Below are 57,671 nucleotides of genomic sequence, written 5' to 3' on the forward strand. Positions count from 1 at the left end.
GGCCGCCATTCCGCTGACGGATTTGCTGGCCACTTGCGTGTTGTCGGTGCGATCCCGGAGAGTTACCGTAAATCCATCGGTCGCATCCTTGTTGCCGGTATTACCCACCGTTACCGAAACGTCCACCTGATCTCCCCGAGTAACCTCCGTGGGAGCCTCCATGGCGCTCACTGCAATGTCGGCAACCGGGGTTTCGTTGATATTCACGCTGGTCGTTCGGGAATCGTTGGCTGTGTTCTCGTCGTCAAAGTCGTGGCGGGCCTCCAGCTCGTGGCCTCCCAGCGACAATCCCTGGGTATCCCAGCTAAAGATCAGGGTGGTAGAATCTCCTTTTGCGAATTCGCCTTCAATTTCTTGGGTACCTAAGGCCTCCCCATCAGTTAAGTCATTTAACGTGATAGTAATTGATTCATCTACGTCCTGACTTCCAACATTTTTTACATCAACTTCAACGTCAACAACTTTACCTTTTTCTATCATATCCGGGAGTCTGACATCAGAAACAGCGATATCAGTACTATCCAACTCACTTACTGTAACAGTCGTTGCCAACGAGTCATTAGCGGCATTATCATCCTCAAAGGTATGTTTTGCAACAAGAATATGCTCTCCTATGGTAACATCCCCCGTATCCCAACTATAACTGACTTGAATAGAATCCTCGGGAGCCAAACTGGAAGCTATGGTCTTGTTACCAATTATAACTTCCTGGCTCTGATTATTAAGTGATATTTCAAATTCTTCATCTACGGTACTTATACCAGAATTCGTAACAATAACATCAACAGTTACTGTTTCTCCCTGTTTCACCAATGGTGTTGTTTCAATGGCTAAAATAGAAATATCGTTATCGGGGCCAACCACATCAGAAACTGAATCAGAAAATGAATCAGAATCTTTACCCCCCAAAAGGTCGCAGGATGCAATTGCCAAAGTAGCGAATAGTATAAAAATGATTTTTTTCATCAATGCTTCGAATAAAAATTATACTGTCATTTCGATATCAAATGGGTGTAGTTTTTAGATACTTTTACCGCTTTCCCCATTTATTCTCTTGTCTTTTGCATGATGACTGCTACATTTTTGATTACAAACCAGAAACAATCTTTATCATTGGATACTTGTTTGAAATCAAATTATATGAACACACTACCTTTGGTAGTATAATTGTTGAAAAGGAACTTTTAGACTTCCTCTCTCATATTCATCCCAGTGTTATTCAGCGCTATTCAACAAGTATTTAAATCTACATTTATTATATAGATTTTGCTTTAAACTGCACTCAGTTGGTAACTCTTAGTTACCTTTAAGATCAGTACTATTAACCGGATAAGTGTTATATAATGACATGAAATTGTTACAAATTTTACAGATAAATAGACCTCAAAGAAGCACATCAAAATAAATTTGCAATAACTTATATTACTGGCGCTTACATATTTATCAGAATAGAAGTAGACATCTAAGGGAGGCTTAATTAGAAACCGTAAAATATGTAAACTAATTTGAGTGATCTGTAATGCTATTCATGTCTCAATTAGTAAGATTTGTTTAGAAACATTTTTTCAGAAATAACCTTAGGATTAATAAAACGGAACCATCATCAAACATAATGAGTGGTCTTAATGATGCTATCAAAGCAGCTAAAAAAGGTTGGATTAACATAATTGATTTGTAACTGTTGGTAATGCGTATGATTGTATTTCCAACAGTACCATTTAGCTATCAATTTTTTGCCACATTCATCGTAAAACAGAGGAATAAGCACTGGTTTGAGTTCTTCATTTGATTACTACAAAGGGTTGCTTGAACAAACGCTCGGCATTCCATTTACGTCGGGCAATAACATTCAGGTGTTAAAAAACGGCGACGAGATCTTTCCCGCCATGCTGGAGGCAATACATCAGGCAGAGGAAAGGGTCGAGTTTCTTACATTCGTATACTGGACTGGCAACATCGCCCAAAAATTCGCCAAAGCACTAGCCCAAAAAGCAGAAGAAGGGGTTGAGGTATTTGTGATCTTGGATAGTTTTGGGGCTGCAGAAATGCCACAAGAACTCTTGCAATTGATGAAAGAAAAAGGGGTTCAGGTTGAATTCTTCCGTCCGCTGACGCAATGGAAGATCTGGAAAATGGATAACCGGACCCATCGAAAAGTACTCATTTGCGACGGGGAGATAGCATTTACGGGCGGGGTTGGAATTGCCAGCGAGTGGGAAGGCGATGCCAGAAATGAAAATGAATGGAGAGATACACACTTTCTCATAAAAGGACCGGCAGTATTTGGTCTTCAAGCTGCATTTCTGGAAAACTGGATTGAGGTGGGACGTCCGCTCAAATTTGATCACACGATTAAAGGGGAAGCTGACCCAAATCAAGAAGTGGCTGTTCAGGTAATTCGCACATCAGTGTCGGTTCGGTGGAGTGATATTGTGATGCTATATCAGACACTGATTAAGATGGCACGAGACAGCATCCGCATCACAACCGCCTACTTTAATCCGAATTCGGTTATCATTGACCTATTGAAAGACGCAGCCGGTCGGGGAGTGAACATCCAGATCATGATGCCCGGAAAGACGACCGATATGGAAATTGCGAAAATTGCAGGAGATGAGTCCTTCGATACACTGTTAGACGCCGGAATCGATCTGTTTTACTATCAAAAAACGATGCTTCATGCCAAAGTCATCACCATAGATGGAATACTAAGCTGTATAGGTTCGGCCAATTTCAATCACCGATCAATGCTCAAAGATGATGAGATCAATGTTGTCATTCTTGATGAAGGGGTAACCGGAGAACTAAATAACCACTTTGTGGAGGATCTTGAACACTGTGAAAAAATAAAAAAAGGACAGTGGGAAAAGAGAAGTCTCCTAAAAAGAGCCTCGGAAAAAGTTACGAATCTTTTTGATGATGAGATATAAATTAAGGGAAACAAGTGTGTCGGACTTAAACCAGATAAAAGCTGTGATTATGGAAACCACCGGTGACATATCGGTTCTTCACAGTAATAACTCTTCACAAAATCTTGATGATTTTTTACTATCCGATGTAAAGGGTTGGAACGTAGAACAAAGGTGATAATACATTGCACAATGTTTCTTAATTACCGGTCTAAGCACATAATATCAATAATTAAAAAATCATGAAATTACCTGCAATAGCTATTCACGGTGGATCAGGGACAATAGCTTTCGATACCGAAGATTCTGAACAAAAGAAACAATACCTGGAAGCTCTGAACAATGCATTAGACGAGGGTTTTTACATGTTGACGGAAGGGTATCCGGCTATAGAATGTGTATCTAAAGCGGTAACGGTATTGGAAGACTGCGACCTGTTCAACGCAGGAAAGGGATCGGTATTTACAGCAAAGGGTCAGCATGAGATGGATGCAGCCATCATGGATGGAAAGACTCTTGAAGCGGGGGCAGTCACGGGACTGCGGGGGGTCAAAAATCCGGTTTTAGTGGCTTACGATGTTCTTCAAAACACCCCTTTTGTTATGATTGCAGGAGAGGAAGCCATAGAATATGCGCGCCAAAAAGAGTTCAAATTTGAGACGGATTCCTATTTCTTTACACAGCTCCGGTACGATCAGTGGCAGGAAATCAAGGGAGATGATGAGATGAAGCTGGACCATTCCGGGGAAGGAGCAAAATTTGGTACGGTGGGAGCTGTTGCCGTGGATAAGGAAGGAAATGTAGCCGCTGCAACATCAACAGGTGGAATGACAAACAAAGCTTGGGGGCGGGTGGGCGACAGTCCCCTTATTGGAGCTGGAACCTATGCAAACAACAAAACCTGCGCGATATCCTGTACGGGCCACGGTGAGTATTTTATTCGCGGAGTAGTTGCCTATGACGTCTCCTGCTTGATGGAATATGGCGGCAAGAACCTTAAGCAGGCTGCGAATAAAGTCATACATAAAAAAATGAAAGGGATGGGTGGTAAAGGTGGATTAATCGCTATTGATTCCTCAGGAGATATCTGTATGCCTTTTAATACCGAAGGGATGTACAGAGGCATGAAAAATAAAAGGAATACGATTACCCGGATTCTTTGACTTCAGATTTATGATGTCTTGTATCATAGTGAATCTCAGCAACCTTCTCCCGAATGTTATATCTGTCCTGAGTGGCCAGGATATGTACTGTTAAATTGGCAAGAGAGATCGGAATCCTATTTCTCAATTTTTCATATTGATTATATATGAGGTTACTACCGTCAAAAATTACAACTATTCCCGACCCAATAATTTCTAAAATATTTCCTTCTCTAACTATAACAGCCGTATCTTCGCCCAACCCCACTCCCAGTTTATCGGGATGCAGGGCAGCAGCCTCTGAAAGCCTGCCAAATCGTTGTCGTTTAATGAAATGGCTGTCGAAAATAATCTCACTGATCAGCCCAAGTCCTTTCCCCATTTTAAGATCATTCTTTCTTATAATGGTGCCATTTCGCCCGCCGGAAATCATCTCCTCAGACATAACAACGGCCCCGGCGCTGGTTCCCGCTATGGTAAACTCTTCATTGTGATAGCGTTCACAGAGCAATTGATGAGCCAATGTATCTTTTAAAATTCGGCTGAGCTTACGCTGATCTCCCCCTGAAAAAAGGATGATATCCGAACTGCCTATCCGATCAAGGATGGAAGATTTATCTGCTTCATCACGATCACGGATATCTAAAATGCCTACATTATCCACACCAAGCCTTAAAAAGGATTCTTTATACTTTTCCCCAACGATCATAGGTATTTCAGAGGCACTGGTGATCACCTCTATTCGCGGTTCAGAAACTTCGGAATTGTTAATGATATCCTGAAGGATGAATCCCTCCCCAAAATCAGGTTGAAAACGCTCATCTGTTTTTTTAAATCTCTTTTGCTCATTGCCGCCAATAGCAATCAGCGTTCCTTTTGGTGTCTTCATTTGAATGGGGTGTACATGATTTGATCACAATAGTACAAGGTAACTAACTTTTGCTTAGCAAATTACCCTTTGTTTGATACCTCATTCTATAAATGACCCAAGCAGCCGACCTTTTTACAATCTAAAGAGGGCTTAAAAACCAAGGAGTTTGTTAATGCCAAATCAGAGAGAAGTAAAAAAAACACAGTATAAAGCCTCATGTACATATTTTGCCCCATTTATAGCTCCAGCTTTTGGTGAGAGGCCGATTTTGAAAAGTCCGCCTTGAAACTATTTGGCATGAGTGAGGTAGTAAGATATATGTAACAATAAGTTGTCTTTCTGTAACTTCAAATCACCGTCTGTTTAATAAATTAAGCATTCAACATATTGTGAGAATAAAATTTCAAAATTGAACTCTGATGAACACCCTGAATATTAATGTCACGTGTGGTCCCAATAAATGGTCTGTAAAAAGACACCGGCTTGTAGTAATGCAGCTGGATATTGGAGATCTGGAATATCAGCCTACAAATGAAATAGAAGGGTTTTATGACCGTATAACTGAACTCATTCCCAGCCTTTACGAGCACCACTGTTCGGAAGGGAAGCCGGGCGGTTTTTTTGCCCGGGTAAAGGATGGAACTTGGATGGGGCACGTCATAGAGCATATTGCAATAGAATTGCAGGCTTTGGCCGGTATAGAGTCAGGCTTTGGCCGAACCCGCGGAACCGGTGAAAAGGGGCACTATTATGTGGTGTTTGATTGTGGAGATGAAGAGTCCGGCCGACTTGTCGCTGAAAAAGCTGTTTTAATAGCACAAAACCTGGTTGATGGAGCTGAAACAGATATAAATCAGCATGTTGAAGAGATCAGAATAACCCATGCTGAAAATACTCCCGGCCCCAGTACTGCATCGATTCTAAGGGAGACTGCAGAACGTGATATTCCAACTATTAAACTTGAAGACAACTCTTCCTGGCAATTGGGCTATGGTTGTAATCAAAAAAGAATTGCGGCTACAATTACCTCTTCAACCAGCCATACTGCTGTTGAAACAGCGTGTAATAAAGAGCATTGCCGTGATCTTTTAGAGAGCATGTCGGTGCCTATTGCCGATGGTACGGCCATAGATTCATTAGATAAACTAAAAGATTCCATTGATTCCTTGGGGTTTCCCCTCGTCATTAAACCGGCAGATGGTAACCAGGGACGTGGAGTGACAACAAATATCACAACATTTGAGCAAGCCAAGAAAGCCTTCCAGTTTGCATCAACTGTTTGTGAGCGGGTTATCGTTGAAAGATATATTCCCGGTTTCGACTACCGTCTTCTTATGGTTGATGGAAAATTAGCCGCTGCCGCCAAACGTACACCGCCCCATGTGGTTGGTGATGGTGAGTCATCTATTCAGCAATTAATTAATGAAGTAAATCGCGATCCCAACCGGGGCGAAGGTCATGAGAACGTTCTTACAAAAATTCAAGTAGGGCCTACTGCGAAGTCCATACTATCCCAAAAAAACTACCCCCTTAACACCGTCCTGAAAAACGAGGAAACACTTTATTTAGATTATGCGGCCAACCTTAGCAAAGGAGGAACTGCAGAAGATGTGACCGATAACGTCCATCCGGATGTGGTAAAAGTAGCCGAAAGAGTAAGTAAAATAACAGGACTCGATATTTGTGGTATTGACCTGATGGCTCAAACTTTAAAAAAACCTCTTGTTGAAACAGGAGGCGTGGTGCTGGAGGTGAATGCCGCACCAGGATTTCGAATGCACCTTGCTCCCTCAAAAGGAAAACCCCGGAATGTAGCCTCACCCGTAATAGATATGTTATTCCCAGAGAATAAGAGCCCCCGGATCCCCATCTTTGCTGTAACAGGCACCAATGGAAAAACAACCACAACAAGATTGATTTCACATATCATGAAAGAGGCTGGGCGCCGGGTAGGATACACTTCAACAGATGGGGTTTATGTAAACGATGAACGACTTATGAAAGGAGACTGCGGGGGACCCAAAAGTGCTCAACTTATTTTGAAAGATCCTACCGTAGACACCGCTGTACTTGAGTGTGCAAGAGGTGGGATTCTGCGGGCCGGACTCGGGTTTGATCGATGTGATGTTGCTGTTGTTACGAATGTAACTGCCGACCACCTTGGAATGAAAGGAATCAATACTCTCGATCAGATGGCACACGTGAAATCAGTGGTACCGGAAAGCGTACATCCCGGAGGGTATGCCATCCTCAATGCCGACGATGACAGAGTATACGCGATGCGGAAAAATGTTAGTTGCACGCTGGTACTCTTCTCAACAAAAGATGACAGTACGCGACTGAATAAGCACCGTGAAGCCGGTGGCATATGTGCAGTTTATACGGACAATACCGTTACCATCTGGGACGGACCGGAGACACACACCATCGAACATATTGAGAATATACCACTCAGCTTTGGCGGACGGGCCGGTTTTATGATTGAGAACATACTGGCAGCTGTTGCAACGGTTTATACACAAAAGATATCTCCTGAAGTAATTCGCAGATCACTAAGAAGTTTTATGCCTTCACCGGAACATACCCCCGGCAGGATGAACCTGTTTCAATTTGAAGACTACGATGTTCTGGTAGACTACTGTCATAATCCTGCGGGTCTGGTTGCCATCAAAGAATTTATAGATAACTCTTCCTACGAATATAAAACGGGCATCATAGCTGGCATCGGAGATCGAAGAGAAGAAGATAGTTTTGAGATTGGCCGGATCTCGGCGGAAATATTTTACAAAATTATAATACGCGAAGATGCCGACTTGAGGGGGAAAGACGCCGGAGAGTCATCAGCAATCGTAAAACGAGGTATTAATAGTTCCTGCTTTAATCCGCCCGTAGCGTATATTTCAGATGAAAAACAGGCACTGCTATTTGCGATGGAAAATGCACTGCCGGGCACCCTTGTTATGCTCTGTGTAGAAAAAATAGAAGAGGTGATCAGCATGCTAAAATTGATGCAGTCGCGAGAGAGACAAAAACAGACCAAGCCGACCAGCAAGGTTATGCTTATGAAAAAAAAATCTTTCTGAAGAGATGGATTTTTTGCAAGAGTAAAACCATAAAACGAATGCTTCCGGTTTCCGTGTTATGATTTCTATAGATATAACAAGATGCACCGGGCTGACTTATGTTAATCACCAGGTTAATATCTAACATCTTCCAAAAAAATTAAAAAAGACACCATGGAATATGATATGATTTGGATTCCTATACTGAATGTGGTTTACTCCATGTTTTTAGGAGGGGTAATTGGTTTCGAAAGAGAGCTGGCCGAGAAACCGGCCGGACTTCGCACACATATGTTAGTTGCCGGATCTGCCACCTTGCTAATTATATTGGGTGACATCATGATAAATAATTACAGCGGTGGAGCTGTCTCGGATATCATACAGGCTGACCCAATCCGTATTATGGAAGCTATTATCACAGGTATTAGCTTTCTCGGAGCAGGTACAATAATTTTCAAAAATCAGGAGGAAACTGTAGAAGGATTAACCACAGCAGCTTCTATTTTATTTGCATCAGCGATCGGTATTGCGGTGGCTATACATCAATATCTTTTTAGTGGCATTCTTACGTTTATGGCTATCTTAATATTGCTCGGAGTTGGCTATGTTGAACGGTTTATTATATGGGTACGACCTTATATATATGATAAAAAAACAGATGGTTAGAGAAAAACACCCATACAGTCTCTAACAGGTTATCAAGCTACTTCAAAACAGCTATAATTGACAAAACCCACAACATTGAAAGAAGAAGACATCAAGAAATTTGGGAAAGATAGGGCAATTCAAGACTTCTTGAAATAATTTTAGGTTTCGTAGTTAAAGAAACTATTTGGCCCACAACAAGTTAGAATAGCAATGTGAACTATAAAGCATAATCATCATGAATGATAACACAGTAAAAAAATTAATCGCAGCCAGTGCCTCAGTCATCGTTGGATATACCTTAAAACAGTTAGCACAAAAAAAGTGGAAGGATGTATATGATGAAGAACCACCCACAACTCATCCATCCGAAGAGATTAATTGGAAAAAGGTTATTATTTGGAGCGTAGTTACCGGTACCGTTATTAGCTCTGCCAAACTGGCTACCAAGCGGTACCTTACCCACAAGTTGGATGCCTGAACGTGATGGCATGGGGTAATTACTTGTCCCGCTTTACTCTTCCTCTTCGGCACGAATGATTTGGCTTTCTTTTTCTGGACCAACAGCATAAATAATATTACGAACCGCATTATACAGCATGAGTACAATAGCAATAACTGCTCCCGCCAGTATAGAAGAAATGATCAACGCCGCATAATAAAGATTATAGAACCATTGAAGGGTCCCGGAATCTGTTTCCTGAACGGGCACATTTAACAGTAAGTAAAAAAGTACGGCTGCAATAAATGTAACCATATCAACGAGGGCAATTTGTTTAATACGTTCATAATGGATCCATTTGAGTTGAGTTGTACTAGAAGAGCTCAAACCCAACAAGGTAAGCATCAGTGCAAGTACAGTTGCAAGTGCGAGCATCAGTGTGCCACTAAAGGATCGTACGTTAGGTAAAACTGTTTCCAATAAATACCGAGCTTCCGAACCACTAATTTGACCCATCATCCAGCTCCCGCCCATAATGGTTAGAGCTGCTAAGAATCCACCTATTGCAGCACGGCGGCTATCTGCCTTAAAGGCTTCTCTTTGCAGTTTATCGCTGGATTCTTTTTTCTCACTTATTTCGTTCATTTATAAAAACTTTGGAGATGATAAGTAAATGAATTATCAATTTTGTATTCATCAAAATGATTCGCACTTGCACTAATACAATCGATACCTATCGACACGACAAAGTCAAAACGCTAAATCTTTGAGAATGCCCGGATACCTAACAACTTATATCAACATTCACCTCATCACCCGGTGTTGGTTCTTGTTAAAATAACGAATGCTTTTGTCTCAGGATCGTCAATAGTGCCTATAACTGTTCAATGCCGCAAGCAGTTAAGCTTTGAAAAGATGCTTTCAAAAGAATGTTCATTTGCTCGCATACTAACTTTTAATTAGCTGATGTAACTATCACGTCTTTAATCTGTATATAAATTGAATGAGAATCGTTACAACTTCTTGGTTATGAGTTACAGATATCACTGAAGCTGAATACACATATTATTCCTGACTTCGATAAAAACACCCTTCAGACCCTTTAAAAGAAATAACGATCCGATATTTTCTAACCAAAAAACAGATAGGGAGAAATAACTGTTTTTGATGATCGGGCTGATGAATATGACCAATGGTCTGAAGAACACCCAGATTGGTCCAATCGGAGGTACCCCCCCCTCATATCAAGTTAATTTTTCTTCTTCATCCCTTATAAACTGTGCAAGTGTCAAAGCTGAAAGTTAGTCATAACTGCTCATCCGAATTAGGAGCCTTAATTTTTTCAGTTTTAATAGTTTTTATCTCCCCTCTCTCCTTTTGATTAACAAGTATTCTCATTACAAATAAAAGCCCCATATTTTTCCTAAAACTTCAACCTTTTAAGCTTAATTTAAGCAAGGTGCTCTATATTTCATTCAAACTAAAATTAAGCAGAGGTTCGCATGAAACTTGTCAAAGCTTATATCAGACCCATGGTGCTTGAAGATGTTTATACAGAACTTCGAAACAAAGGTCATACCTCAATGACGGTCTTTGAGGGCGAAGGAACAGGTCAATATACTGATCCAAAGAATAAACATGGCTCTCTGAATTTCCCCGCTATGCATACTCATGTAGTAAAATTAGAAATAGCTGCAGAATCAGAAGATATTGAGTCAATAGTTCAAACCATCCAAAAACACGCGCATACCAGACGAAAAGGAGACGGTATTATTTTTGTGACGCCCATTGAACAGGCTATCCGAATACGAGATGGTGAACAGGGATCAGATATTCTCAATTAACGGCAACAATTTAAGCTTGCTTTAAGTAAGGTATCATTACATTGAGAACAGACAAATTCAATCAGTGTTAATTTAATTAACAGAAAATTCAAGGTGGCTACTATGAAACGTTTAATCCTTACGCTCTCAATTACTCTTTTAATCGCCGGAATAACATTTGCCCAGCAAAAGCAAGGAAATATGGGTGAGAAGAAACAGCAGATGCAGGAGATGATGCAAGATTCCACCATGCGAACCATGATGATGAAACACATGGCACAGAATCCCCAAATGCGCAAGCAAATGATGCAACACATGATGAAGTCCGGAAACATGGACCACTCCAAGATGAAAGAGAATATGAAAAAGATGATGGATAATCCCCAGATGAAAGAACGCATGCAAAAGCATATGGAGATGATGCAATCCATGATGGAGGATGGAAAAATGAATCATTCCAAAATGATGGAGATGGCCGGCGACTCTTCTATGATGAAAATGCACATGACTTGTATGCAGATGATGCAGGAAGACATGATGAATCAAAAGGGAATGATGAACAAAGAATCAAAAAAAGGAAATAAGCATCAACAGCATCATAATTAATGATGCCCAAATATTGACTGCAAAATATCAGAACCATGTTTTATGATCACCACTTTATCGGAATGCACTGGGTCTGGTGGATCGTTATAACGTTGACCATATTATTTCTTGTATTTAATACCCTGCCTTTTCGTTTTTCTTCTAATTCCCGTGAAGGTCCTCTGGATATCCTGGAAAAAAGATTTGCGCGAGGGGAAATTGAAAAGGAAGAGTATCAAGAACGGAAACGCATTATTGAGGATGCTCACCAGTCCTGACAACTAATTCTAATAGCTATAAAACCACCTTATGGCCCGGAGAGGGAAACAGCACACGCGTAGTTGATACGATTTTATAGCTCCTCTCTATAACGTCATGGAGTGGCCTATTGAACAGCTGCTTCTCAAGCGCTGGCGAAAGGAGCTTTGGGATCAGATAACGGGCCCACAGGTTCTTGAAATTGGAGTGGGGACAGGCAAAAATATCCCCTACTATCCCGAAATAATTGAATTAACGGGTATTGACCTTTCCCCGGGCATGCTTAAACGTGCAAAACAACAGTTGCCCAAAAGCAAACAGGATCGTGTTGCCCTTAAAGAAATGGATGCCCAGGACATGGATTTTCCCGACAACCATTTTGAGGATGTGATTGCCACGTTCGTATTTTGCTCGGTTCCCAATCCCGTATTGGGATTAAAAGAAGCCTTACGTGTTACCCAGCCCGGTGGTAAACTGCATCTATTAGAACATATGCGTGCTAATTTTCCGGCATTAGCATCCGCAATGGATAAATTAGATAATCCCATCCATTATCTGAGTGGTGTTCATATTGCTCGCAGAACAGTTTCAAATGTCGAAAAAGCAGGATGGAATATCGAAGCCGTTCAAGACTTAACCTCCGGTGGAATTGTCAAAAAGATTGAGGCGACAAAGCCCCATTAACTTTGGATTTTTCTGTCCATAGCGGGGCCGTTTAATAAAATTATTATGTCTTTAATCTCAATATTAAATCAAAAACTATGCTTTACTGTTTGGGGAGTAATAAATCTTCAAGAAAAAAGGCGGACAACTCAGAACGACCCAATAGACCAGACTTTGTATATATTGCATTGGTTTGAGTACGAACGGTTTGTACGCTTGTATCTCTGACCTCCGCTATTTCTTTATTACTAAGCCCTTTTAATAACAAAAATGTGACATCTTTTTCTGCTTTGGTCAGACCCCAGCGATCTAACTGATTATCAATCTCGACACTCAGACCTTCCATATATTTTTTTGACACGCGCCTCCATTTCTGAGCCTCGACCTGAAGGTCCTTTGAAAACTGTTGCTCCCTGGCCAATGTACGTTGTAGCCTGAATCGCCCTCTAATTAAATAAAAAACTCCTGCCAGTGCTACCAATCCTACGATAGCTTCAATAGAAATATGCCATGTAGCAACCCCTTCAAAAAAGTCGTTGTAGATATCTACCGATGCCAAAACTGCTATTAAAAAAAGGATTGTGGCAATAACCCATCGTTCGTTGTTGTTCATTTTTTAGTTCTTAATCATTTTCCTGTTCGTGGTCTTCGTCTTCCAAAACTGACAGTGACTCGTGCTCTTCCTCACCAAGTGTTAGTTCCGTGCCAAATAAATCCAGCGTTTGGGTATTTCTATCGTACTGAGCACCCAGATAACCGAACCATAATAAAGTAACAATAATAAATAATATCCCGGCTACCGGTTTCATATTGGTGATACCAACTTTGTCCGGCAGTGCCTTCTTCTTTCCATCCATCATGCTCGACCACAGCGCATCTCTATGCTTGAGATGATGAAAAACAATACCCACTAAGTGAGTAATAACTGCAACCAAGAATACATTAGCTAATATCTCATGAGTTTCTTCATAAAAATCTGTTTCCGAACCCGATGTCATTAATACACCTGTAACGGCCAACCCAATAGCACTGATAAACATGAGTAAAGCGGCATAACTGGAAGCCGGATTATGACCCAAATACCGTTTCGTTTTTGCCATAACAGCATCCTTAACATATTTAAATAATTCTGCCGGTTTTAACTTAAAGGATGAAAATCGAGCATACGTTGATCCAATAAATCCCCATACAATTCTAAGGATTATCAAAAATACGATCGTCAAACCGGCCAGCATGTGATAAGAGAAAAGCGAGCTGTCGTCATCAACGGTTTCACCAATAATAAAAGCTGCCAGAAACAGAAAAGCGAAAAGCCAGTGAAAGAGTCTCGTTGGCCAATCGTAAACAGATGTCTTTTTCATGATAATTCTCCATAAGGTGAATATTGATTTCTGCCTCAATATTCTAAATTCACCTTAACTGCGCATCAAACAAATGATGTATAAAACACTCTTTATCTCACTGAGTAGAACAAGAAAAGATTGTTTCAGTGCATGAATTGGTAAAAAGGTTCTCGCTGTGGGAATCGGGAAACATCCATAACCGCTGATAACTGATAATTACTTAACTCAATAAAATTTACGTTCTTTTCTCCTCAACAAGTGGCAGCTCTACGACAAATGTACCCCCCTCCCCTTGGCCGTCGCTATACGCCCGAATCTTTCCATCGTACAGCTCGACAATAGCTTTCACCAAAGGTAATCCCAATCCACTCCCGGGACTTCCCTGGACATCTTGTGTATTAGCACGATAAAAACGTTCAAAGAGATGTTTTTGGGTTTCCTCATCAAATCCAATACCTGTATCACTAAGGTGGAGCACGGCCTTACTGCTGGATCGTTGCAACTGTAATTCTACGTTTCCTCCTTCCGGAGTGTATTTCAAGGCATTCTCCAAGAGATTATTGACGACTTCCTTGATATAAGTATGATGTGCGCGAATTTGTAAATTCGGGGTAATATCTACTTCCATAGCAATATCTTTATCCCGAGCCTTCTGTTGATGCTCACCTATTACCACCTCAGTAATTTGACTGATATTTACGCGTTCAGCTTCAGCCCGATGCACCGATTCTACTCTTGACAGCTGAAGCAGAAGATGCACCATCTCGCTCATGCGGCGTGTTTCTGTTAGCATCCGCTGGATGGTTTCACGATACTCTTCCTTGGACCGAGGTTTCCTAAGCATAATTTCTGCATCGCTTCGCAGAGATGAAAGTGGTGTCATAAGTTCGTGAGCTGCATCAGAGGTGAAACGCTTTTCCCGCTCAAATCCTTTTTGCAACCGATTGAGCATCATATTAAACGTTTCCGCCAGGTCGGTAAGCTCGTCCCTAACCTGATAGTTTACGGGGATGCGTTTATCAAGATCTGTGGTCGTAATTGATTTGGCAGCGTCAATAATCGAAGATACCGGGGACAATGCTCTTCGGGAAAGCCAGTATCCTCCGAGAATAGAAAATGCCACACTTATTGCTATAAGAAACAACAAATATCGTCTGAATCGACTCAGTTCGTCGTGCAGCGTCCATTCGAATCCGGTTACTTCCAGCCAGCCGTTGAGTTTCTCATTATCATCCATAATTGGATAAAACAGCGTACGTGCAGGCAGATCTTGCCACTGACTACTAAACGAGTACTCTTCCTCAACATCTGGGATATCAGTTTCCAGTGGCTGATCGGTGTCGGTAAAGTTCGGGCTCTTATACATGAGGTGTCCTTCCCTATCATATAACCGAACATAGGTTCCGTATTCTACGCCACTTTTGAGCGCTGCACTGCGACTATATTCTGACAAGTCAATAGCCAGTGTATCCCCGTCGGTATCGATATGCGGAAGCAACTGCTCAGCCTCGAACCGCAGATGGCGATCATAGTTGTGATGGATCGATTGATGAAATGATTCATACAAAAAATAGCCGAACAGGCTAAGCATCACGAATAGGCTTAGCCCATACCAAAATGCGAGTTTTTTAGAGATAGAAAGGCGATCAAAAAAGCTCGTCAAACTGCTCACAATCTTATTCATTTTCGTTCATCAGTTCATTGTTAAGTCGATATCCTGCGCCTCGTATCGTTTCAATAACTTGAGAGTGGTCATCTAAAAATGCTTTCCCACACTCTTCAAATGATTCGGCCAGCTTTTGTCGCAGTGTTGAAATCGTAGCCTCAATCGTATTATCGCTCACGTGGTAAGCCGATCCCCACACCCGCTCTGCCAACTGGGTCTTAGAGAACACCGTTTCCGGCTCGCTCAGCAACAGTTCTAACAAAATAAACTCCTTAGGCCGAAGCGATCGCTCAATTTCACATACTTTAACCCGGTGCTTGCGCGAATCCAATTCGATTGGTCCAACGGAAACAGCTTCATCATTATGCATCTCCGATGATCGCCGTCCCAACGCCCGAACGCGGGCCAGCAGTTCTTCAAACGAAAAGGGCTTGCCCATGTAATCATCGGCGCCCGCATCAAGGCCCGACACTTTGTGATCCAGGTCCCCAAGCGCCGTCAGCATAAGAACCGGGAACGTCCGATCTTCGTCGCGCCAGTGCTCCAGAATTTGCTTACCATCACGATTGGGCAGCCGCCAGTCCAGGATCACCAGATCATAATCATTCACCAACCCCTGCAGCTCCGCCTCTTCCCCATCATGCATCACTTCCACTACGTGACCTTCCTCTTCCAGTCCCCGCTTCAAATTGTTGGCCAATTGCTTTTCATCTTCCACTAAAAATATCCACATAAAAACAGATTATTTGCACCTATTCATCAAATAGCAAACGTAAGATAACAGACTCTGATCATTAATGTTTTAAGCTTGATTTAAGGTTTCAATACGTAAATTCAGTTAATCATGATTTAAGAGTTTAACATCTTCATATTACAATCAATCCACCATTCAGCTATTCTATCATGAAACATACCTACCTACTTATTCTCATTATACTAAGTACCATACTACTTTTATCAGGTTGTAAAACTTCTACGGAATCTGAAGAGCCAGCCCCTGTCTTTCCGATGTATGTAGATGACAACGGTAATGACATCAATGATTATGTCGAGCAAGAAACCCATGAATCGGGTCCCGATATTTCTACCTCCACAACCGGCCCCTCCTCTACTCCGGGTGGTGCTCCGGGCCACTCTTTTATCGATTCTGATGATGACGGTATATGCGACTATGCCCAAGATGGCACTCCAACTTGGCACAGCCCCGGATTTATCGATGATAATGATAACGGTATTTGTGACTTCTGGGATGAATCCCATCCCATGCATAGCCGGCATGATGGAATGCGTTTCCATGATGAGAATGGTAATCACATAAACGACTACTTTGAAGAAGAACCCCATCGATCAGGAGATCATGACTTTATTGATGAGAAGGAAGACGGCATTTGTGACTATGCTCAGGATGGTAGCCCCAGCTGGCATGGACCCGGCTTTATTGATAGAAACCAGAACGGGATGAGCGACCACTGGGAAAATGGAGGCCGCGGGCACGGCGGAATGATGGGGGGCGGCCATCATTAATGAAAGGAGTATCCGAATGCACTGACAACTCCTGTTAATAGCAAGTGACTAAAATATGGAATTCTTTAAGCTTTATTTAAGGTTCTCCTGTTATATTTCGGTTCTATTTTGAAATCAGATTTTTAAAGCTGATAAAAGAGGATAACAACCGGCTATGAGTGAAGATAATAACAACAATATGACGCGCCGCCGATTTCTACGATATACCGCTTCCATGGCGGCTATGGCAGGCATAAGTTCCGTTCTGCCAACGTATGCTTTTGCAGGATTTAATGATCGCGAAGTACTGACTCCCAAAGGACACGACAATATCATCGATCTGACTATTGGCAAAATGCCTCACAAGATTGATGGCCAAAAAGGAGAAGCCATCGGTATCAATGGCAGCGTACCCGGCCCCCTCATTCGCCTGCAAGAGGGACAAGACGTGATGCTGCGAGTAACGAATGAATTAGAAGAAACAACTTCTATTCACTGGCATGGAATCCTCCTGCCTTTCCAGATGGATGGCGTGCCCGGGGTCAGCTTTGACGGCATAGCTCCCGGTGAAACCTTTGAATACCAGTACCCAGTGCGACAAAACGGGACTTATTGGTATCACAGTCACTCGGGCCTGCAGGAACAGCTCGGCCACTATGGCCCCATGATCATTGATCCGGCCGAGGAAGATCCGGTCGAATATGACCGCGAATACCCGATCGTTCTTTCTGACTGGACGTTTGAAGATCCCCATGACGTGCTGGACAATGTTATATCACTGGATGCCTACTACAATTATCAACAGCGTACGCTTGGAGAGTTTTTTAAGGATATAAAAGAGAAAGGATTTGGAGATGCCGTTAAGGACTACCACTCCTTTGGAAAGATGCGTATGAAGGCAACCGACCTATTGGATATAACCGGTGCCACCTACACCTATCTGATGAATGGTCGCGACCCCGACTCCAACTGGAACGCCCTGTTCAAGAAAGGTGAAAAAGTGCGACTGCGATTTATCAATGCTTCGGCGGGTACTACGGCTTTTGACGTTCGCATTCCCGGCCTCGAAATGACGGTCGTTCAAGCTGATGGCCAAAATGTGGAGCCAGTACCCATCGATGAGTTCCGTATTGGTATTGCTGAAACCTATGATGTGATCGTAGAACCCAAAGAAGAAAAACCCTATACCATTTTTGCCGAATCCCTGGACCGCAGCGGTTATGCCCGCGGCACATTGGCTCCGCGCGAAGGAATGTCGGCCGAAGTACCTGATCTTCGTCCCCGTCCCAAGCGCGACATGAAAGACATGGGTATGGCAATGGACATGGACAATATGGATATGGAAGGCATGGACCATGGAGAAATGGATCACGGCAGCATGGAGATGTCCGACAACAGCTCTGAACCTGTCAAGCATGGGCCCGACAAGCACGGTATAGGTGCAGCAGCCATCGCCCAAAACCAGTTTAATCGACTTGATGAACCCGGCATCGGTCTTGGTAACGACGGACGCAAAGTGCTGGTGTACAATGACCTTAAAAGCCTGCGCCCCAATAAAGACACCCGTGATGCTCAGCGAGACGTAGAACTGCACCTGACCGGAAATATGGAGCGCTACATGTGGTCGTTCGACGGCAAGCAGTTTCACGAAGTGGACGGTCCAATTGAGTTCACACACAACGAGCGGCTCCGGTTGACGCTGGTAAACGACACCATGATGGAGCACCCCATCCACCTGCACGGTATGTGGATGGAGCTGGAAAACGGAAATGGACAGTATAATCCCCGACAACATACTCTGCTCGTGCAGCCGGCCCAGAGGATTTCAGCCCTTGTTACACCACGTGACAAAGGACGTTGGGCCTTCCACTGCCATATCCTGTATCACATGGAACGCGGCATGTTCCGCGTCGTCCAGGTAGCTGATGAGGACGGTAGTATTTATGGACAGGACTACTCGTAAATAGATTTTCGTAGTCAAATATATTTCAAATAATCTAAATCGTAGCTCATGGATATCAATAATCAATCCTCCTGTCCTCCTTTTCTAAGGAGGAACTCATTGATTAAAATATTGACCACTATTAAGTCCCTCTTGGAGAAGAGGGATTTAGGGAGATTGAAAAACATGGTTTGTAGCCAATAATCTATTTTAAGTCATAAGAGTATTTACAAAAGAATTCTGATATTTAAATTTCCATTAAAATGAATTCGATTAAACGCACGTCAATATTCATTCTCACTGCTTTTGTTATCATTGCAATCGGCGGCAGTTCAGCCTTTGCCCAAAAAGCACCCGAGTTCAACAACGACCTGATGATGGGCGATAAAACCTACGCCTACCTGATTGCCGACAAACTGGAGTACCGCAGCATCAATGGTTCAAATCCTGTCATGTGGGATATCAAAGGTTATATAGGCAAAGATCTGGGCAAGTTCTGGTTCAAGTCCCACGGGGAAGCGGTCCCGACCGAAAGTCAGGCACATATGGAGTTCCAGGGGTTATACAGCCGAGCCATCAGCCCCTATCTTGACGTCACCGGCGGCCTTCGTTATGATCTGGCTTATGAACATGGCAATAAATCCCGGGGATTTGCCACGGTCGGCCTTCAGGGCAAGGCACCCTATTTCATTCATTTTGAAAGCGGAATATATGTTAGTGAGGCCGGTAATATTTCTGCCGATCTGGAAGCTGAATACGATCTGCTATTTACTCAGCGACTTATCGGTCAGCCGATTTTCGAAACCAGCATTGCCCTACAGGATGTTCCCGAGTGGGGCGTCGGATCCGGATTCAATAACATCGGACTTGGCTTCCGGCTCCGCTATGAGTTCGTGCGAGAATTTGCGCCCTACATCGGCATCAATTGGGAACGTCAGCTGGGCGAAACCGCCGACATGGCTCGCGCCGGTGGCGGACATATCAGCAACTTTAGTATGCTCGGTGGGGTTCGCATGTGGTTTTAGTGGTTTATTCTACTACATTTACTAATATCAACCAACACTATGGTGAGAGTCTTATGCATGATTTTAATTTCTCTGGAGGTGGGTGGATGATGTTTTTCTGGTTGTTCATAATTATCGTACTGGTTCTTTTTGTCATGCAAGCTCTAAAAAACTCCGGTCAAAACAATCAGAACAAAGAAACACCCATGGAAATCCTTAAACGTAGGTATGCCAATGGTGAAATTGATGAAGAAGAGTTCAACAAACGAAAAAAGGAATTACTTAAATAGCGAATAATGGACCGGAAAACCTTCTTAAAGTATACGGGAGCCAGTGCTGGTTTCTTATTGGCTCCTTCTGTTATCACTTCTTGCTTGAATGCCGGTACTAATAATTCGGATATCTATCGCTATCCACTACAGCTACCTGATACCCTGAACAGTGATCAGCTGCGGGCGTCTCGCGATAACCTTACAATTGCTGAACAATATACATTAGAGGCCCTGCAGTTTAACGGAAGCCTGCCGGGACCAACCATCCGCATGAAAAGAGGAGAGCAATTTCAGGTTCAATTCCATAACGACATTGGGCAGGAAAGCATTATCCACTGGCACGGCATGATTGTACCACCTGATATGGACGGACACCCCAAGGATGTCATTTCGGAAGGAAGTTACTCTTATGATTTTAAAATCAATCAACGAGCCGGAACCTATTGGTATCATCCGCATCCACACAGAATCACAGGTCCGCAGGTTTATCGAGGCTTAGCGGGATTTTTTATCGTAACCGACGATGAAGAAGAGGCGTTAAACTTGCCTTCCGGAGATTACGAACTGCCGCTGGTCATTCAGGACCGCAAAATAGACGATTCCGGCAATATCTACTATGATCCCTCTATGCCGGAGCGCATGATGACGGGCTATTTGGGTGAGCATATTTTGGTGAACGGAGTGCCCAATCCTTATCACGAAGTACAGCCCCGCCCCTACCGGTTGCGATTGCTGAACGGTTCCAATGCCCGAATCTATAATATCGCTTTCCGCGACGATAATTCGTTTACGGTGATTGGTTCCGATGGCGGACTTTTACCTCAACCCGTTGAAACAACCGAACTCTTGCTGGCTCCCGGAGAACGTGCTGACATATTGGTGGATTTCTCCAATGGATTCAGTAATAACTCTGCAGAATTAATCAGTAAGACATTTTCCGTGCCTTCAAACGGTGGAATGATGGGAAACATGTCTCAAATGATGGGACAAGGCAGTCCGGAGCAAGGCAGCGAATTCCCACTAATGGAGTTTCGGATAGGCAATGAAATCAACTCATCCAATTTTGTAGATCTCCCTCAACAACTCTCCGAAGTCAATTTCCCCATCGAAGATAACGCTGTACGCACTCGAAGTATTGAACTGAATATGGAGATGATGACAGGTCACACCATAAATGGCCGTTTATTTGAAATGCTTCGCGTTGATGAAAAAATAACACAGGGAGATACAGAGATATGGGAATTTATCAATAATTCTGCAGTCCCTCATCCCATGCATATCCATGCTGTCCAATTTAAGGTGCTAAGCCGCAACGGAAACCGCGATCTTATTCCTACGGAAACCGGTTGGAAGGATACTGTTTTGGTGATGCCGGGTGAACGAGTTCGTGTGATTGTTACTTTCGACGCCCTAAAAGGATTATATGTATTTCACTGTCATAATCTTGAACACGAAGATGCGGGCATGATGGCAAACTTGGAAATCACTTAGGAAACCAAAACCGGTCTCAACCACCATTTATAGTTCATAATCTCAATCATCAACTATAATACTAATAGTCCAAAATGGAAACCTTTGTTGAATCTTTTGGTGAATCGGCTAAAACAGCACTGGGATTTTTCTGGAAGTCCGGCTGGGCATTTATACTTGGCTATTTTGTCAGCGGGATGATCCAGGCCTTTGTCCCCAAAAAAGAGCTCACTAAATACATGGGGGACGCCGATTTCAAAAGTATTTCGCTGTCCACCTTCTTTGGCGCAGCTTCTTCATCCTGTTCGTTTGCTGCCTTGGCCGCTGCCCGTTCCCTTGTCAAAAAGGGAGCCCATTTTGTAGCGGCGGTAGCTTTTATGTTCGCCTCTACCAACCTGGTTATTGAGCTGGGGATTTTGATTCTCATCTTTCTGGGTTGGCAATTCCTTGCCGCTGAACTTATTGGTGGACTCGTGCTCATTACCATTAGCAGCCTGCTCATCAAATGGACCTATCCGGAAAGCTGGTTGCAGGCGGCCCGTGAAAAAGTAGAACAGGAAGACGATGGCCTTACGGAAGATTTTGATTGGAAAGAGCGCATCAAAAGTAAAGAAGGTTGGCAGCTGGTTGGACACAAATTCGTCAATGACTGGAAGATGGCCTGGGAAGATATCCTGATTGGATTTACCGTCGCCGGATTTGTGGCCGTACTGGTTCCCGAGTCATTTTGGACCACCCTTTTCCTTGCTGACGCCCAGCACCTGCCCGGCTGGCTGGTGACTTTAGAGAATGCCATTGTAGCTCCATTTGTAGCTGCTTTTACCTTTATCGGATCGATGGGTAATATTCCCCTGGCTACGGTTCTCAATCAAAACGGCGTGCTCTTTGCCGGGATTATGGGATTCATCTACTCTGACCTGATGGTTCCCCCACTGGTCCATATCAACGCTAAATACTACGGTTGGCGGGTGGCGCTGTATATTGCCGGAGTAATGTTTGTCAGTATCGTTCTCACGGCTTTAATTTTGAACGGCATATTCTCCTTTCTGGATATTATCCCGGAAAGTCGGCGGGTTGTATCGGAGATCACACAATTTAAAATTGACTATACCTTCTGGATGAATCTGGTTTTCGTCTGGATCGCCGGAACACTGATATGGTTGCATAAGAAATACATGCAAACCCACGAGATGAAAATGATGGATATGGAAAGCGGTGGCAAGATTAAGAACATTGCTGTCGCAATATTTATTATCATTAATGTCTTGGGATTATCAGCATTCGTTTATACCCAACTATTTTAACTAAATGGTTTCTGTCTATGGATCGGGAACCTAAGCGAAACACAGTGATAAAAATCGCGCTGAATGGAGTGTATATCTACCCTTCTGTTAGCATGAAACTTAATTCAGTCTTATCAGCTATAAAATGATTAATAATCTTAATATCAGGAGTTGAGGATTTTTATTATGGAAAATAATAACAGCAGTTCTGCAAACTATTTTAGATTTTGCGCAATGATTCTAACCGCAATGGTTGCGATGTTCTTCCTTATGTATACAAACTCCTATCAAATTTTAGATCACGCGTGGTTTAGCGAAGAGCGGTTCTTTATGACCTTAGTTATGGGCGGCTCGATGATGATTATCATGCTGGCATTTATGCTTAAAATGTATAAAGACAGTAAGATAAATATTGCTATCTTCATCGGTGGTGCTTTATTGCTGATAGGATCAATCTGGCTGTCACGCAGTCAGATAACAATTGACGACGTTGACTATATGAAGGGCATGATACCACATCACTCAATCGCTATTCTAACCAGCGAGCGTGCCGATATTGAAGATCCCCGAGTGCAAAAACTGGCGAAGGAGATTATGGATGCACAGCGTGTAGAAATTAAAGAGATGGAATGGCTGATCAATGATATCAGAGAGAATGGTATCGCAGAAACGGAAAAAGAAGTAAAAGCACGACCGATCCCAAAATTTGCACCAACACCCGAATAAATTAGATTAAATTTTAAGAAACTGATCATACATCTATGGAATTAATTCCCGAATGGGCTCCTAACATACATCCGATTCTTGTTCACTTTCCCATTGCCATTATATTGCTGGCAGTTCTAATGGATTTGATGAACTTCTTTTTGCCTGATGATTGGTGGGATGATCTAAAATCCACTATTCTTTATGGAGTTGGGGCTATCTCAGCTATTGCGGCCTACTACTCCGGCACTTGGGCAGCCGACAGCGTCTTTCTACCATCGCAGGCACAAAACGTTTTAAATAGTCATTCCGACTGGGCTCTCTGGACTGTATGGTTCTTTGTAGGTTACGTTGTCCTGCGAATCGGGCTTCACTGGTATAAAACCTTTGATCAAATAAGCGTCAGGATGGCTGCATTTATTCTTGCCCTACCCGGGGTATTTCTACTATATGAAACCGGTGACCACGGAGCTGAATTGGTTTTTGGATATGGGGCCGGAACGGGACAGCTGCTTCAGCAAGAAGAAACGACGATTCCCGGAGATAGCCTTTCTACACAGTCAAATACTACGTTCGAGGTAACCGACAGCGGCAACTGGTCATGGGAGATCGGCCCCAATGGAGTCAGTACGCTTTTATCTCGGTTTCAATGGTTGGAGGGATCTGTCCAAGACGTGGAGCCTGTAGTTATCAATAGAGGAGAAAACCATCTTCTGAAGTTGACTGCTAATTCAACATCTAACTTCTTTGTGCAAAAACGTACTGCTCAAAACGTACAGGTCGATTACTACATGGATCTCTCTGAGTTCAGTGGAGAGGTTTCTCTTGTCAACCATGTGCAGGATGCCGAAAATTATGATTTTGTGACCTTATCCTCCGACGGCACCATATCCCAGGGACGGGTCAGTGATGGTAATCGTGAAGTCTTAGCTGAGGAATCCTACTCATCCTCCGGCATGCTATTTATCCGCACCGTTGGAAACGAAACTCATTTCCGAGCCTATATCAACAAAGAGATGGCGGTTCATGGCCACGGAAATGCCCCGGAGGCCGGCAACGTAGGACTTAAAATCGATGGAAACGGAACCATACTTATTGATAGCATTTCCTTAACACAACTCAATTAATCCCATAAAAACTTAATCTATATTGTTATTGCTATAAATATTTGGAAAACGTTTTTAACAGTATTACTCGTATTACTTGGAACCACTCTTTCTTTCGGGCAGCAGACCTCGCAAGAAAAAGCCGTAATAAATGCACTTAATTCATTTCATCAGACCATTGTGGAAAACGACGTTACCAAAGCAAGGCAACTATTATCTGATTCCGCTCGAATTCTTGAGGGAGGCAATATTGAAACTAAGGAACAGTACCTGTCTCACCATTTCCATTCAGATGGCAAGTTTTTAAGTGCCATGAATCAAGAAGTTGATTCTCAAACTATTACATTTAAAGACAATACAGCTTGGGTATCAACGCAAACACACACTTGGGGTACGTACAATGATAGAAAATTGGATCTCAACAGCCTGGAACTGGCTGTCCTTCAAAAGATAGACGGAAGTTGGAAACTTTCCGCATTACATTGGTCATCTGCCAGTCGAAATTGATAAAATTCCTTAGAAAATCAACGGTACATTAAGGAAACTGATATCGCTAAAATGCGTAGATTAGAGCGGGAAAATTATGGGGAAGCCTCTTTCAAGGAATAAATCACTGTCGGATTGTATCCCGGAGTCTTTTTTTGTAAAAGGAATATCATTCAAAATAGGATTGAAACCGGAATGAATGCAGATTAGTTCAAAGGGAAATGAAATGTGAATGTACTCCCGGTTTTATCCTCAATATCCATTTCTGCTTCAAGTTGAGATAAAACCGTATTAATAAGCAGCGATCCCAGGCTGTCAGTTCTGGCATCAAAATCATCGGGTAATCCAGGGCCGTTATCTGATATAATAAGAGTTGCTTGATCTTGTTTTTTGTTGAGCTGCACTTCCAATATGCCCGAGTCCTTGGAATTAAAAGCATGTTTAAATGCATTGATAACCAGCTCGTTGACCAGCAATCCACAGGTTGGGTTTCAAGAGATACCTTAATTTAAAACCACCCATAATCATATAGCTCAATGTACTTCTAATACATTATTTGAGTAGCCAAATAAATATGTAACGATTGGTCTTTTCGCTCGTCCTATGCTTGGAAAAATACAGGACAGATACCAAAAGAAACTCAACCCAATCTTGAAATAACTAATAATATGATACTAAAAAGAATTACTCTTATTCCATTTGCACTACTCATAGGCCTATCAATTCTTTTCGTTGGTTGTGGTACAGATTCAGATACTGGATCCGGTACAATGACCGTTGAAATGGCTGATGCCCCAATAGATTCTGCCGATGCTGTAAACGTATTCATCGAAAGCGTTGAAGTTAACAGAGAAGGCAGCTCGGATGGCTGGGTCACGCTAAACGAACCCCAGCAGGAGTATGACCTGTTAGAACTTACGAACGGAGCAACAACCATTATTGGAAGTTCTGAACTTGAAGCCGGTACTTACCAACAAATTCGCTTGATCTTAAGTCAAGACGGTCATAGCGTAGAAGTTGACGGCCGATCTTACGATATGAAGGTACCCAGCGGACCAGAAACCGGCATTAAGCTTAATATAAACGCAGAAATTCAGGAAGATATAGAATATGTCTTATTGCTGGATTTTGATGCCAGCCGTTCTGTTGTAAAAGCCGGACAGAACAATCCTGCTGTTCAGTATTTATTAAAACCTGTTATTAGTGCTACAGAAAAAGCTATAACCGGTAATATTGAAGGTACAGTCGATCCCTTTGAAGCTCAACCTGTAGTATATGCAATTGCCGGATCCGATACACTTACATCAACAATTGCCGATACTTCTGACGGATATTTCAAGCTCATTGGCTTGGAAGAAGGGACATATGATGTCTCAGTAAATCCTCGAAATGATACCTATAGCGAAAAAACAGTTACTGATGTAGATGTAACTGTTGAAAATACCAGTGAGTTAGGAACGATTGAGTTACCCCAAAACTAAAGCTGCTTCTTCTATAGAAGCTGTTTTAGCCCTCAAGGAAAGGCCTGCAAGTAATATTGCAGGCTTTTTTAATTAACAGATATTTGTACTTATAACCTTTCTCTTTTCAACCGGCCATTATTCCCACCACATAAAACACAAACAAATATAAACGCAAATTATAATGGTCTATTAATGGTTATTCTATGCCCAACCATTGGATTTAAAGACTAAATCTGTTATGGTACAAGTACATAATGGTAAATAGATATAATTTCTATTTTAGGGGAAATTGCTATTTTAAATAGAAGGATTTTATGGATGAGGTGCACAAAAAACAAGCCTATCAACTGGCTAATATTGGTCATTGGGAACTTGACGTTCTGAACAATGAGCTCCACTGGTCTGATCAACTAAAACGTCTCCATGAAGTTGAACTGGATTATGAACCAAATTTAGAAGCGGCCCTTTCTTTTTATGTGGAAGGTGAACCTCGCTCAAAAATTCAACAGGCTGTTAATGAAGCTATTGAAGAGGGTGAACCGTTTACCGTTGAGTCCCAAATTGTTACAGCCAAAGATAATTTACGGTGGATTAAAGCCATTGGTGAACCCAAAATAGAAAATGGAAAATGTATTCGGGTGTTCGGTAGTACACAAGATATCACCGATAGGAAAGAGGCGGAACAACAAAACAAAAAAATACAGCAACAATTAAAAGGTATCGTAGAACATAGCCCTATTATGTTCTACCGTCACGATACCAACCATAAACTATCATATGTTAGTCCGCAGTCGCAACATTTTTTGGGATGTTCCCCTGAACAAGCCAAACAGAAATGGACCGATTTTATTACTGATCATCCAAAGAACAAGAAGGGACTGCAAAAAACAAAAAAAGCTATTGAAACGGGCCAGACACAACCCTCATATGAGTTACAGCTGGAGCGGAAAGACGGTACAAAAATTTGGGTTCAGGTAAATGAATCCCCTGTTAAAAAAAATGGTGAAACAAAAGAGATCGTAGGCTCCTTAACAGATATTACTACCCTAAAAGATAAGCAGCAAGAAATAGAAAACCTTTCCCGGGTCGCCCAGAAAACGCAGAACATGGTTATTATTACCGATCCGAATGAAAATATCGAGTGGGTCAACGATGCCTTTGTAGAAGTTACGGGTTATCAGCGGGAAGAGGTAATGGGCAAAAAACCCGGCGCCCTACTTCAAGGTCCAAATACTGATCCAAAAACAGTACGGCAGATTTCTCGAAAAATAGAAGATCAGCAAACCTTTTCGGAAGAGATACTCAATTACACAAAAGAGGGAGAGCCCTACTGGTTGAAACTCGATGTTACTCCCATTACGAACGAAAATGGAGACATTATACAGTTCTTCTCTATACAGGAAGACATCACCGAGCAAATTGAAACAGAACAACAGCTGAAACACGAGCGCGATCGGCTTGATGAAGCTCAAAAGATCGGGAAAATTGGGGATTGGTTTTTTGATATTGAAACAAACAGCGTGACGTGGTCTCCTACATTGTTTTCTATCATGGAGCGTGATCCCGAAAAGGGTGAGCCGCCATATCAAAAGCTAATGGATTTATACAGCTCGGAGGAGAGTACTCTGTTTGAAAAAGTAGAGATGGCCATTAATGATAACATCGCCTACCGTTATGATACCTGGATTCAAACCGAAAAAGGAAATAACAAATATGTTCATATAAAGGGCATCCCCAAAACCGATAACAGCGGAGAGGTCAAGCAACTGCATGGTATTGTCCAGGATATTACTGAACAAAAGAAGGCAGAAGAAGAAAAATCCCGTATTCTTAAACGCATTGATGATGGCTTCTTTGCAATGGATAAAAACTGGGTCGTCACTTATTGGAATACCAAAGCCGAACAGATTCTTGATACGCCCGAAAAAGATATTGTTGGAGAAGTTCTTTGGGATGTATTTGAAGAAGCCACAGAGTTAGATTTCTACGACCAATATCATAAAGCCGTAGATCAACAAGTAACTGTACACTTTGAGGCATTTTATCCGCCCCAGCAGATGTGGCTCGATGTAAGTGCCTATCCTTCTGAAGGAGGCCTCTCAGTATATTTCAAGGATGTCACCCAACGAAAAAAAACACAGCAAGAACTTCAGGAAAAAGAGGCCCAGCTGCGTAATATCGCTAATAATATCGATGGGCTGGTCCATCGATACAGACTGTATCCTGATGGCAGCGATGAGTTCGTTTATGTGAGCGAAGGCGTTGAGGATTTACATGAAGTAACTCCTCAACAGGTAATGGAATCGTCAGACTTATTGTGGTCCCAAATTATTGATGACCATATTGATAAGGTAAGACAATCGGTTCAACAATCGGCCGAACAGCTGGCTCCCTGGGATCAAAAATGGAAAATAAACACACCCAGCGGTCAACAGAAATGGATTCATGGACGAGGAACCCCTATTCAACTTGAGGATGGGAGTGTGCAGTGGGATACCATTTTATTGGATGTTACCGAACAGAAAGAGCTGGAGGAGAATGTTAGCCGCCAGGTAACACTGTTGAATCATATTCTGGATAGCATTCCAGGCCTATTTTATATGGTTGGAAAAGACTTATCGTTTGCCCGAACCAATAAGAATGTAGAACGACTTTTTGACTTAACCGCAAAGGAGTTACAAGAGATTAACGCTCTAACATTAGTGGTTCCCCGGGAACGCAGTAAGGCCAAAAGACTCATCGGGAAAGCCTTTCAGGAAGGTTACGCTGATCTTGAAACCGTATTAATTGGTGGTGATGGTGAAGAGCATCACTATTTTATGAATGGAAGTCTTGTCAAACTGGATGGGAACCACTATGTAATCGGAAGTGGAATTAATATTACAGATCGCGTAGAAGCAGAAAAAGAAAATACGGTATTGCTTCAAGAGATCCATCACCGAGTAAAGAATAATTTAGCTATCATTTCAGGTATTCTCACTCTGGAGTTGGAAGAGTTACCCAGCGAAGACTTCTACCGACTTCCCTTAGAAAGAAGTATAAACCGTATTCATTCTATCGCTAAAGTCCATGAACTATTATACCAGACCTCCAGCTTTTCGAAGGTTAACGTCAAAGAATATATTTCAGATCTTGCTACTACCATTACTGGTACTTTACAGGCAGAAGATGATATTCAAATACGGTTGGATATAGATGAAATCGAAATGAATATAAATGAGATTATTCCTCTTGGAATGCTGCTGAACGAACTTCTTACCAATTCCATAAAATATGCTTTCCCGGCTAAAAAGGGAGGACTCATAAAATTAGAAATCACCCGTTTTTCCAAGGGCTATAAAATAAAATACAGCGATAATGGAAAAGGGTTCGATCAAGATGATTTTGACAATTCAAAAACTCTTGGTTTTACCATTGTAAATATGCTACTCAAGCAACTGCAGGCAGATTATAAGATAAATACTGAGAATAAGTTCGAACTATTCTTCACCTTTAAGCAAAAAACGACAGGATCTCATTCTAATATGTAAACGGTTCAAACCTCAATAATTTATAGCTCTTCATTTCCTTACAAATGGATATATAATTATGTGAGATTTTTCTTGACTCTTGACCGACGATATTTTAAAAACTTGATAAATGGTACAAGGCCAGGTTCAAAAATGAATAAAAAAGTCCGACGTTCCTTCCGCCGGACTTTTCTACTCAATAATCTTATTATTTAAGGAGTAATAACCGTTTTACCCCGGGTGTACAATGATTCTATTTCTTGCAAAGCAGTTTCCACTTCATCCAAATCATATGTCTTGGAAACCGGTACTTGAACCTTCCCCTCATCAGCCAGCTGTTGAATATGCTTTAGCTGTTTAGCATTGGGCTCAACAAATACATACTGGAAGTTAATATCTTCAGGAATTTCCGGATCACTATTGGTAATCGATATTAACTGCCCGCCACTTTTTAATGTGCCTATACTTTGTTCCAGCGAATTACCGCGCGAACAGTGGAAAATAAAATCCACTTCATCGGGAGCCACTTCTTTCACTGCTTCACCTACATCGCCTGCGCTGTAATCAATCGTTTCATCGGCACCCAGCTCTACCATATAGTCTTGATTATTATCACTGGCAACGCCAATAACTTTCGCGCCAACCGTTTTAGCCAGCTGTATAGCCATCGTGCCTACCCCTCCGGATCCACCGAGAATAAGCAGTGTATCTCCTTTTTTAAGATTTCCAAACTGAAACAGCGACTGATATGCCGTCAATCCTACCAATGGAATTCCACCGGACGCCTCCATCGAAATCTGCTGCGGACGCTTGGCAAGATAGCTTTCGGGAATGCAAATATATTCGGCAAACGTTCCCTGCTGTACGGTAGGTCGACGCGCATAGGCATACACCTCGTCACCTTCCTCAAAACGTCGTGCTGCATAGCCGCATTCTTCAACAACGCCGGCCATATCCCAGCCTGGAATAGCCGGAAATTCAGCGGGAATAACTTCATTCAACATGCCTCGGGCCACGGCGGCATCCACAGGATTAACCCCAGCTGCTTTTATACGAACCAACACTTCCCCTTCGCCAGGTTCGGGACGTTCAAGCGTACCAGCTTGAATATTATCCAGTTCTCCAAACTCTTCGAAATAGGATGCTTTCATAAATAATCTTATAAAACCTTTTTGATAATTTCACTGTGTAAATTCTATAACGTCAATTATCAACTGTACGTTTCAGATAAACATCCACATCTTATCTTGAGACTATCTGCTAAATTGAAATACCAGTTATACAGCCTTGCAATAATCTGCATCCATGCTAAATGCAATCGTAAACGTGGTTCCACTTTCATCCGACCGAAATGTATAGTCACCTTGCAGCTGATTATTTAAGGTTTTAATTAATCTAACACCCAATGAACCTTGCATCTCGTCAAAATTATCCGGTAATCCCTTACCATTATCAGCAACCCTCAACACCACTTTATTATTCTCTTTTAGTAAATCAATAGTGATTACACCCCCTTTCTGATCTTGAAAAGCATGTTTTAAAACATTTGTAACGAGTTCATTGACAATTAACGAACAAGGCAATATACGTTCAAAATCTAAATAGACCTCATCACAATTTGTCTTAAGCTCAACCTTTACATCCTGTTGCATCGTTTTAATTAAATCCTTGGCCAGTTTTTCCAGATTTTCTCCTAATGCTACATTAGCAAAACTATCCGACTGGTACAGATGCTGATGAATGCCCGCAATAGTTCTAATTCGTGTTGCGCTATCTTGCAGCTTTTCGGTAACAACCGGATCGTCTTCCTGTAACCACTGCAACTGAAGTAAGCCCGCTACCACGGCAAGGTTATTTTTTACCCGGTGATGGATCTCATCCAAAATAACCTGATTCGATTCCAGCGCTTTCTCAATCTCCTGCTTTTCAATTTCGTGTGTTGTAATATTTTGATTTGTTCCGATAGTAAGTACTGGCTTTCCATCTTTATGGAAATGAACAGCATGCGCTTCCACAAATTTTATCTTTCCATCAGGAAAAAGAAGGCGGTAAATAATATGATACTCGGAATTTTTTTCCAGCGACTGTTTAAATTTCTTTCGTACTTTATCCCGATCTTCCGGATGAATACGCTCCATAAAAATGGCATCAGAAGGAACGATTTCATCGGGTTCATATCCCCAAATTCGAAACGTTTCATCTGACCACATAAGTTCATTATTTTTAATATCATACTCCCATAGTCCTATATCAGCTACCTCTTGCGAGAGTCCAACCCAGGTTTGTAACTTATCAAATGCACTCTTTGTTGATCTAAGTTGTGTCGCAAGCTTCTTTTTTACTTCCTCAGTCATCGGACCATCAGTTTGTAAGGTCCGAATCGTTGTTTCAAGTTTTTCTTCTATTCCGTTTTGTATCGTTCTCATATTCCCAAAGCAGTTTTAATTATTGAATGGGTTTTAACTTCGCACTATTGAATCCACGTAGATTATGTTACTACCTTTGTTGTCACAACAAGCATGCCAACAATTTGTGAAGCCACATCCCACCGCTAATTCACTTCTCATTATTGGGTATCATACTCCCTACTCTTTATTGATCCCAATTGTATATGCCAATCACTATTAATCTGCCTAAACCCGGGGGAACGAAAAATTCCAGCCATTTTATTATTATAGGATGGGCAACAACTCTAAAAACGATCCGCAGTAAAGAAATATAGCATCACTCTACAGCCTAAAAATCCTGGCTATGATCCCATTTATATTACTCCTATCGAATGGCAAAAGGCTCATATTTTTAGCAAACTTATTAGATAGGCTTCGAAAAAATGGGGATTGGGGCATCCTATTCCAAATGAAATAAGATCGTATGCTAATCCGGGAAACAAATAATCAGCCCTCATCGGAACAGCTTTTTTTATAGGTCTCTATTGATTCAGGAAAGTGCTCGGTAACAAAAGCATAGAAATCATGCATCTCATTTAATCGATCAATATCTGTATCATCCTCAACCTTCAACTCCTCTTTATATTTTGCCGAAATATCTCGCAATTGCTTCATCTTTTCGAGATGACGCTCCATAACCTTACACCACGCATGGTCAACAAGCTTAAAACAGGTCTGCCGTTCACCCGGCTTACGCACTTTCTCAATAAATCCCGACTGTAAAAGTAAGCGTGTCATATTGCTTATGGAAGCCTTGCTAACATTCAGGTGCTCCACCAAATCACTAAATGATTGTGCTTCGGGCTCGCAAACATGCAACCAAGCCAACACCTGTCCACTTATTCGCGAATGGCCCTGTTCCTCAAAAATAAGGCTCGCCTCTTCTACAAATTCCTTTTTCTTTTTATAAATTTCTTCCTCAACCGCCTTCATATTGCTATCCCTATATTATTTATTTTTCTAATCGTTATTCTTTGGGTAAATCAGATAACTTCTGTTCAAATAACCGTGTACCGTCTTCATTCCAGAACTCAACCCAAATGCCCGTTTTGTAATAATGCACTACCGAAAATCCTCTTTGCTGAATACCAAAACCGGGCCGATCAGGGTTTTTAACAAAGCTGGTAACCGATACTGACCCGCTTACAATATAATATTGGTTACGTCGCTCATCCCCAAAAGTGAGGTACTGCAAATTGTGATCATGTCCTGATGCGTAAATAATCGGTTCCCGCTCTGTAAAAACGGTGGTCAACTGATCTTTGAGCTTACTATACTTTCGCGAAGCAATATCCTGCGAAGTGCCCCAAATATTACGATACAAAACGTAAAGCGATCCCCCGACCGGAGGCAGCAGATGTGTTTTGAGCGGGAATTTCCCTCCGTTATTGCCATTCGAATACATGGGATGATGCCCCACTACCAGTACCTGATCGGCCTTCTCGTCGGTCACCGCCTCGCGCACCTGTTCAAAAGCCTGATCACTCGTAGCATTGAAGGCACTATCGGTTTCGGCGCCCGGCTTGTTATAGGGATGTAGCCACCACTGTGTGTTCAACGCAACAATCGACAAATTTACCTCCTCATTACCTGCATTTACCACGGCCGGGCCGGGTAATCCGTCATCAGGGAGAAATACATTCCCTCGATTTAGCGACTCCTCTATAAAGCATTCTTGTCGCTGTACATATTCTAATCCATTCTCTCCACTCGAATTCCAATCATGATTTCCCGCTACAAATACCACTTTGCCCTCATAATCTTCTACCGTCTTGAACTGGGCCTGTAGATATTTCTCAGCTTTGGATCGGCTTTTGTGATTTTCGGGAGGTAATCCATCCGGATAAATGTTATCTCCCAAAAAGATCACAGCACTCTGTTCCCCGGCCTGATGCAGCTGTTTTTTTAATACCGATAAACTCGGCTCCAGCGGATCAAGCGACGCATACCCGGCATCCCCCGCCAAAAACACCGAATAAATTCGCTCGCTTTCATCCGGCTGACTACTATTTTCTACCACCGGAATTTCATCAGGCGACGGCCCCTTAGAAGAAACACATCCCGAAATAATCACTGGGATTAATAATATGGTCAATAACTTCTTCATCTATATCCTATTTACTCTTCGCGCCGAACTCTCACCACTCGGCTGTTATTATCATTCACCTCAATGTATACCATTACCATTTTACCGGCGCCGGAATATTCACTGCCAATCGTTTTGATATCAAATCGCAGAACATCATTTAAAAGCTTTTCGTCTTGTAATTCTACAGATAATTGAGGCTCATTTATTTCTCGATCTCCTGACAGAACCTTGCTTTCTGATTCAATTTCGACTCGATACTTATGATTTGAAGCCGATACCAATCCACTATTCACACTTAAATCCGTAAACGTTAGCAAAAGAGTCTTATTCTCAATTTCAGCATCAAATTTATCAAGCGGATTTATTTTTGCAAACCAATGGCGACCTATCTTATCCCGGCGCTCTATCAGGGTTCGAACGATGTATTCCTCTGCTTTGGGATTGGAATATTGCCCCGTTTCAACGATAGTACGAATATCTTCATCCGAAAAACTCATGACATGTTTGGCACCCCAAAACGCATCGCGAAGCGTCATATTCTCAAAGGGCGGCAGCGGATGCGTAGGAACCCATCGTCCCGGTTTAAAAACATCTGATCGAAAATAGCCCACTGAAGGATAGGGCACCTCGGGCTCAACCGTTTCCCACGGCGTAATATATCCGCCCAGCGAAACAGCCGACACCAACATATAACGCGGATCAATCAGGTAAGCCTGTCCCTGTATGGGTTTGTGACTCGACATACCGTTGGCACCCAGTGTATTCCCAAAATCCTGCACGTAATGACCAATGTAACCTTCATTGTTATAAACCGCCATCGTGTTGGCATCACGCCGGTCGGTATCATTGAGCCAGGAACTAATCACCCGCATGCCGCGCAGCTCACGGCGATGTTCATGTGCCACCCGATCGTTTGGATCGCCTTTTAGCGTTCCTTCAAAATTCCAAGGTCCAAGGGGAACTCCATCTACAAATTTACTAGCCAGCGCTCGAACTTTCCCATCCGCATTCTGTGGACGATTTTTCACGATCTCCTGATAATCGGTCACCGTCATGGCACGTTTCTCCCCACCCTCTTCTACCGTAACACCTTCGGCAATAGTTACGTTACCGGGATCAAAATAAGTAATTTCGGATTCGGGAACGGTGTAGCCGGCTGCGTAGAAAACCTTCGTCCCGATTACTTCTGCAGCAGTCGTTAACTCAGGGTAATCATAGCCATCAAACTTTATCAAGTAGCGGTTTCCATTTTCATCCTCTATAAAAAAACCGGAATTTGCTCCTTCAAGTTTCGCTTTAAAAATGGTCCACTCTCCCTTCGTATCGGGTGCCTTTGTATTAGGTCCGGCCGCCAACTCTTTCGGCGACATCTCATCGTAATAATGGCGATATGTGTACCAGCTCGATTCGGGAACCTCATCGAGCTTGTTAATATTATCGGCCTGACGTTTATCGCTTATTCCTAAACCTTGTCCCAACCAGCGTCCCGTTCGGTTCAGGTTCAACGGTTTTTCAAGCTGATGGAAAATAGTATTATCGATGCGATCCCAGTACTGGTATTGCGGCTTTTCTTCGGGCTTCTCGATGCGCGCCGTATCGGGATCAAACGTTTTTACAGGGCCCTTGGTATAAGGTTTTGTGGTTGAACAGCCCTGTAGAAAAACAATAGCTGACAGTACCGCAACCCCGATACTATGTATGTAATTAATCTTCATCGTACACTAAAAGTTTGGCGTTATACTGATGATAAATCGTCCGCCCTCGTTGCTGAACGCAAATTCTGAACGAAAGGCCAATCCTTTTTGGGATAACAGGTGAAAACCGAACCCATAAGAAGAACGGAAGGCGTCCAGCGAGATATCGCTATAGTCATTAAACGGTTGACCCTGATCGGCAAAAAGAACTATATCCAAAAAGTCCCAGATTGGATAGCGATATTCGGCCGTGAACAGTACAGTACCGTGAGCACGAAAACGGTTACTGGGAAAGCCACGAAGATTGCGACTCCCACCAAGCGAACGTAACTCATAAAAAGGAATATTGGTCGAACCAATATTCCTTTGTTTTTGTAACTCCATCTTAATACCCAGTCGGCGCGTTTCAGGCAAAATAGGGACCGGCACAAAGTGGTGGATGGCTCCCCGGTATTCTAAGTATTTCAAATTAGGATTGTTGGTTGACTGTGCCCACCCGACCCCCACCTTATATTGTGTGCCACTTAGGGTTCGCTTGCGTCCATTTTTGTAATTGAACGTCCAGTTGTTAGCCACTGAAAACAGCTTTGTATTTCCGAGCAATGACACAGGAACCTGTTCATTAATGTCATCCTCATACCGGCTCGTTTTGATGGTTCGATCCCAAAATCCTGTAGTAATTTGAGTATGTAACCAGCTATTTACCTGCTGATTGTAATTAACCTGGATATTTCCAAATTCGCTGGCGTAACTTAGATCCTCACTCGTATTGTCTAAATAAAAAGAGCGCTCAGGAGCATTTTCGTACTCTCCCGCGAAGGTAAGACTGCTATTGGGAACTCCCTTAATGGGAATCTGGTATTGCAGATCAAATTCGTTATATACTTGCGAACCGAATAAAATTTCTGCCCGTGCCCGGTGATCCTCAAAAAAGAGGTGATCATGATACAAGAGCGCTCCCGCGGCAAAACCTTCTTCACCCCCTATTTCTATCAGCGGTAAAAATCCGTATGGTCCGCGTTCCCCCTCAAACCAGTGCGGAAATTTGTCTTCGGCATATTTTACCCCGTAGCCCACCGGACGGCTTACCCAATGCAACAGATACGATGGAGCGGCCAGAATATGGTAGCCAATGCTACGATCCGTTTCATAAGGCACTGTATTGGGATGTACGTGTTTTGCTTTCAAAGAGTCCGCGGATTGTGAAAAAACCATTGCCGGATACAGCATGCCCATAACAAGCAAAAGGACTATAATCCATAACTTGTTGTATGCAAAATCAGATATTTCGTTTTGAAATTGCATACTATTCCCCAACCTCAACATTTGCTTTCTGTGCCAGCTGGCGTTGCCGTTCTGTTTCTTGCTCATCCTCAAGGTTGGGAGCCAACTTTTCCTCAAGTTCTGCGTGGCAGATTCCTTTAAGGAAAAAGAGCACATCTTCGGTATCCGAAAGTGCGCTGGTAAAGCTATTAGGGGGTAAACGGTCGGTGTGATACGTTTCCAAAATTGGAATCAACAGTTTCCGAACCTCCCAGTTAATAAGGTTTTCAATAAATTCAATTGCATCCGATCGTAATCGCGGATTGTCACCCACTATGGCTTTGTAAGCGTTATCAATATCCTCGATATCATTATTCAAGCTCAATAACCTGAATATATTTTCGAACGTTTGCTCGATCTCATACTCTAAAATCTCATCTGCTTCATCTGAAAGTTTAACCTTGCCACTCTGGTAAAACGTAAGGGCTTTTTTAAGTTTTGAATATCGGTCAATCTCTCGCTCAATATTTTGAGCAATCACTTCATCCGATACCCGAAATATCGGACGCTCTTTTCGCATTCGTAGCAATGCCTTGACAATACCATGCCGGATGGGAATGGAGCAGAACTTCAGACTCATCTTAAGGATTTCCCAAGAATCTTCACTCACAGTCTGAGAAAATAGCCATGGGATATACCGGCGCGTTGACACCGGTAAATGGGAATCAGTCATGTGATCATACATGGTTCCGTATATCCGACTACCGTACTCTCTTAGTGCCTTTTCTACTGCTTTGCGATAAATACCACTACCCATCAACAGCAGCAAGTCGTGCACAAATCGTCGATCCTGTGTTTTAGCCGTACTTTCAATCGCTTGCTTAACCACGGAGGGATTTTCATCATTAAGTAACTCCTTTAACAGGTGCGCATAACGATTTTCATACATTTCCCCCAACAACTTTGCCGATTGTTTGCGAAGTTCATGTCCATATTCTCCATAAAAATGTACGGCCTCATCTAATAATTTATCTGTTATCAGCTTCTTCTCTTCTTCAATCCCTTCTTCAGCAATAAGAGCCATCGCTACCGCCTGTACCCGAGCATCGTCGTGATGTAAGCCTACAGTAAGTTTTTCCCGGCGATCTCCTTCATAAAACTGATAGACATATCGGATGGCTTCCATACGCACATCGGCATCTTCATCATAGGCTAAATCCATCACCTCATCCACCCAGTCACCAAGCTCACGTTTCCGTAATAGTCGTACGATATTAATGCGAACTTTACAGCTTGAATGCTTTAGATTTCTGATGAGTAAGTTAGAATCTACATCAAAATCTTTTTCTCGCATTACATTCAAAGCCCAAAGTACATCTGATTCCTCATCGCTCTTTAACAGCTTCTGTATACTCTCTTCATTGGCCTCCTCAAACCGGCTACTATTTTCAGTACTTTTATCCCAATCGCCTTTCATTTTCCGTTTCAACGTATTACGGAAAACATCCACATACGAGTTTCCCGCCATCTTTGCGATTACTACCCAGGCAACAAGTAACGTAATCACCACAACGGATATCTCCTGCACATCGAGATTTAATCCAAATGTCAATCCGAGCAGTAACAATCCCGTAAGTCCCTGGGCTCCGTGATCCACAAAAAGATCAATAAATACCTTAACCCGATTTTTTAACTCTTCCGGAAGTGGTACGAAAAGTAATTCGCGTCCGGTACGATCAATAGAGTGTTTGAGCGTTTGGTCAATACCGCGACTGATGGTACCGGCCACCAATCCCGGGATAAGTAGCATTCCACCAGCACTTATCAACAATGCAAGAGGTAACAATAGTAACGCACCGGATACCCCATACTTTTTAGTAAAAATAGTCCCGATAAAAAGCTGAATAATCAGTGCTATCAGACTGACGCGACCATAAAATCTCCCCATAAAGCTGGTTAATCCAGCTTCGGTTGTATAGGCAGCCTCAGCCACTGTCTTAAACTGATAGTCAATGAGCGTTGTGACCATTACAGTAACTGCGATAAGGGCTGTGATTAAAAGCAGATGGTTGTGAGACAAAATCTCTTTTAACGGATTCGAAGGAATGGCTTGATCCGCTTTTCTATACTCCTTTTTGTCTACCGATGATAAATTCGACTTGCCATTCTTTCTTAGAATTAACCACACCAGCGGAGCTGTTGCTGCGATAATTATTGCTGATATCAACAGCAGAGATTCGGGCTGTAACGAAAGCTGATTTACAAATATAGCAGTAAGCTCTCCGCCAGAAACACCACCCGCAATTGCTCCAAGGCTTAAAAACCCAAATATCTTTTTCGACTGTACCGAATTAAATATCGTGTTGGCAAACAACCAGAACTGTGAAGTAATCAATACACTGTAAATGCTGACCCAAACATAAAATCCGTAGTACAGCCAGACTTTATTCATTTCTATAAAGAACCAGATCACAAACAGATTGGCTGCCAGAAAGAGCGTTATGGCTGAAACCACCCATCCCACAGAGTGGCGTTTAGAAAGCTTGGAGTACCCAATAGATATCGGGATAACAGCAATAGCCGTCAAAATAAAGACAAACGGCAAATTATAGGCTCCAACCTGCTCCAGAAACAAGCTATCGCGTACCGGCTTTAGCAAGTACAGCGTATTAAGCAGCACGAAATTATACGCAAACATCAAAAAAGCCTGCGTTTTTATTTCAGGTTCGAGCGTAAAAAGGGCCCTAAAATCTTTCCCAACGTTTCTGATATCCATATCAAATTTTGTACCTCTTATTTTATAGAGCCCAAAACTATTAACTTTGTTTATAAATTACTAAACAAAGTTAATAGTTAATTCCTATACCGTTCGTTTACCACATCTATGACATAAAAAAGGCTCCACCTAAGAGTATTAGATGGAGCCCAGCTTTAATGTATTACCTAATTTTCTAAAAAAGGGATATCAGACGTGCTTAAATCGATCACGCACTGCTTTTTCTATACTTTCACGGTGATCGGGGTGGGCAATGCTGATGAGCGCTTTAGCACGATCTCGCATGTTTTTACCATAAAGATTAGCAACGCCATACTCTGTTACTACATAGTGAACGTGCGCACGTGTAGTTACCACACCGGCTCCCTTCTTAAGATTTGGCACTATTTTGCTTTCGCCCCGGCTTGTAGTCGATGGCAGTGCAATAATCGGCTTACCTCCTTCGCTTAATGAGGCTCCGCGAATAAAGTCCATCTGGCCGCCTACCCCCGAATAGTGATAGGTTCCGATAGAATCGGCGCAAACCTGTCCGGTAATATCAACTTCTACCGCACTATTTATAGCCGTCACTTTAGGATTTCGACGAATCACGGCGGTATCATTTACATACTCCACATCAAGCATGGCAATCATTGGATTATCGTCTACAAAGTCATAGAGCTTGCGACTCCCCATCACAAAACTTCCAACAATCTTTTCGGGATGGGTGGCTTTATTTTTTCCGTTGATTACCCCTTTTTCAACGAGATCCATAACGCCATCCGAAAACATTTCGGTATGAATTCCCAGATCTTTATGACCATCGAGCGCATCAAGTACAGCGTTAGGTATAGCACCAATTCCCATCTGCAGCGTAGCACCATTCTCAACAAGCTCTGCACAATTTTGCCCAATTTTCTTTTCTGTCTCATCAGGCTCCAGCATGTTGAGTTCGTGAAGCGGTTCATCCGACTTCACCAAAGCATTAAAACGACTGGCATGAAATATACCGTCTCCATGTGTCCGCGGCATATTGGGATTTACCAGAGCGATAGCTCGCTTTGCCTCCTGAAGGGCAGCGCGAGAAGCATCTACAGAAACACCCAGCGAGCAATAACCATGTTTGTCAGGTGGAGAAACCTGAACGAGCGCGATATCAATTGGCATAATATCTTGACGAAAAAGTCCGGGCACTTCACTCAGGAAAATAGGCAAATAGTCGGCACTACCTTCGTTGACAGCCTTGCGAACGTTGGCTCCCACAAAAAAGGCATCCGTATGAAACGTATCACTGTATTCAGGTTTAACATACGGGGCTTCGCCCTCAGTATGGAGGTGAACGACTTCAACATTTTCGAGCTCGGGTGCTCGCGCCGTCATCGCATTAATCAGGGGCTGGGGCGCTGCCGCCACACTGTGAATAAAAACGCGGTCTCCTGAGTTAATAATTTTTACAGCTTCTTCTGCAGTAGTATACTTGTCTTTATAAGACATATAATTGGGGTCTTAAAACAATTAAATAGTTGTCAATTTTGTGATTTTTGAATCTCTTTTAAATACAAACATATCAACGCGTACCATAATGTAAAAACTCTCAAAATCACCTCGAAATAATCACTCTAATATGTATTCGATATGAAGATTACATAAAAAAAGACATTTTTATATTAATTCCGGAAATTTATAGATTTTGGCTCTTTTCTTTTTGCAGTTCGACAAAATTATAAGCACCATACAGCACCAATGATCAAAGGACATTTTCAATACTTGCACTACTTCTATAATCTGATATTATGGTTCATAACAATCGCTCAATAATAACCGGCACCGGTTCTTATATTCCACCAAACAAGGTTCCAAACGAACATTTCCTGGATCGAACTTTTTTAAATGCCGATGGTTCTTCTTTTGATAAAACGAATGAAGAAATCATTCAGAAATTTGAAGAAATTACCGGTATTAAAGAGCGACGTTATGCGGCTGATGATGTACTCGCTTCCGATATGGGTGCAAAGGCTGCAGAAAAGGCACTTGAAGATGCCGGACTTGAGCCTGAAGAACTGGACTATATTATCGTAGCTCATAACTTTGGGGATGTCCGCGCTGATAATCCCGTAACCGATATGGTACCCAGTTTGGCATCACGGGTAAAGCAAAAGCTAAAAATTGACAACCCCTACTGTGTGGCATACGACCTTCCTTTTGGATGTCCGGGCTGGACACAGGGCATTATACAGTCAAACTATTACCTGCAAAGTGGAGATGCATCAAGTTGCCTCGTAATCGGTACGGAAACCCTTTCACGTATTTGCGACCCAAATGATCGCGACAGCATGATTTATGCGGATGGAGCGGGAGCTACGGTTTTAGAATCTCGGAAAACTGATGAGGATATCGGAATTTTGAGTCATGCCGCTCGGACAGACGCCAAAGAGGAAGCATACTTTTTGCGGATGGAGCCTCCTTTTGATTCCGATTCGGCTGAAGCCCCCCTCTACATGCATATGGATGGCAGAAAATTGTATCAGTATGCGCTTACCAATGTGCCCGATCTTGTGAAATCAAGTCTGGAAAAGGCCGACCTTGATTTCGAAGATGTTCACAAAGTGCTCATCCATCAGGCCAACGCCAAAATGGATGCAGCTATTTTAAAACGCCTTGGCAAGCTGTACGACAACCAAGAAGTTTCCGACGGCTTGATGCCTATGACGATATCATGGCTTGGTAACACTTCTGTTGCCACCATACCCACCCTCCTTGATCTTATTCGCAAAAACAAAATGGAGGATCACCAAATCGAATCAGGCGACAGCCTTGTTTTTTCATCTGTCGGTGCAGGCATGAATATTAACTCAGTGGTTTACCAAACGCCATAACCTGAAGTCGAATCTATAGGTTATTGATTACTTTTTTCAGCAGATCCCGAACCTGTTGTGCTACCTCCCCAAGCTCATCATTTTCAATGGCCTGCATAGAAGCAACGGGATCAACAGCTGAAACTTCAACATCCCCGTTTTCATGCTCCTGCACAATCACGTTACAGGGCAGCATCAATCCGATATGATCTTCTGAGGTCAGCGCTTTATGAGCCAGCGGCGGATTACAGGCACCCAAAATCTGATATTTTTTGAAATCTACATCCAGCTTCTTTTTAAGCGTAGCCTTAATATCAATTTCGGTAAGTACACCAAATCCTTCCTCTTTAAGCGCTTCTGTTGTTTTCTCTATGGCATCTTCGAAAGTAGTGTCCAATGTTTTGCTAAAATGATACGACATAATAGGAATAGTTAAATTTTTTATACATTAATTAAGACTCTAAAAGCCGAAGAAAAAGGCATCCATGAGTTACCATAAAAGCCTTTTCCCTATCTGCGTTCCATTTTATTTGTCATCAACGTACGATGAATACATCCATACCTCTTTTTCCTGCTCGCGGATATAGTCACTCATCAAGGCGTTGGTTCCCTCGTCACCGGCTTCATCCGACAGCTCCAATATTTCTCGCTGCAGCGTAATAATAGCTTTAAATGCCTCTAAAATCTCTCGCACCGCTGTTTTACCGTTGGAAACCTGACTACTTTCCGGAATTTCAGACTTCTCAATGTAACCGGAATAACGGTGGTTGGGAGAATGGTCTAACGTTAAAATACGCTCGGCCACTTCATCAATTTTTACCAGCAAATCGTTATACAACTCTTCAAACTTCACGTGCAGCTCAAAAAAATCATCACCCTTAATATTCCAATGATATCCACGCGTGTTTTGGTAGAAAATTGAATAGTTTGCTAAAAGCTCATTCAGTTTTCCCGCCAGCTCTTTTGACTCGGCTTTCTCTAAGCCAATATTATTTAAATCACTCATAATTATGTTTTCTTAGGTTAGATAGAATAGAATTCTGTTATTTTGATTAATGCGTTTTATTCGAATCTTAATTCAGCGCTCCAATTGTTACTTTGGGTTCAAAATGAATTTTCGTTTTGATCGATCGGGTAATCAGACAAGCTTCTTCGGCCTTTTCCATGATGCGTTTAGCTTTGTCGGCAAACTTCTCTTCAGCTATTGTAAGCTCCGGCTGCAAAGTAATCTCTGAAACCACAAATTTTCCGTTTTCCTTATCGAGCTTACCGGTAGCATGTACCTCCAAATTTTCAAACTTCAGCTTTGAATACTGCGCAATCGCCACAAAGGTCGTCATAAAACAGCTGCTCACCGAGGATACAAAAAGATGCTCCGGCGACCAGACGCCTTCCACACCGCCCTCGAACGGCGGGGGCGTAGCCACTTCAATCTGTTCATCTAATTCGGGAGAACTCAACATACCGGTGCGATCCTCTTTCCAATTTAAATCTACGTTATACTCATGCTTTTTGTCACTCATAATTATCTTACTTTTTTATTGATAATCTGTTCCAGCTGCTTGGCCTGTACCACTCCGGACTGCTGCCAGAGAATCTGACCGTCTTGAAAGAGTATAAGCGTTGGTACGCCGCGCACGTTATACTTGATGGCAGCGTCGGCATTCTTTTCCGCATCAACCTTGATAATATTGATGGCGTCTCCCATCTTCTTTTTCAGATCTTTTAAAATGGGATTCATCATTTTGCAGGGACCGCACCAGTCGGCATAAAAATCTACCAGCACCGGCTTTTCCCCGTTAATAATATCGTTAAATGTCGTTTTTCTTTTCGTTGTCTCAGCCATATCACTCTTCTTTTATTTCTGTAAACTCTACGTCGTCAATATTCCTGCCCGCCTCATCCGTTACCTGAGCCGGCACCGAACAATTCCTGCATAAGCACCCGGTATTCGTTGCTGCCTGGAACAGAAAAAATCCGCCCAGTATCACCGATACAAGATCTGCATGCCAAGCGCCCATGGCGGCAAATGAAACACCGGCAACAAGGGCAACCCAGCGCATCGGGTACCAGTTATTTAACAACGTCTGTTTCATCGTTTTATTCATTAATATTTAATCTCTTTTTCAATTTGAATACCATAATAGCTGTCTGCCTAACCAATGTCAGTGACTTTGATCACATAAGGGTGATCTTATTTCTTCCCAGCCGAACCAATCCTTTCTCTTCCATCTTTTTTAGTAGTCGGGATATCACCTCGCGCGCTGTCCCCAACTCCTGCGCCAGCTGATCATGCGTCATAGCCAATGTATCAGTTTCCATCACTTCACAGCGTTTTTGCAAAAACTGTAACAGCCGCTCATCCATCTTTTTAAACGCGACCGCATCCACAACGCTTAACAACTCAATAAATCGTTTGTGATAAATCCGGAAAATATAGTTCAGCCACTCGGGATGCTCTCGAATCAAATCGTGAATTTTATCCACAGGAATAAACAACACCTCAGAATCCTCTTCGGCCACCGCTTTCACTTTACTGGCATCGTGATACAAACCGGATAAAAACGACATTATACATGTTTCTCCGGGTTGCAGATAATACAGAACCATCTCCTTGTAGGTATCATCTGATTGCATCACTTTAACACTTCCGGCCGTTACAATCGGAATAGATCGCACTGGGGCATTTTCACTGACGATGGTTTCTCCAGATTTAAAATGCTTGGTGATTCCCAGATCCGACAGGTTCATGTTCTCTTCCAGGGTAGATGTCAGCGAAGATAGATCAGTTGAGGGCTTCATAACCAGTTATAAAAATTGACGACTCACCTGAAATATAAGAAATAAAAGAGTGAGTTGTCCTAAATATGCTTTTTACTCCTTGACAAATCTAATCCCTCTCCAACCAATACTACGATTGGATAGTAAACACCGTCGTTTTAGGCCGGATGGTTTGGCGTCCCTCTTTATGTTCTCTCAATAATAATTTTTGGGCTTTGGGAGATTCAAAAACCTGCTGCAAGTTTTTAACTTCAGCTGCCGGCACAAAATGATTGTGACATTCTTCCAAAAAGGAATTAGCTTGAAACGCTCCTATCTGTTCCTTCAATTTTTGGGACAGCTCTTTACGGTTCTCCACTCTCGTTTCATTATGCTGATACTCGGGCTTCCCGGCTAATTCCGGAACTCCCAAAATAATACACAAATCTTTGAACTGTCGGTCACTACCGATAGCAAGCGTTATCAAGCGATTATCGCCAGTAGTAAAAATCTCACCGTACGGCGCAATATTGGGATGCAGCGACCCGATGCGCTCGGGTACTTTTCTGTTCATCAGCCAATTGGTAGCTTGGTTAATTAGCGATGATATAGCACTATCATACAGGCTGACATCCACACGAAAGGGCTGCTCCGGATGCTCTTTCTGTTTAAGCAGCGCACATAAAATGCCCTCTTTCAACTGATGGGCTGCCAACACATCTATCAGGGCCAGCGGTAGTTTCGTGGGAGGGCTGTCGGGCTGACCGTTCATTGACATAAAGCCGGTTTCGGCCTGTAAAATAAGGTCATAGGCAAGACGATCACTTTCTGTTCCAAAACCGGAAATATGTCCCTGTATTACACTTGAATTTATAGCTTTCAAATCCTCAAACGTCAGATCAAATTTTTTGTCATCTCCTTTTTTAAAATTGGTGATAACAATATCCGCCTTTTCAATAAGTGCATCCGCTTGCCGTTTATCATCGACATCTCCGAGATCCAAAAGCAGGGAATTCTTATTCCAGTTAACCGAAGAAAAGTAGGCCGACGGTCCCTCCGATTGTTCCCCCGGCTGACGCCACTGACGGGTTACATCACCGCCATTGCGCTTGTTCTCGACCTTGATGACTTCTGCACCCAGCTCCGAAAAGAAATTCCCAACGGCAGGACCGGCCAGAACCCCGGCAAACTCAACAACGGTAAGATCTTCAAAAATGGATTCCATAATGAAATAGATTATGCATCTGCGCCGTATACCAGCTCGATAAACTCGGATTTAGGCACTGCACCAAAATATTGCTCGATATTTATGGGCTCAACCTTGTTCTCAACTTCTTGTCGATCATAACGAACACCTTGCAGATACTCTTCGAGTTGCGCTACCGGCTCCTTGCCAAAGAAATCACCGTATATTTTTACGTTATCAATATGACCTTCGTCTACATCGAGGCGAAGATCAATCTCACCGGCATCAAACCGACGGCTCCGCTGGATGTTAAACTTGGGCGACTTGCCGAAATTCCAATCCCACTGACCGTATTTTTCATCTTTCAGGGCATGTACTTCCTTCCACTCAGATTCCGTAAGATGATAGGTCTCAAACTCCTCGCGATCTTTGTATAACCCTTCCAATAGCCTTTTTCGAAATGTCTGAGTGTCTATCGGCTCATCCATAAACTCACTGATATTGGCCACGCGGCTACGAACTGATTTATGCCCCTTTGATTCGATTTTGCTCATCTTCACATCAAGTGCATTTGTCACCTCATCCAGATCACTATCAAAAAGTAGCGTTCCGTGACTAAACATCCGATCTACACTCGAAAACTGGGCATTGCCCGATATCTTACGCCCCTCAACCTGTAGATCATTACGTCCGCTCAGTTCGGCATCAATTCCCATCGTATTGAGCACACGCACAATTGGAGCCGTAAACTTCTTGAAATTATTAAGACTCTTCTTATCGTAATCTGTAATAAAACTGAAATTCAGATTACCAACATCGTGATATACCGCTCCGCCACCGGAAATTCGTCGGACAACATGAATACCCTTTTCCTCTACATATTCATGGTTAATCTCTTCGAGCGTATTCTGGTTGCGCCCGATAATGATAGACGGCTCATTAATATAGAAGAGCAAGTAATCGTGATCATAATCGAAATTACGCAGCGCATATTCTTCAAGCGCCAGGTTTATATGGGGATCAGTAATACCTTCGTTATGGATAAAAATCATAATGCCACTATTAAGACCTTAAAAATAGTTGTCTGCAATAGTAGTCCACTACTTTGAAAGGAATATGAAGATGAGCGAAGTTTTGTATGGACGACCCATCTCCGGATTATAGAGCTAAGCCCATTTAAAATTACCGTCTGCCGTAATACGCAGATTCCCGGACTTCCCCTCGTCAACCAACTCCTGCAGGGAAGTATCTGATAACATTTTTCGTATTTCGTCACGTGTATCAGCCCACTTTTCATGAATTGGACAAGGCTTCTCTGTACCACATCCCGGCAGGCCCAATGCACACTCTGTTAAAATATCCATCCCGTCAATAGCTGCAACAATCTCGAGCAAGGTTAGATCATCGGTGGGATGTGTCAAACGCACCCCACCTTTCGGCCCCTTCATAGACTCCATCAAATTGGCATTGGTAAGCTGTTGTAAAACCTTGGTTAAAAAGTGGTGCGAAATATCAAGGTCTTCACTGATTTTCTTTATAGAAACATACGAGTCATCCGAAACCGCAGCCAAATAGACTGAAGCTCGTAACCCATATACGCAAGCATTTGATAATAACATATATAAAAGATCGGATTTATTGTCCTCTATTTTCCAGCTGAAAAAAGTGTGAGCTGATCATTTTATTTAAGCACAGATCAATCAACATTGTTTCTAAGAATTATCTGATATACTATCCTTTATTTAGATCCCCTGTGGTAATCAGATATCTTATGGTAACCCCAAAAATAATTTATTAAGACATCAAAAAACAGTTAAAATATGATACCGAAGGTAATGTTAATGGAGTGAAATGACTAACAGATTTTTTACCTTTGACTACAACTCGTTAAACAACGTAACTGAGTAGAACACGCTATGGAAATATGGACTGCGTTGGCAATAGGCTTTTTCGGCAGCTTCCATTGTATTGGTATGTGTGGTCCTATTGCTTTGGCCTTGCCCGGGAAAAATGACTCAACAGCCTCACTTATCTGGGGACGACTCCTCTATAATATCGGTCGGGTAGTAACTTATACATTCTTGGGGGTCATCTTTGGCATTATTGGTCATTCTATTGCTCTTGCCGGATTTCAACAATCGATTTCAGTACTTCTGGGAGCTATCATTCTTGCAGCTGCACTATTTCAGTTTAACTCTGTTGACGGATTAAAGAAAAAAATCGGACTCAATACATTATTTAATCGCCTTGAAAAACTTATGCTCTCTCAGTTTAAAAAGGGTGGTACTATCACTTTGTTTACCATTGGCCTCTTAAATGGATTGTTGCCCTGTGGTTTTGTTTATGTGGGATTAGCCGGGTCCATAACAACCGGCTCTGTTTTGCAAGGCAGTTTATTTATGACTTTGTTTGGAATCGGCACAATACCCACAATGATGGTGATGGCGTTAGCCCCCGGCTTTGTGAGCCTTGAATGGCGTCAGCGCATTAATAAATTTATACCGTACTTTGCTGCCGCATTTGGAATCTATCTCATCTACAGAGGTATTGTGATAGGAGATATGCTATATTAAATAAAATGTTCACGAAAGAGCACATCAATGGATATTCAATTTCAAATGTCAACTGATGAGCAGGTTATCAATCCAGTTTGTGATTTTACCTATAGCTGGTGCCTAAATGGTGGCCTTTCTGAACAAGAAGCGACGAAGTTTACCATTGCTGTCAGCGAACTTATCAGTGATATTATTCTCTTTGCCTACCCCAACAGAAGCACAGGCTTTTTTGACCTCACCTACCGGCAGACCCTTTCGAATATTGAGCTTATTGCCAGTGAGGTTGGCGAACCGTTCGATCCCGATAAACACAAATATGATCCGCAAAAAGCAATACAAGAGGGAGAGTTTGAAGGAGCGGGATTGCGAATTATCCGTCGATTTACAGACGATTTCCTGTTCATAAATAGAGGTAAAGAGGGCAAAGAGTTCCGCTTACAAAAGACCATTGATATACATGATATTGATGAACTCCTGGAGCTATCGAGAGCAAAAAAACCCGAAGAGCCGAAAGAACAAGCATCAAAGGTATCCTACAGTATTCACCAAATTACGCCCGGCGATGCCGAAGATATTGCCAAGCTTATTTATCGGACCTACGAATACTCCTACACAAAAGAGGAGCTCTACTTTCCAAAAAAGATCGAACATACACTAACGAGTAAAGAAAAGCTTGGCGTTATTACCCGAAGCGATGAGGGCGAAGCACTGGGATATTTTGCTATTCTAAAGAAAAGCGACTCCAATATTGCCGAAGTTGGTGAAGCTGTTGTTTCTCCTCGCTATCGCCGGCAAGGTATTATGAGCGGCATGATGGAACACCTTATCAAAGTGGCACACGATCATAACTTTGCAACACTGTTTGGCAAAGCTGTAACGATTCATCCGGTAAGCCAGCGGGTAAACCAAAAATTTGGGTTCATTACAACCGGACTTATGCTATTGGAAACTCCAAATGTAGTATTTAAAGGATTTGATGAGGAATATCCGCAACCGGTCTCTGTCGTAATTGATGTACTACCAATTCAACCTATACCTTCAAAAGAACTATATCTACCGGATAGATACCGTAACATTCTGGTGGAAACCTATAATTTGCTGGATATTCCTATTACTCCAAAAGAACCGGAACATTACAAAATGGCTGACAAGTCGGACGTCGAACTAAAAATTAATTACGCAGATTCTACATCGCTTATCATTGTCAAAAAATACGGGCCTGACTTCCGTTCAGTACTTCGTGAAATGTTGAATAGCTTAAGAAAGCAAGAAGATCCCAATGCCATTTATATAGATTTGCCCCTCGAAAATTCAGCCACACCAGACCTCTTAGCTCAACTTGAGGGTTTAGACTTTATCTATTGTGGACTGGCTCCCTATTTTCATAATGAATCAGATTACCTGCGACTACAAAAAATTTGTACTCCCTTTGATTTTGATCTTGTCGATGTTCACTCTGATTTTGGTCAACGCATAAAATCTTTTATCACTGATGAGTATTCCCAACATACATAGAGAAGGCACAACGCTTAATATTGAAATACAAGGCGGGTTCAACTTGTGGGTGAAAAATATGATTTTAAATCATATCAATAATTATACACACGCACTTAAAATTGACCTTACCGAGTGTAAATTTATCGACAGCGAAGGCATTATTTTTTTGCATCAATGGCAACAAAAAGGAAAGGATCTACAACTTATTAATCCGCCGGATGTATTTTTTGAGATACTCGAGATCCTGGAACTTGATGACAGCTGGCAACCCAATATTACAAATACAAATGAGGAATCGCTATGACTGATGAAACCAATACGAACATGGTAGAACTTGATGTTGAAAAGGATGTCTGGAACCGTGGCTATACGGTACATTCCCTACTCATCATTGGCAGTAAAGAAGAGGACGGAAACTACAATTTTGCTCCCAAGCATATGGCCATGCCCCTGGGTTTCAGCAATCACTTTGGATTCATCGGCACGCCGCGCAAAAGTACGTATCGAAATATTCAGCGCGAAAAAGTATTTACGGTAAGCTATCCCAAACCAAGTCAACTTACTGTTTCGAGTTTAGCCGCCACCCAACGCGAAGATGACGATTCCAAACCTGTACTCGATCAAATTCCCACCACTCCGGCACAAAAAATTGATGGTTACTTTGTCGAGGACTCCTATTTCCAGTTAGAATGTAAACTAACAGAATGCCTTGGAAAATTTGATGAATGGGAACTGGTTGTCGGCGAAATTGTAGCGGGTCGAATCGATAAAAAGATGAGTAGAAAAGTTGGTAACGGTGTTGACGAGGGACAACTGATCTACGATAATCCTTTGCTGGCTTATTTACATCCCAACCGATTTAGTGTCATTAAAGAAAGCAACGTCTTTCCATTCCCAAAAGAATTGAAAAGGTAATGACCATGACCGATCGAGCCCGATTGATACGTGAATATATTGGGGAACACAAAGCGGATTTTCTTTCCCTGCTTCAATCACTGGTTGAAATTGAAACTCCCTCCGATCAGCCGGAAACATTTTCGACTTTATGGAATATTTTATCCGAACAATTTGAAAATCTCGAATTTACAGCTAAACACTTTGAGGGAGCCAAAACTGCCGGACAGTTGCTCTGCAAACCCAATGATTTTGCCCCTTCCAAACCCACTCAATTAATTCTTGGCCACTGCGATACTGTTTGGGATATCGGGACCCTTGATGAAATGCCGTTTAATATAGAGAATGACTTCGTAAGTGGACCCGGAGTGTATGATATGAAAGCAGGACTTGCCATGATGATTTTCGGGATACAGACTATTCACAGCTTGGGTAAAAATCTCAATGTGCAGCCCATATTTCTTATTAACTCAGATGAGGAAATCGGGAGCAATGAGTCCAAAGAACGTATTATTGAGCATGCCAAATTAGCAGAACGAACATTCGTCTTGGAACCTTCGCTCGATAAGGATGGCAAAATAAAGACCAGCCGCAAAGGGGTCGGAGATTTTGAAGTGACGATTAGCGGAAAACCCTCACATGCAGGTTTAGCCCCCGAGGAAGGTGTTAGTGCTATTTTAGGTCTTTCACATATTGTACAACAGCTGTTCAAACTAAATGATCCTGCCAATGGAGTTACCGTTAATGTTGGAACTATCGAAGGAGGAGAACGCTCAAATGTTGTAGCAGCTAAGAGCAAAGCTGTTGTCGATGTACGTGTGCCCACACAGGAAGACGGCAAACGAATAAAAGAACAACTATACAATCTACAGCCCGAAATTGATGGAATTCAATTAGAAGTAACCGGTGATATCAATCGTCCCCCATTAGAAAAGAGAGAACCTAATAAAAAGCTCTGGAATCTAACAAAGAAGCTCGGCGGTGAACTCGATTTGGAATTACAAGAGGGAATGTCCGGCGGAGCATCTGACGGCAATTTTACTAATTTACATTCGCCTACTATAGACGGACTTGGTGCCGTGGGCGAAGGTGCACACGCCTATCATGAAAAAATATTTTTAGACCAAACATTAGACCGCCTCGCGCTCTTTATACTCCTACTGTTAGAACCTCCACTATTCGATTAATCCTTTTTCCTTTCAAAAACCCACTCGATAAGATAGTCATCCAATTTTTCTTGAGGAATCAATGGGGAATCTAACACCAAATGTTGACTGATCTGATAATTTCTGGATGAACACCGTTTGTAAAACCATTTCAGCGAATCCAGATCGTCCAAGATCATAGCTCCGGCGAATGACTCCAGTAATCCACGGGCTTTACATAATGCTATAACCCGATCGATGAGAAGCGTGCTTTGTCCTTTCACAAATTCTAACAGGGTTTCCCATAGGCTAACCATCACCACCCCGTCAGGATCAACCGGCAAATCATATTGCATGGGTGTTAGCTTTTGAGTTAAAAGCCTGGGTAAATGAAAGGCAGAAGAAACATCATGTTCCAAAATATACAGCATCCGGATAATGCCGCCCATCGATTTGCGTACCAACCGATGACCTTTAAAAGCCCCGAATACATAATCCGCTTGGGGTTGATTCATTTGAAGGCTAAAACTAATATTTTGCTCTTCATTATTTAGTCCTATAAAGTAATATGTTTCCGGTTTCTTTTTAGCACGGTTCAATTCAGGCTGGTGGTTACGAATAAGTTCATTTTCCAGCAGCAGTGCTTCCTTTTCCGACTCACAGATCTCGATGTCAATGTTGTGCGTCATCCGTATCAAACGAATCGTCTTTCGCGGGGTTGTGCCCATTTTTGCACGGCGATAGGTAAATAATCGATTCCTGAGGTTTTTGGCCTTACCCACATATAGCAGATCCCCCAATTCACTATACATTTTATAGACTCCCGGCTTTGGGGGAAGCCCCTCAAAAAACGACTTCCCCACCCTATTTTCTATGGGATTATAGTGCTCAAATAGTCGCTGTTGCTCAGTCATTTTTGTTTAGATTCCAGCGGTTTAAAGTATATTTGTATGAATATCAAAAAATTGAGACACAAAATTTTACATATAGTAGGGAATCCCCAAAAAATATACTATACTTAGGCTCTTAAGCGCCATTTATTGCGTTAGCAAGGCGTTATTAAACATTTAAGTAGCACAAGAAGTAAAAATTTTCGGAGATTTATCATGGCAGAACGTGAAGTAGGAACTGTTAAATGGTTCCATAACGGCAAAGGTTACGGATTCATTACCAGAGAAGAAGGCGAAGATATATTCGTTCATTTCAGTGAAATCGAAATGGAAGGCTATAAAAAGTTAGAAGAAGGCCAAGAAGTGGAATTCACTGTTGCAGAAGGCGAAAAAGGACTACAAGCACAAGAGGTGATTCCATTATAATATAATTTGTCAGATATCATTATTTTTAAAAAAGCGCTGCCTTACCGGTGGCGCTTTTTTTATTGCTGGAAGTTCCTATATATTACGAAAAATCAACTGTTATAAAATTTTATTCCAATGGAAAACCATACCTATAAAAGTATTGAGTTAACAGGTACTTCTGATAAATCGCTTGAGGAAGCTGTTGAAAATGCCATAGAAAAAGCTTCACAAACTGTAGACGATATGCAATGGTTTGAGGTTATTGAAACACGGGGTTCTATTGAGAATGGCACCGTTGCCCAATGGCAGGTTATCATAAAAGTAGGATTCACGCTAAAAGCGTAACGCTACCTACGCATTATTCAAAATATAAAACTCCAGCTTCTTCTTAAGGTCAGGTGGGTTAAAAGGTTTTGTCAAATAGTCATTCATCCCCGAAGCAAAAACCTTCTCCTTAACCTCTTGTAAAGCTGCTGCCGTAAGAGCAATTATAGGCACATTGGATTTATACTTATTTTCCAAACCTCGAATTCTCTGCGTTGCTTCATAGCCATCCATTTCCGGCATCTGAAGATCCATCAGTACTAAATTGATAGTTGAATTTTCTTTCATTTTTTCAACTGCCTCGTATCCATTCTCGGCAAGTACAACCTCTATATCCCACTTTTCCAGGAATCGAATCATTACTTTCTGGTTGATGGCATTGTCTTCAACCAACATTATTCTTGTCCCGTGTAACGACTCTGGTATTTTTTCCTCATTCTTCCGCAGGCTGGATCGCTGCTCATCGGCATGTTCTTTGGTTTTAAAGGGTAATTCTATATAGAACGTACTCCCTTTACCTTTTTCACTTTCCAAATCAATACTACCACCTTGTAGATCAATCAATTTTTTACTGATAGTAAGCCCCAATCCAGTGCCACCAAAAACACGAGAAGTTTCGCTTCGTTCTTGGGTAAAACTTTCAAAAATCTCCTCCTGTTTATCTTCGGATATCCCGATACCGGTATCAGTAATAGTGAATTGAATGTTCAATTTACCCTCGTTGCGTTCTTTTAGCTCCACAACAACCCCTACACTCCCTTCCTCGGTAAATTTTACTGCATTACTGACGAGATTATTTAATATCTGGGTTAGTCGATTCGGGTCACCGGCAATAGTTTCTGGCAATTTATCATCAAAATCCAGATACAGCGGCACATCTTTCTTTTCGGCTGTAAAACGGAAACTCTCTAATACTCCATTTAATAAATCCCTAAGGTTAAAGGCTACGTTTTCAAACTCAATTTTCCCGGATTCAATTTTTGTAAAGTCAAGCACATCGTTAATTAAGGAGAGCAAGGTTTTAGCCGAAAAATCTAATATCTCGAGCTGCTCAAGCTGATCTTCGCGCGGATTATCTTTCTCCAATAAATTGGTCATTCCAATAATCGCATTCATGGGAGTGCGAATTTCGTGACTCATCGTAGACAAAAACTCAGACTTTGCCTTTGATCCCTCCTCCACTTTTTGCTTTGCCTTTTCGAGCTGTTCAACATTCTCTTCCAACTGCTGTTTCTTTTCAATCAGCTCCTTGTTAAGCGATTGTGTTTTTTTAAGTAGTTTTTGAGTTTCTTCCTCAGCCAGTTCTTTTGATTCCGAAAATTTATTAAACGTTAGCCAAGTGGTTATAAATGCCGCTCCCAAAATACTCCCTCTTATAATGGCTCCTTCATCGGCGGAAAGGTGGATCTGATCAAAAATCACATAATCAAGTACAATATAGCATGCTACCGCCATACCTATCCCAATATTACGCAATTTCTGATGGTCTTTATCAAATAACAAAATAGCTAAACCACAGGCAGGGAGGTAAAAAGCCTGTATTAACATCTCTTTGCCAAATACAGAACTTAAGATAAGTATGCAAACATTTATATAAGCTAACAGAAGAAATTTGGCCGTATTTTCAAACCCTTTACGTGCCAATACGGGAATGAGCACAAATGCCACACTAATGCTCATAAAAAACCACGACAGCGAAACAGATTCATTCAAACGAAACGCAATTAAGAATAGAATAGCTACTGCCGCCAGCGAAAACGACACATTGTGCATTACAATAATGCCAGTCTTATTAATCTGCTCAATCTTATCTTGAACCAGATCTCTGGCAAAGGCAATATTTTTAATGCTCGACAATGAATACATGCGGTGTAACAGCTATTTATAATAATGCAACAAGCGAATAATCAACAATAATAAAACGAAAACAGCTATATAATGATATTAAAAGAACCTAACAAAAAATACTGATTTAAGCCTTTGCTTTCCCTTTTTGCATCTTGGTTTTATAAGCCATAGCATAAATTTTCATCTGCTTAACCATTGAGGCCAAACCATTTGAACGGGTAGGTGACAAATGTTGTTCCATCCCAATTTTTTTAATAAAGGTAGGATCGGTATTTATAATGTCTTCGGGGGTCTGACCAGAATAGAAGCGGACCATCAGTGCTACAAGACCTTTTGTAATTGCAGCATCACTGTCAGCCTCAAAGATTACTTTTCCATCTTCAAGCTCAGTATGTAGCCAAACCTGGGATTGACACCCACGTACTAAGTTTTCTTCAACCTTATGTTCTTCATCCAGCGACCCTAAATTTTGGCCCTGCTTAATGATATGCTTATAGCGTTCGGTCCAATCGCTTAATGCTTTAAACTCATCAATTATTTGTTGTTGTATTTCGTGGATATCAGCCATCATTCAATATTTATCATTATAGGCAACATCACTAAAATACAAATAACTATAGTAAATATAAGGTTATACTTTTGACTTCTCGTAGGCCGGATCGACCGAAACGGCACAACATACCGTTACCACATTCTTATTCTCTTGATCCCATTCAGGCTTGCCATAATCTAAAACCTTAACAAATTCCCCCTTATTATTCTTGAGACGATATTCACAAGTCGATTCCTTTCCCTTGAAAACTTTTTGCAGATGAGAGTTAAACTTTTCAAGGTCATCCTGATGAATAAAATTACCGGCATCGGTCTTTCCAATAACCGCATCAGCAGAGAGCCCTGTTACTTCCGGAA

General features: G+C 42.1%; 58 protein-coding genes (1 of these 58 running past the window's edge). 29 read left to right on the forward strand and 29 right to left on the reverse strand.

All coding sequences use genetic code 11. From position 1 onward, the window contains the following. A partial coding sequence (locus tag CK503_RS02375) for a CARDB domain-containing protein (protein ID WP_141239864.1) occupies window positions 1-966 on the reverse strand: 966 nt, incomplete at its 3' end. An 806-nt stretch (window positions 967-1,772) separates the two neighbouring features. Between CK503_RS02375 and CK503_RS02385 the strand changes: the two genes are divergently transcribed. The 3 genes from CK503_RS02385 to CK503_RS02390 all read left to right on the forward strand — a co-directional run bounded on the left by CK503_RS02385 (window position 1,773) and on the right by CK503_RS02390 (window position 4,072). Then, window positions 1,773-2,930: a phospholipase D-like domain-containing protein gene (locus CK503_RS02385; RefSeq protein WP_095605195.1), complete on the forward strand. Its 1,158-nt coding sequence runs from the start codon at window positions 1,773-1,775 to the stop codon at window positions 2,928-2,930. 49 nt (window positions 2,931-2,979) lie between these two features. Continuing rightward, on the forward strand, window positions 2,980-3,087 hold the full coding sequence (locus tag CK503_RS16535; protein WP_491523058.1) for a hypothetical protein: 108 nt from the start codon (window positions 2,980-2,982) through the stop codon (window positions 3,085-3,087). A gap of 64 nt (window positions 3,088-3,151) precedes the next feature. Next, the gene (locus CK503_RS02390; protein ID WP_095605196.1) at window positions 3,152-4,072 is read left to right on the forward strand and encodes an isoaspartyl peptidase/L-asparaginase family protein; all 921 of its coding nucleotides are present in this window, start codon (window positions 3,152-3,154) and stop codon (window positions 4,070-4,072) included. On the opposite strand, the gene CK503_RS02395 is transcribed toward CK503_RS02390, so the two are convergent. Next, the gene (locus CK503_RS02395; protein ID WP_095605197.1) at window positions 4,056-4,940 is read right to left on the reverse strand and encodes a cyanophycinase; all 885 of its coding nucleotides are present in this window, start codon (window positions 4,938-4,940) and stop codon (window positions 4,056-4,058) included. The two genes, CK503_RS02390 and CK503_RS02395, sit on opposite strands and share 17 nt — an antisense overlap. Window positions 4,941-5,341: 401 nt before the next feature. On the opposite strand from CK503_RS02395, the gene cphA reads away from it, so the two are divergent. From cphA to CK503_RS02410, 3 genes are all read left to right on the forward strand, one after another. Beyond that, window positions 5,342-8,005, forward strand: a complete 2,664-nt coding sequence (gene cphA, locus CK503_RS02400; protein ID WP_095605198.1) for a cyanophycin synthetase — start codon at window positions 5,342-5,344, stop codon at window positions 8,003-8,005. Window positions 8,006-8,170: 165 nt separating this feature from the next. Further along, entirely contained in the window at window positions 8,171-8,650 is a 480-nt protein-coding gene (locus CK503_RS02405; protein WP_217988314.1) for an MgtC/SapB family protein, read from the forward strand. Window positions 8,651-8,867: 217 nt separating this feature from the next. Then, window positions 8,868-9,110: a DUF4235 domain-containing protein gene (locus CK503_RS02410; RefSeq protein WP_095605200.1), complete on the forward strand. Its 243-nt coding sequence runs from the start codon at window positions 8,868-8,870 to the stop codon at window positions 9,108-9,110. Window positions 9,111-9,143: 33 nt separating this feature from the next. Here CK503_RS02410 and CK503_RS02415 read toward each other — a convergent pair whose 3' ends face one another. Beyond that, the gene (locus tag CK503_RS02415; protein WP_095605201.1) at window positions 9,144-9,716 is read right to left on the reverse strand and encodes a hypothetical protein; all 573 of its coding nucleotides are present in this window, start codon (window positions 9,714-9,716) and stop codon (window positions 9,144-9,146) included. A gap of 857 nt (window positions 9,717-10,573) precedes the next feature. On the opposite strand from CK503_RS02415, the gene CK503_RS02420 reads away from it, so the two are divergent. The 4 genes from CK503_RS02420 to CK503_RS02435 all read left to right on the forward strand — a co-directional run bounded on the left by CK503_RS02420 (window position 10,574) and on the right by CK503_RS02435 (window position 12,421). Continuing rightward, window positions 10,574-10,915, forward strand: coding sequence for a P-II family nitrogen regulator (locus CK503_RS02420; RefSeq protein ID WP_095605202.1), 342 nt, complete (start codon window positions 10,574-10,576; stop codon window positions 10,913-10,915). 102 nt (window positions 10,916-11,017) lie between these two features. Next, window positions 11,018-11,500: a hypothetical protein gene (locus CK503_RS02425; protein ID WP_095605203.1), complete on the forward strand. Its 483-nt coding sequence runs from the start codon at window positions 11,018-11,020 to the stop codon at window positions 11,498-11,500. A 35-nt stretch (window positions 11,501-11,535) separates the two neighbouring features. Then, window positions 11,536-11,757 carry an SHOCT domain-containing protein gene (locus tag CK503_RS02430; protein ID WP_095605204.1) on the forward strand — a complete coding sequence of 74 codons (222 nt, stop codon included), beginning with the start codon at window positions 11,536-11,538 and terminating at the stop codon, window positions 11,755-11,757. 97 nt (window positions 11,758-11,854) lie between these two features. Next, entirely contained in the window at window positions 11,855-12,421 is a 567-nt protein-coding gene (locus CK503_RS02435) for a class I SAM-dependent methyltransferase (RefSeq protein WP_095605205.1), read from the forward strand. A gap of 82 nt (window positions 12,422-12,503) precedes the next feature. Here CK503_RS02435 and CK503_RS02440 read toward each other — a convergent pair whose 3' ends face one another. From CK503_RS02440 to CK503_RS02455, 4 genes are all read right to left on the reverse strand, one after another. Continuing rightward, a complete protein-coding gene (locus CK503_RS02440; protein ID WP_095605206.1) occupies window positions 12,504-13,013 on the reverse strand; it encodes a helix-turn-helix transcriptional regulator in 510 nt (169 codons plus the stop codon). Window positions 13,014-13,023: 10 nt separating this feature from the next. Next, the gene (locus CK503_RS02445) at window positions 13,024-13,761 is read right to left on the reverse strand and encodes a cytochrome b/b6 domain-containing protein (RefSeq protein WP_095605207.1); all 738 of its coding nucleotides are present in this window, start codon (window positions 13,759-13,761) and stop codon (window positions 13,024-13,026) included. A gap of 217 nt (window positions 13,762-13,978) precedes the next feature. Further along, a complete protein-coding gene (locus CK503_RS02450; RefSeq protein ID WP_095605208.1) occupies window positions 13,979-15,427 on the reverse strand; it encodes a sensor histidine kinase in 1,449 nt (482 codons plus the stop codon). Continuing rightward, window positions 15,420-16,142 carry a response regulator transcription factor gene (locus CK503_RS02455; RefSeq protein WP_095605209.1) on the reverse strand — a complete coding sequence of 241 codons (723 nt, stop codon included), beginning with the start codon at window positions 16,140-16,142 and terminating at the stop codon, window positions 15,420-15,422. Before CK503_RS02455 ends, CK503_RS02450 begins: the two co-directional genes overlap by 8 nt. A 170-nt stretch (window positions 16,143-16,312) precedes the next feature. Between CK503_RS02455 and CK503_RS02460 the strand changes: the two genes are divergently transcribed. The 9 genes from CK503_RS02460 to CK503_RS02500 all read left to right on the forward strand — a co-directional run bounded on the left by CK503_RS02460 (window position 16,313) and on the right by CK503_RS02500 (window position 25,201). Next, window positions 16,313-16,933, forward strand: coding sequence for a hypothetical protein (locus CK503_RS02460; protein ID WP_141239866.1), 621 nt, complete (start codon window positions 16,313-16,315; stop codon window positions 16,931-16,933). A 154-nt stretch (window positions 16,934-17,087) separates the two neighbouring features. Further along, complete coding sequence (locus CK503_RS02465) at window positions 17,088-18,875, forward strand: copper resistance system multicopper oxidase (protein ID WP_095605211.1); 1,788 nt, start codon at window positions 17,088-17,090, stop codon at window positions 18,873-18,875. A 356-nt stretch (window positions 18,876-19,231) separates the two neighbouring features. Next, entirely contained in the window at window positions 19,232-19,879 is a 648-nt protein-coding gene (locus CK503_RS02470; protein ID WP_255233327.1) for a copper resistance protein B, read from the forward strand. Window positions 19,880-20,013: 134 nt separating this feature from the next. Further along, on the forward strand, window positions 20,014-20,148 hold the full coding sequence (locus CK503_RS16220) for an SHOCT domain-containing protein (RefSeq protein WP_217988315.1): 135 nt from the start codon (window positions 20,014-20,016) through the stop codon (window positions 20,146-20,148). Window positions 20,149-20,154: 6 nt separating this feature from the next. Then, window positions 20,155-21,621 (forward strand): multicopper oxidase family protein, encoded by a 1,467-nt coding sequence (locus tag CK503_RS02480; RefSeq protein ID WP_095605214.1) that lies wholly within the window; start codon window positions 20,155-20,157, stop codon window positions 21,619-21,621. Window positions 21,622-21,695: 74 nt separating this feature from the next. Continuing rightward, on the forward strand, window positions 21,696-22,904 hold the full coding sequence (locus CK503_RS02485) for a permease (RefSeq protein ID WP_095605215.1): 1,209 nt from the start codon (window positions 21,696-21,698) through the stop codon (window positions 22,902-22,904). A 165-nt stretch (window positions 22,905-23,069) separates the two neighbouring features. Beyond that, entirely contained in the window at window positions 23,070-23,609 is a 540-nt protein-coding gene (locus CK503_RS02490; protein WP_095605216.1) for a DUF305 domain-containing protein, read from the forward strand. A gap of 35 nt (window positions 23,610-23,644) precedes the next feature. Beyond that, a complete protein-coding gene (locus tag CK503_RS02495; protein WP_095605217.1) occupies window positions 23,645-24,715 on the forward strand; it encodes a DUF2231 domain-containing protein in 1,071 nt (356 codons plus the stop codon). A 126-nt stretch (window positions 24,716-24,841) separates the two neighbouring features. Next, window positions 24,842-25,201, forward strand: coding sequence for a nuclear transport factor 2 family protein (locus CK503_RS02500; protein WP_255233328.1), 360 nt, complete (start codon window positions 24,842-24,844; stop codon window positions 25,199-25,201). Window positions 25,202-25,386: 185 nt separating this feature from the next. Here CK503_RS02500 and CK503_RS02505 read toward each other — a convergent pair whose 3' ends face one another. Further along, the gene (locus tag CK503_RS02505; protein WP_095605219.1) at window positions 25,387-25,656 is read right to left on the reverse strand and encodes a sensor histidine kinase; all 270 of its coding nucleotides are present in this window, start codon (window positions 25,654-25,656) and stop codon (window positions 25,387-25,389) included. Window positions 25,657-25,848: 192 nt separating this feature from the next. Here CK503_RS02505 and CK503_RS02510 point away from each other — a divergent pair, with 192 nt between their 5' ends. Beyond that, window positions 25,849-26,661 carry a DUF4382 domain-containing protein gene (locus tag CK503_RS02510; protein ID WP_095605220.1) on the forward strand — a complete coding sequence of 271 codons (813 nt, stop codon included), beginning with the start codon at window positions 25,849-25,851 and terminating at the stop codon, window positions 26,659-26,661. Window positions 26,662-26,957: 296 nt separating this feature from the next. Continuing rightward, complete coding sequence (locus CK503_RS02515; protein WP_095605221.1) at window positions 26,958-30,173, forward strand: PAS domain-containing sensor histidine kinase; 3,216 nt, start codon at window positions 26,958-26,960, stop codon at window positions 30,171-30,173. 191 nt (window positions 30,174-30,364) lie between these two features. Here CK503_RS02515 and CK503_RS02520 read toward each other — a convergent pair whose 3' ends face one another. From CK503_RS02520 to CK503_RS02555, 8 genes are all read right to left on the reverse strand, one after another. Then, window positions 30,365-31,303, reverse strand: a complete 939-nt coding sequence (locus tag CK503_RS02520) for an NADP-dependent oxidoreductase (RefSeq protein WP_217988316.1) — start codon at window positions 31,301-31,303, stop codon at window positions 30,365-30,367. 126 nt (window positions 31,304-31,429) lie between these two features. Next, a complete protein-coding gene (locus CK503_RS02525) occupies window positions 31,430-32,578 on the reverse strand; it encodes a sensor histidine kinase (RefSeq protein ID WP_095605223.1) in 1,149 nt (382 codons plus the stop codon). Between the two features lie 468 nt (window positions 32,579-33,046). Then, on the reverse strand, window positions 33,047-33,532 hold the full coding sequence (locus CK503_RS02530) for a GbsR/MarR family transcriptional regulator (RefSeq protein WP_095605224.1): 486 nt from the start codon (window positions 33,530-33,532) through the stop codon (window positions 33,047-33,049). 34 nt (window positions 33,533-33,566) lie between these two features. Then, entirely contained in the window at window positions 33,567-34,706 is a 1,140-nt protein-coding gene (locus tag CK503_RS02535; RefSeq protein ID WP_095605225.1) for a metallophosphoesterase, read from the reverse strand. 11 nt (window positions 34,707-34,717) lie between these two features. Next, on the reverse strand, window positions 34,718-36,403 hold the full coding sequence (locus CK503_RS02540; RefSeq protein ID WP_095605226.1) for a hypothetical protein: 1,686 nt from the start codon (window positions 36,401-36,403) through the stop codon (window positions 34,718-34,720). 6 nt (window positions 36,404-36,409) lie between these two features. Continuing rightward, window positions 36,410-37,753, reverse strand: coding sequence for a BamA/TamA family outer membrane protein (locus CK503_RS02545; RefSeq protein WP_255233307.1), 1,344 nt, complete (start codon window positions 37,751-37,753; stop codon window positions 36,410-36,412). Beyond that, entirely contained in the window at window positions 37,689-40,421 is a 2,733-nt protein-coding gene (locus tag CK503_RS02550) for an Npt1/Npt2 family nucleotide transporter (protein WP_095605228.1), read from the reverse strand. The genes CK503_RS02545 and CK503_RS02550 overlap by 65 nt, the downstream gene beginning before the upstream one ends. Window positions 40,422-40,610: 189 nt before the next feature. Beyond that, window positions 40,611-41,894, reverse strand: a complete 1,284-nt coding sequence (locus tag CK503_RS02555) for an acetyl-CoA hydrolase/transferase family protein (protein WP_095605229.1) — start codon at window positions 41,892-41,894, stop codon at window positions 40,611-40,613. A 299-nt stretch (window positions 41,895-42,193) separates the two neighbouring features. On the opposite strand from CK503_RS02555, the gene CK503_RS02560 reads away from it, so the two are divergent. After that, window positions 42,194-43,276, forward strand: a complete 1,083-nt coding sequence (locus CK503_RS02560; RefSeq protein ID WP_095605230.1) for a 3-oxoacyl-ACP synthase III family protein — start codon at window positions 42,194-42,196, stop codon at window positions 43,274-43,276. Window positions 43,277-43,289: 13 nt separating this feature from the next. Here the strand turns inward: CK503_RS02560 and CK503_RS02565 are convergent, their stop codons facing one another. The 9 genes from CK503_RS02565 to CK503_RS02605 form a co-directional block, all read right to left on the reverse strand. Next, the gene (locus CK503_RS02565; RefSeq protein WP_095605231.1) at window positions 43,290-43,676 is read right to left on the reverse strand and encodes a DUF302 domain-containing protein; all 387 of its coding nucleotides are present in this window, start codon (window positions 43,674-43,676) and stop codon (window positions 43,290-43,292) included. A gap of 105 nt (window positions 43,677-43,781) precedes the next feature. After that, on the reverse strand, window positions 43,782-44,261 hold the full coding sequence (locus CK503_RS02570) for a Dps family protein (protein ID WP_095605232.1): 480 nt from the start codon (window positions 44,259-44,261) through the stop codon (window positions 43,782-43,784). A 67-nt stretch (window positions 44,262-44,328) separates the two neighbouring features. Next, entirely contained in the window at window positions 44,329-44,778 is a 450-nt protein-coding gene (locus tag CK503_RS02575) for an OsmC family protein (protein WP_095605233.1), read from the reverse strand. 2 nt (window positions 44,779-44,780) lie between these two features. Beyond that, entirely contained in the window at window positions 44,781-45,101 is a 321-nt protein-coding gene (gene trxA, locus CK503_RS02580) for a thioredoxin (protein WP_095605234.1), read from the reverse strand. Between the two features lies 1 nt (window position 45,102). After that, window positions 45,103-45,363: a hypothetical protein gene (locus tag CK503_RS02585; RefSeq protein WP_095605235.1), complete on the reverse strand. Its 261-nt coding sequence runs from the start codon at window positions 45,361-45,363 to the stop codon at window positions 45,103-45,105. A 70-nt stretch (window positions 45,364-45,433) separates the two neighbouring features. Beyond that, window positions 45,434-46,057 (reverse strand): Crp/Fnr family transcriptional regulator, encoded by a 624-nt coding sequence (locus CK503_RS02590; RefSeq protein WP_095605236.1) that lies wholly within the window; start codon window positions 46,055-46,057, stop codon window positions 45,434-45,436. Between the two features lie 109 nt (window positions 46,058-46,166). Then, the gene (locus tag CK503_RS02595; protein ID WP_095605237.1) at window positions 46,167-47,240 is read right to left on the reverse strand and encodes a CaiB/BaiF CoA transferase family protein; all 1,074 of its coding nucleotides are present in this window, start codon (window positions 47,238-47,240) and stop codon (window positions 46,167-46,169) included. 11 nt (window positions 47,241-47,251) lie between these two features. Next, a complete protein-coding gene (lplA, locus tag CK503_RS02600; protein ID WP_095605238.1) occupies window positions 47,252-48,253 on the reverse strand; it encodes a lipoate--protein ligase in 1,002 nt (333 codons plus the stop codon). 114 nt (window positions 48,254-48,367) lie between these two features. Further along, a complete protein-coding gene (locus tag CK503_RS02605; protein ID WP_095605239.1) occupies window positions 48,368-48,820 on the reverse strand; it encodes an RrF2 family transcriptional regulator in 453 nt (150 codons plus the stop codon). Window positions 48,821-49,117: 297 nt separating this feature from the next. Here CK503_RS02605 and CK503_RS02610 point away from each other — a divergent pair, with 297 nt between their 5' ends. Genes CK503_RS02610 through CK503_RS02630 form a run of 5 tightly spaced genes read left to right on the forward strand, consistent with a single transcriptional unit; the run spans window position 49,118 to window position 53,334 of the window. Next, complete coding sequence (locus tag CK503_RS02610; RefSeq protein WP_095605240.1) at window positions 49,118-49,774, forward strand: sulfite exporter TauE/SafE family protein; 657 nt, start codon at window positions 49,118-49,120, stop codon at window positions 49,772-49,774. 27 nt (window positions 49,775-49,801) lie between these two features. Next, window positions 49,802-51,271 (forward strand): GNAT family N-acetyltransferase, encoded by a 1,470-nt coding sequence (locus CK503_RS02615; protein WP_095605241.1) that lies wholly within the window; start codon window positions 49,802-49,804, stop codon window positions 51,269-51,271. After that, a complete protein-coding gene (locus CK503_RS02620) occupies window positions 51,249-51,557 on the forward strand; it encodes an STAS domain-containing protein (protein ID WP_095605242.1) in 309 nt (102 codons plus the stop codon). The genes CK503_RS02615 and CK503_RS02620 overlap by 23 nt, the downstream gene beginning before the upstream one ends. Beyond that, window positions 51,554-52,168, forward strand: coding sequence for a flavin reductase (locus tag CK503_RS02625; RefSeq protein WP_095605243.1), 615 nt, complete (start codon window positions 51,554-51,556; stop codon window positions 52,166-52,168). Before CK503_RS02620 ends, CK503_RS02625 begins: the two co-directional genes overlap by 4 nt. Before the next feature lie 5 nt (window positions 52,169-52,173). Then, on the forward strand, window positions 52,174-53,334 hold the full coding sequence (locus CK503_RS02630) for a M20 family metallopeptidase (RefSeq protein ID WP_217988317.1): 1,161 nt from the start codon (window positions 52,174-52,176) through the stop codon (window positions 53,332-53,334). On the opposite strand, the gene CK503_RS02635 is transcribed toward CK503_RS02630, so the two are convergent. Then, the gene (locus CK503_RS02635; protein WP_095605245.1) at window positions 53,331-54,206 is read right to left on the reverse strand and encodes a nucleotide excision repair endonuclease; all 876 of its coding nucleotides are present in this window, start codon (window positions 54,204-54,206) and stop codon (window positions 53,331-53,333) included. The genes CK503_RS02630 and CK503_RS02635 overlap by 4 nt on opposite strands. A gap of 192 nt (window positions 54,207-54,398) precedes the next feature. Here CK503_RS02635 and CK503_RS02640 point away from each other — a divergent pair, with 192 nt between their 5' ends. Both CK503_RS02640 and CK503_RS02645 read left to right on the forward strand, forming a co-directional pair. After that, window positions 54,399-54,608, forward strand: coding sequence for a cold-shock protein (locus CK503_RS02640; RefSeq protein WP_095605246.1), 210 nt, complete (start codon window positions 54,399-54,401; stop codon window positions 54,606-54,608). 117 nt (window positions 54,609-54,725) lie between these two features. After that, window positions 54,726-54,935 (forward strand): dodecin, encoded by a 210-nt coding sequence (locus CK503_RS02645; protein ID WP_095605247.1) that lies wholly within the window; start codon window positions 54,726-54,728, stop codon window positions 54,933-54,935. A 6-nt stretch (window positions 54,936-54,941) separates the two neighbouring features. Here the strand turns inward: CK503_RS02645 and CK503_RS02650 are convergent, their stop codons facing one another. From CK503_RS02650 to CK503_RS02660, 3 genes are all read right to left on the reverse strand, one after another. After that, the gene (locus CK503_RS02650; protein WP_095605248.1) at window positions 54,942-56,780 is read right to left on the reverse strand and encodes an ATP-binding protein; all 1,839 of its coding nucleotides are present in this window, start codon (window positions 56,778-56,780) and stop codon (window positions 54,942-54,944) included. Between the two features lie 106 nt (window positions 56,781-56,886). After that, on the reverse strand, window positions 56,887-57,330 hold the full coding sequence (locus CK503_RS02655) for a SufE family protein (RefSeq protein WP_095605536.1): 444 nt from the start codon (window positions 57,328-57,330) through the stop codon (window positions 56,887-56,889). A gap of 63 nt (window positions 57,331-57,393) precedes the next feature. Beyond that, window positions 57,394-57,671 carry the 3' portion of a PAS domain-containing protein gene (locus CK503_RS02660; protein WP_095605249.1) on the reverse strand. The gene runs 988 nt beyond the window's last position, so only the last 278 of its 1,266 coding nucleotides appear in the window; its start codon lies beyond the right edge, outside the window — the gene reads right to left on this strand; its stop codon occupies window positions 57,394-57,396.

The sequence above is a fragment of the Fodinibius salipaludis genome (assembly GCF_002287075.1).
Taxonomy (GTDB): domain Bacteria; phylum Bacteroidota; class Rhodothermia; order Balneolales; family Balneolaceae; genus Fodinibius; species Fodinibius salipaludis.

What these genes read in the sequence shown, in the direction of transcription:
- CK503_RS02535 (WP_095605225.1), bottom strand. Translation starts at nt 34,706, where the DNA reads ATGAAGAAGTTATTGACCATATTATTAATCCCAGTGATTATTTCGGGA.
- CK503_RS02605 (WP_095605239.1), bottom strand. Translation starts at nt 48,820, where the DNA reads ATGTTATTATCAAATGCTTGCGTATATGGGTTACGAGCTTCAGTCTAT.
- CK503_RS02530 (WP_095605224.1), bottom strand. Translation starts at nt 33,532, where the DNA reads ATGAAGGCGGTTGAGGAAGAAATTTATAAAAAGAAAAAGGAATTTGTA.
- CK503_RS02435 (WP_095605205.1), top strand. Translation starts at nt 11,855, where the DNA reads ATGGAGTGGCCTATTGAACAGCTGCTTCTCAAGCGCTGGCGAAAGGAG.
- CK503_RS02395 (WP_095605197.1), bottom strand. Translation starts at nt 4,940, where the DNA reads ATGAAGACACCAAAAGGAACGCTGATTGCTATTGGCGGCAATGAGCAA.
- CK503_RS02410 (WP_095605200.1), top strand. Translation starts at nt 8,868, where the DNA reads ATGAATGATAACACAGTAAAAAAATTAATCGCAGCCAGTGCCTCAGTC.
- CK503_RS02545 (WP_255233307.1), bottom strand. Translation starts at nt 37,753, where the DNA reads ATGAGCAAGAAACAGAACGGCAACGCCAGCTGGCACAGAAAGCAAATG.
- CK503_RS02440 (WP_095605206.1), bottom strand. Translation starts at nt 13,013, where the DNA reads ATGAACAACAACGAACGATGGGTTATTGCCACAATCCTTTTTTTAATA.
- CK503_RS02630 (WP_217988317.1), top strand. Translation starts at nt 52,174, where the DNA reads ATGACCGATCGAGCCCGATTGATACGTGAATATATTGGGGAACACAAA.
- CK503_RS02575 (WP_095605233.1), bottom strand. Translation starts at nt 44,778, where the DNA reads ATGAGTGACAAAAAGCATGAGTATAACGTAGATTTAAATTGGAAAGAG.
- CK503_RS02595 (WP_095605237.1), bottom strand. Translation starts at nt 47,240, where the DNA reads ATGGAATCCATTTTTGAAGATCTTACCGTTGTTGAGTTTGCCGGGGTT.
- CK503_RS02610 (WP_095605240.1), top strand. Translation starts at nt 49,118, where the DNA reads ATGGAAATATGGACTGCGTTGGCAATAGGCTTTTTCGGCAGCTTCCAT.
- CK503_RS02550 (WP_095605228.1), bottom strand. Translation starts at nt 40,421, where the DNA reads ATGGATATCAGAAACGTTGGGAAAGATTTTAGGGCCCTTTTTACGCTC.
- CK503_RS02405 (WP_217988314.1), top strand. Translation starts at nt 8,171, where the DNA reads ATGATTTGGATTCCTATACTGAATGTGGTTTACTCCATGTTTTTAGGA.
- CK503_RS02540 (WP_095605226.1), bottom strand. Translation starts at nt 36,403, where the DNA reads ATGAAGATTAATTACATACATAGTATCGGGGTTGCGGTACTGTCAGCT.
- CK503_RS02620 (WP_095605242.1), top strand. Translation starts at nt 51,249, where the DNA reads ATGAGTATTCCCAACATACATAGAGAAGGCACAACGCTTAATATTGAA.
- CK503_RS02655 (WP_095605536.1), bottom strand. Translation starts at nt 57,330, where the DNA reads ATGGCTGATATCCACGAAATACAACAACAAATAATTGATGAGTTTAAA.
- CK503_RS02495 (WP_095605217.1), top strand. Translation starts at nt 23,645, where the DNA reads ATGGAATTAATTCCCGAATGGGCTCCTAACATACATCCGATTCTTGTT.
- CK503_RS02585 (WP_095605235.1), bottom strand. Translation starts at nt 45,363, where the DNA reads ATGAATAAAACGATGAAACAGACGTTGTTAAATAACTGGTACCCGATG.
- lplA (WP_095605238.1), bottom strand. Translation starts at nt 48,253, where the DNA reads ATGATTTTTATCCATAACGAAGGTATTACTGATCCCCATATAAACCTG.
- CK503_RS02470 (WP_255233327.1), top strand. Translation starts at nt 19,232, where the DNA reads ATGGGCGATAAAACCTACGCCTACCTGATTGCCGACAAACTGGAGTAC.
- CK503_RS02565 (WP_095605231.1), bottom strand. Translation starts at nt 43,676, where the DNA reads ATGTCGTATCATTTTAGCAAAACATTGGACACTACTTTCGAAGATGCC.
- CK503_RS02480 (WP_095605214.1), top strand. Translation starts at nt 20,155, where the DNA reads ATGGACCGGAAAACCTTCTTAAAGTATACGGGAGCCAGTGCTGGTTTC.
- CK503_RS02430 (WP_095605204.1), top strand. Translation starts at nt 11,536, where the DNA reads ATGTTTTATGATCACCACTTTATCGGAATGCACTGGGTCTGGTGGATC.
- CK503_RS02525 (WP_095605223.1), bottom strand. Translation starts at nt 32,578, where the DNA reads ATGAGAACGATACAAAACGGAATAGAAGAAAAACTTGAAACAACGATT.
- CK503_RS02450 (WP_095605208.1), bottom strand. Translation starts at nt 15,427, where the DNA reads ATGAATAAGATTGTGAGCAGTTTGACGAGCTTTTTTGATCGCCTTTCT.
- trxA (WP_095605234.1), bottom strand. Translation starts at nt 45,101, where the DNA reads ATGGCTGAGACAACGAAAAGAAAAACGACATTTAACGATATTATTAAC.
- CK503_RS02590 (WP_095605236.1), bottom strand. Translation starts at nt 46,057, where the DNA reads ATGAAGCCCTCAACTGATCTATCTTCGCTGACATCTACCCTGGAAGAG.
- CK503_RS02560 (WP_095605230.1), top strand. Translation starts at nt 42,194, where the DNA reads ATGGTTCATAACAATCGCTCAATAATAACCGGCACCGGTTCTTATATT.
- CK503_RS02555 (WP_095605229.1), bottom strand. Translation starts at nt 41,894, where the DNA reads ATGTCTTATAAAGACAAGTATACTACTGCAGAAGAAGCTGTAAAAATT.
- CK503_RS16535 (WP_491523058.1), top strand. Translation starts at nt 2,980, where the DNA reads ATGGAAACCACCGGTGACATATCGGTTCTTCACAGTAATAACTCTTCA.
- CK503_RS02420 (WP_095605202.1), top strand. Translation starts at nt 10,574, where the DNA reads ATGAAACTTGTCAAAGCTTATATCAGACCCATGGTGCTTGAAGATGTT.
- CK503_RS02490 (WP_095605216.1), top strand. Translation starts at nt 23,070, where the DNA reads ATGGAAAATAATAACAGCAGTTCTGCAAACTATTTTAGATTTTGCGCA.
- CK503_RS02645 (WP_095605247.1), top strand. Translation starts at nt 54,726, where the DNA reads ATGGAAAACCATACCTATAAAAGTATTGAGTTAACAGGTACTTCTGAT.
- CK503_RS02640 (WP_095605246.1), top strand. Translation starts at nt 54,399, where the DNA reads ATGGCAGAACGTGAAGTAGGAACTGTTAAATGGTTCCATAACGGCAAA.
- CK503_RS02455 (WP_095605209.1), bottom strand. Translation starts at nt 16,142, where the DNA reads ATGTGGATATTTTTAGTGGAAGATGAAAAGCAATTGGCCAACAATTTG.
- CK503_RS02570 (WP_095605232.1), bottom strand. Translation starts at nt 44,261, where the DNA reads ATGAGTGATTTAAATAATATTGGCTTAGAGAAAGCCGAGTCAAAAGAG.
- CK503_RS02465 (WP_095605211.1), top strand. Translation starts at nt 17,088, where the DNA reads ATGAGTGAAGATAATAACAACAATATGACGCGCCGCCGATTTCTACGA.
- CK503_RS02485 (WP_095605215.1), top strand. Translation starts at nt 21,696, where the DNA reads ATGGAAACCTTTGTTGAATCTTTTGGTGAATCGGCTAAAACAGCACTG.
- CK503_RS02425 (WP_095605203.1), top strand. Translation starts at nt 11,018, where the DNA reads ATGAAACGTTTAATCCTTACGCTCTCAATTACTCTTTTAATCGCCGGA.
- CK503_RS16220 (WP_217988315.1), top strand. Translation starts at nt 20,014, where the DNA reads ATGCAAGCTCTAAAAAACTCCGGTCAAAACAATCAGAACAAAGAAACA.
- CK503_RS02460 (WP_141239866.1), top strand. Translation starts at nt 16,313, where the DNA reads ATGAAACATACCTACCTACTTATTCTCATTATACTAAGTACCATACTA.
- CK503_RS02515 (WP_095605221.1), top strand. Translation starts at nt 26,958, where the DNA reads ATGGATGAGGTGCACAAAAAACAAGCCTATCAACTGGCTAATATTGGT.
- CK503_RS02520 (WP_217988316.1), bottom strand. Translation starts at nt 31,303, where the DNA reads ATGAAAGCATCCTATTTCGAAGAGTTTGGAGAACTGGATAATATTCAA.
- CK503_RS02415 (WP_095605201.1), bottom strand. Translation starts at nt 9,716, where the DNA reads ATGAACGAAATAAGTGAGAAAAAAGAATCCAGCGATAAACTGCAAAGA.
- CK503_RS02390 (WP_095605196.1), top strand. Translation starts at nt 3,152, where the DNA reads ATGAAATTACCTGCAATAGCTATTCACGGTGGATCAGGGACAATAGCT.
- cphA (WP_095605198.1), top strand. Translation starts at nt 5,342, where the DNA reads ATGAACACCCTGAATATTAATGTCACGTGTGGTCCCAATAAATGGTCT.
- CK503_RS02510 (WP_095605220.1), top strand. Translation starts at nt 25,849, where the DNA reads ATGATACTAAAAAGAATTACTCTTATTCCATTTGCACTACTCATAGGC.
- CK503_RS02615 (WP_095605241.1), top strand. Translation starts at nt 49,802, where the DNA reads ATGGATATTCAATTTCAAATGTCAACTGATGAGCAGGTTATCAATCCA.
- CK503_RS02650 (WP_095605248.1), bottom strand. Translation starts at nt 56,780, where the DNA reads ATGTATTCATTGTCGAGCATTAAAAATATTGCCTTTGCCAGAGATCTG.
- CK503_RS02635 (WP_095605245.1), bottom strand. Translation starts at nt 54,206, where the DNA reads ATGACTGAGCAACAGCGACTATTTGAGCACTATAATCCCATAGAAAAT.
- CK503_RS02445 (WP_095605207.1), bottom strand. Translation starts at nt 13,761, where the DNA reads ATGAAAAAGACATCTGTTTACGATTGGCCAACGAGACTCTTTCACTGG.
- CK503_RS02625 (WP_095605243.1), top strand. Translation starts at nt 51,554, where the DNA reads ATGACTGATGAAACCAATACGAACATGGTAGAACTTGATGTTGAAAAG.